This window comes from Paracoccus xiamenensis, assembly GCF_011308835.1.
Lineage (GTDB): Bacteria > Pseudomonadota > Alphaproteobacteria > Rhodobacterales > Rhodobacteraceae > Paracoccus > Paracoccus xiamenensis.
Genome location: NZ_JAAOHY010000006.1, coordinates 1 through 56,409 on the forward strand (window position 1 = coordinate 1; position 56,409 = coordinate 56,409).

The following is a 56,409-nucleotide window of genomic DNA, read 5'->3' on the forward strand; positions in this document are numbered from 1 at the left end:
GCGCAAACTCGATGGCCAGAACCGTCTGCCGGAGATCATCCAGGGGGTTGAGTTCCGCGACGGCCTCCGCCAACTTCAAGTCGCCGCCTGATCAAGCGTCACCAACTTTCGCCCATATCTCATCCTCGTCCACGCTCGGCATGGTACGGGCAGAGGTTGATATCCTCGACAACGTGACCGCTTACGCCGCAATTGGTCTTCAGGAGTTCGAGTATAATCAGAACCTCATCAGTCCAGCCTGGATTACTGGCGCTGATGGATCGTTTCAGCAGTACACAACGTGGGAGCGTCTCAGGTTTCGAAGCCTGGCGGCAAATGCCGGGATCAGGGCTACGGCGACGACGGGACCGATTGATCATGCGTTGAATCTGCAGGTGTCGGGCAGTCGATTTAGCCACTTTCAATCGCTCTCATATGGCCCCGACCTTGATCGTGGTACGATCTACGATCCGGTAGTCACACCGATGCCGTCCCTCACCGATCCGGGCGATCCTCTCAAGGTTGTGGAAACCGAAAGCTTTAGCATCGGTATCGCCGACACAATGTCGTTCATGGACGATCGCGTCCAGTTCACGGCCGGACTGCGTTATCAGAAGGTGGATGTTGCCACCTTTGACTATGATTGGGGCAGCGCGGAAACCGCAACATACGAAAGCGACGCATGGAGTCCCGCCTTCGGACTGGTCGTGAAGCCATGGGAGAATGTCTCACTTTACGCCAACTACATTCAGGGTTTGCAACCTGGAATGACTGTCAGCAGCTTCTTTGCAAACGCCGGAGAAGTGTTTCCCCCATATGTCAGCAAGCAGTATGAAGCAGGCGTCAAGGTCGACTGGGGACGCGTTAGGACAACGCTCGCAGCATTCCAGATCGCTCAGCCAAACGTCCTCTACACTTACGATGCCAAAACTGACCTCTATACAGCAGCCTTGAATGGCGAGCAGCGCAATCGAGGCATCGAACTCAATGCCTACGGCGAGATAGTTGACGGTGTGCGTCTTCTAAGTGGCGTCACCTTCCTCGAAGCTGTCCAGACCAAGACTGCCGATGGAGCTTTCGACGGCAAAAGGGCGCGGGGTGCGCCTCGGGTCCGGGCCGTCGTCGGCGGCGAATGGGACACACCCTTCCTTGAAGGGCTCACCTTGAGCGGGCGCCTAACCTATACAAGCAATCAGACGGTCGACAACACGACGCCCGACTTGACGATCCCCTCATGGACGACAGTTGATCTTGGCGCGCGCTACAGCTTCGATTCTCGGTGGAGTGAGAAGCCTGTTACCGTCCGCTTCGACGTCGAAAACGTCTTTGACAAAAGCTACTGGGTGACTGCAGATACTGGTTTCCTGCCTCTGAGCCAGCCTCGTACCTTCCGCCTTTCAACGGCGTTTAAGTTCTGATGTTGAGGTATAGGGGGCAAATGCAGGCGCGAGCGGCCAATAGGCGCCGCTCCGCCTTCGGGTTCTTGGCCTGCAGCCGGCTCACGCTGTCAATGTGGATCATGCTTTGGGGTGCCTGTGTCGCGCAGGCGCAGATCTTGGTAACGGACATTGCCGGGCGTCAGGTCGAGATTGCCGCGCCGCCGCAGCGCGTCATACTGTCGGCGCCATATTACTTTCCGGCGCTTGAGATCCTTCGCAGTGATGCCGCCGACCTGATCATGGGTGTCAGTGGTGCCTATGGTATGGCGGAGTTCGAGAAAACACCTCACGTCGGATGGGTAGGGTCTTCCTTTTCCATAGAGACGTTTTTGGAGCTTGACCCTGACCTCCTGATTGCGGACGGAGCACGGACAGCGGATTGGCTGGCCGTCGAGGCTGTTCTTGAAAGGGTAGGAATACCAATAGTCTATGTCGATTTCGCCAACGATCCTGCGCGGAATACAGTTCCAAGTATCGAAATTCTCGGGCGCGTCTTTGGTGAAGAGGAGCGAGCCTCTCAATTTATAGAGTTCCACAAAAGCCATGTGGCGCGCATCACCAGCCGGATCAAAACCGGTCATCCGGTGCCGCAGAAATTGATTATGAACTTGAGAAGGGGATGGGATGGTTGCTGCGCGGCGCGGCGGGAAGGCGTCAAAGCATATCTCGATTTGGTGGGCGTGGACAACATCGCCGAAGATATACCTGGCGCGGGATCACCTGGAGCGGAGCTGAGCCTCGAGTATATCATCGCAAGCGATCCACAAATTTTTGTTGCCGTCACCGCAACCCAAAGCCCCACATCCTTTTTTGGCACCCCGCGGAGCTTGGAGCGGGCCGTCTCGTCACTTCAGAAGCTTGCAAACGAGGAGGAATTCCAGGGGCTGGCCGCCATGCGCAGCCGGCGCGTTCATGTGGTCGACATTTCCCTCATGCGTTCGCCGTTTAACGTGCTGTTGCTGGAACTCCTCGCCAAGTGGGCTCATCCTGATCTGTTCGCCGATCTCGATCCACAAGCCACGCTGGACGAACTCAACGAGCGTTTTCTGACGACTCCGATGAAGGGACCCTTTTGGGCGAGCCTTGATCCCGCCGCAGATCGACCTGCCGGCCAACCATACGATGAGCATCCATGACAGAAGATATTCTGAAGCCGGATGATCCGGCTCCCAACCTGAGAGCCGCCGTGCTCACGGCCTATGAACGGCACACCCTGCGCCGCGTGTTCATCGTCGCCGGGCTCGTGGCGGCGCTTGTCACATCTGTTCTTGCTGATCTGGCAATCGGTGCTTCGAGCCTCAGCCTCGTCGACGTGGTGCGCGCGATCCTCTGGACGGATGAGACCGATTACAACACGTTGATCATCATCTGGGACGTACGCATGCCGGCAGCGCTCATGGCTGTGCCGGTCGGCATGGCCCTGTCGCTAGCGGGCGCTGAGATGCAGACCATCCTCAACAATCCGTTGGCGAGCCCCTTCACGCTCGGCGTTTCAGCGGCGGCGGCCTTTGGGGCGGGGCTTGCCATCGTGCTCGGGTTGGGACTTCCCGGCATTCCGACAAGCTGGCTCATCACTGTCAACGCTTTCGCCTTTGCCTTCGGCTCGCTGCTGCTTCTGCTGAGCCTGACGCGGGTTCGGGGTGCAGGCGTCGACAGCCTTGTAATGTTCGGGATCGCGCTCGGTTTCACCTTTAGCGCTCTCCTCGGATTGCTCCAGTTTGTCGCTTCCGCCGATGCGCTGCAGCAACTTGTCTTTTGGACGATGGGAAGCCTGACGCGGGCCAGCTGGGAAGCCATTGCCATTCTTGCGGTGGTCATCCTTCTGGCGCTGCCTTTCTCGCTCGGCGCGTCGTGGAAGCTGACGGCGCTGCGCCTCGGTGATGACAGGGCGCGCAGCTTTGGAATCGACGTGACGCGGCTGCGCTTCTTCTCGCTGCTTCGCATCAGCATTCTTGCCGCCACGTCTGTCGCCTTCGTAGGCGCGATCAGCTTCATCGGCCTGGTCGGTCCGCATATCGCCCGCCTTATTATTGGAGAGGATCACAGGTTCTTCCTTCCGGCCAGCGTTCTGACAGGGGCGGTCGTCATGTCGCTGGCCGACATCGCCAGCAAATCCATCGTGCCAGGCGTCATCGTGCCGGTTGGCATCGTTACGTCATTGGTAGGTCTGCCGGTTTTCTTCTCGCTGATCTTACGTCGTCGGGAGCGCCTCTGATGGAGGAAACCCTAGCGCTCTCCATTTCAAAACTCTCCGCCGGTTACCGCAACCGGCCGGTGTTGCAGGATCTAAATCTTGCACCGCTCGAACCGGGCAAGGTTACGGCACTGGTTGGCCCTAATGCGGCAGGCAAATCCACCCTGCTACGTGCCTTGGCTGGGCTGGTGCCTGCAACGGGATCTATCCGGCTAGGCGATATCGATCTCAACACGCTCGCTCTCACCGATCGGGCGCAGCGAGTTGCGTTTATGCCGCAGTCGCTACCGCAGAACGCCGAACTATCGGTACTTGAGGGCGTGATCGGCGCACTGAAAGCCTCACCGGTGGGCCATATCGAGGGCAGCGGCCCGCAGGCACGCCACCGCGCCATCGATGTACTCGACAGCCTTGGCATCCTCGACTTGGCGATGGAAGGCATCGGCCGCCTCTCCGGCGGCCAGCGACAACTCGCCAGCCTCGCTCAGGCGATAGCACGAGCGCCCCATCTCCTCCTGCTTGACGAGCCGACCAGTGCGCTCGATCTCCGCCACCAGCTCGACGTTATGATGGTCGTGCAAGCGCTTGCCCGCGAAGGCCGGATCGTCGTCGTCGTACTCCACGACCTGACATTGGCCGCGACATGGGCTGATCATCTCGTCGTCCTGCATAATGGCGCGGTCGCGGCCCAGGGGGCGCCGCAGACTGCCCTTTCTCCATCCGTCCTCGCAGCCGTCTACGGCGTCGAGGCCCGCGTAGAACGCTGCTCAAGAGGCCGCGTGCACGTCATGGTGGACGGCCCAGTACCCGACGCAATCCAAAACAAAGGTCGCTCCACATGACGACACTTTTCACAGAAGCATGTTTCGAGGTTGCGGGCGTGCAATCAATCGTCGACGAGGTTTGTGAACATCTTCGTTCGCATGGTGTCGTCGTTGCCGGAGCAGACCAACACAAAGTACTGACGTTCGATGACGGTAGAGGCGAGATCGCCATAAATGCTGATCGCGCGACGATGAAAGTTGAAGCGCAAACCCTGACAGGCATAGAGATTGTCAGGGAAGAACTCACCTCGCAACTGATCGAATATCACCCACAGCTAGCAGACAGGATCATCTGGTCCGGAGATGGCTGCGAACAGCGCTATCCCGCCTGGTTTTGCTTGCTGACTGTCGCCGACACCTTCCGCGTGACGCCTCATGTGCAGAGGGTTCGGTTTCATGGGTCCGACCTCGGCCGTTATTCCGGATTCGCCGACATCCATATGAGACTGATGTTTCCGCGGCCCGAGGATCGCAACCCGCAGTGGCCGCATGTCAAACCGAACGGGACTATTTCGTATGCTCCTCGCGACGTGCTGGCTATCCGCGAGTATACCTATCGCCACGTCGATGTCGCTGCCGGCACGCTGGACATCGATTTCGTGCTTCACGAAGAGGCCGGCCCTGGCTCTGCATTCGCAGCCCGCGCAAAGCCGGGCGATGTCATCGGCATGAGTGGCCCAGGTGGCTATTCTGCGCCTCTGGATCGGGACTGGTATATCCTTGCGGGCGATGAGACGGCGATTCCTGCCATCGCCGGTATTCTGGAAACCCTTCCCGCCGCAGCGCGCGGCATTGCTTTTATTGAGGTGGCGGATGCTACCGAAGAACAATCGCTCGATACGAAGACAGGTATCACAATCCGCTGGCTGCATCGCAATGGCGCCGCTCCTGGCACGACGAAGCTGTTACCGGATGCGGTGCGCGCCGTCGAATTCCCATCAGACGGATCGTCGGTATTCGCATGGGCAGGATGCGAATTCTCCGCCTTCAAGGAGATCCGCTCTTACATGCGCAAGGAGCGTGGGCTGAAAAAGGGGGAAAGTCTCATCGTCTCCTACTGGCGTAGAGGCAAGAGTGAGGATGAAGTGAGAGGAACGCCAGACGATGGCTGAGCTCCTGCAGCGCTTCGCCGTTTATGAGCGCCCGCATGCATGCCGGGGAAGTTCATTGGCGTCAAAGTGTAACCCGGAACCAGCAGATGAGCCGAGACGCGGCCGTCAGTTGCGTTGCGCAAGTCGTGCTCCAACTGCTCGGTCAGCGCCTTGATGCCCGCGTTTGCGACCGAGTAGGCGGCATTGCCGGGCGGGTTGGTGATGCCCTTTTTCGAGCCGAGATAGACGATGGCCGCAGGCTGGTCGCTGGCGATCATGCCCAGGAGGAACCCAATCACACCGTATCGAGGTATAGCTCGATCGTTTCCTCATCTGTCAGCTCGGCCATGTAATGCAGTTCCTGCCGCTTGGTCATGACGAAGTTGTCGATCAGGTGCTGCGAGAAGATGCGCTTCATCTCGGGGCAGTTGGCGAAGGTGTCGATTGCCTCGGCCCAGCTGCCGGGAAGCTGATCCAGCTTTTTGTCATAGGCGTTGCCCTCGAACGGGGGCGGAGTGTCCAGCTTGTCCTCGATCCCGTTTAACGCCGCGCCAAGGATGGCGGCGATCATCAGGTAAGGGTTCACGTCGCCGCCTGCCACGCGGTGCTCGATCCGCCGCGCTGCGTTGGGCGAGGCGGGGATGCGGATCGCGGCGGTGCGGTTTTCGTAGGCCCAGCCGATGCCGGTGGGGGCGTGGGCGTTCGGCACCAGCCGGTCATAGCTGTTCTCATGCGGCGCGAAGATCAGGGTAGAGCCGGGCATCGCCCGCAACAGCCCGCCCACCGCGTGACGCAGTATATCCGAACCCTTTTCGGTGCCGTCGTCGAAGATGTTCTTGCCTGCGGCATCGAGGATCGAGAAATGCATGTGCAGACCCGACCCAGACCAGACGTCGTAAGGCTTGGCCATGAAGCTGGCGGCAAATCCGAACTCGCGCGCCACGCCCTTGGTCATCATCTTGAACAGCCAGGCATCGTCCGCCGCCTTCAGCGGGTCGGGCTGGTGCATCATGTTGATCTCGAACTGACCGAGCGCGGCTTCGGAAATCGCGGTATCGGCCGGAATGTCCATCAGCTCGCAAGCGTCATACAGTCGGGTGAAGAAGCGATCGAAGGCATCCAGCGCCCGCAGGCTGAGCGTTTCGGCCCCGGTCCTGCGCTTGCCAGAGCGTGGGCTGCGCGGGACCCGCAAGGTGTTGCCGGAATCGTCGATGACGAAGAATTCCATCTCGGTCGCGACTACCGGCGTCAGACCGGCAGCCTTATAGCGGTCGACGACGCGCGCCAGCGCCTGACGGGGATCGCCGTCATAGGGGCGCCCATCAGGGTGGAACATCCACAAGGGAAGCAGCGCCGAGGGCGCGTCAAGCCATGGCATTGGCATGAAGCCGCGTTCCGTGGGCAGCAGCAGCGCGTCGGGATCGCCCGATTCAAAAACCAGCGGCGAATTTTCGATATCCTCGCCCCAGATGTCCATGTTCAGCACGGAATAGGGGAACTTGGTCCCTTCAGTCAGCAGCTTGCCGGCGAAGCGGGCAGGGACACGCTTACCGCGTGGCACGCCGTTCAGATCGGCTGCGGCCACGCGAATCGTGCGCACTTCGGGATGTTCGGCTAGCCAGTCCATAAGTCACCTGATCAGTTGCGGCCGATAGCGAACCCGCCGCGCGGCCCCCGGAAGGTGACGGTTCAGCCGCCGATTGACCAGACCGAAAAGCGACGTCAGCAACAGGGTCAACAGGATGAAATAGACCGCAACGATCGGATAGGCGACAAAGGGGTTGAAAGTCTTGTCGGCAAAGTAATTCCCGTAATACAGCGCGTCACCCTGCTGGGCGAAGGCCGGGAAGCTGGCGAAGAATACCAGCGTCGTGGCGTGAAACAGGAAAATCGCCTCGTTCGTGTAAGAGGGCCAAGCCAGGCGCATCATCGTCGGCCACACCACCCGGCGGAATTTCTTCCAGCCGGTCAGGCCATAGGCATCAGCGGCCTCCAGATCGCCCTTCGGCACGGTTTGCAGCGCGCCGTAGAAGATCTCGGCCGAATAGGCGGTGGTGTTCAGGATCAGCACGATCAGCGCCCCGGCCCAGGCCTTGGTCAGCCAGCTGGTGGCGATGGTGATGCCGAAGATCTCTATCCCGGAACGGGGCAGCAGGACGAACAGCTGATAGGCCAGGAAGAACTGAATGAACAGCGGGCTGCCGCGGAACACGAAGATGAACCATTCGGCCGGCTTGCGGATCCAGGCGCTGTCCGACGCCTTGGCCATCGCCAGCGCATTGGCCAGGAAAAAGCCGAACAGCAGCGCGAAAAAGCCGAAATAAAGGTTCCAGATCAGGCCGGACCCGATCAGCGTGACCTGCGTGCAGAAGTCGAATTCAGTCCGTGGTAGAAGCTTCTCGCCGATGCCGATAGAACGCAGACCGTAGTCGAGGATGGTTTGACCGCAGCTCATGCGCCCGCCTTTCGCATGGCTTCGCCCGCCATCGTGGCCTGCCCCAACGACAGGCGGCGGGAGATGCGCCGCAGCACCCGTTCAGAAATCGCCGTCATCAGCAGGTAGAAGATCAGAATTGCCAGGAAGTAATACAGCCGCCAGTCCGGGTGCGGATAGGCGAAGGCTTGCGTCTTCGATGCGCCCAACTGGCGGGCCCAATAAACGATGTCCTCAATCCCCAGCAGGAACAGCAGCGGCGTCGCCTTGATGAGGATCATCCACAGGTTCGACAGGCCGGGCACTGCATAGACCCACATCTGCGGGATCAGGATCCGACGGTTCATCTGGCGACGCGTCATGCCGTAGGCCTCGGCTGTTTCCAGCTGCGCACGCGGCACGGAATTCATCGCGCCATACAGCACATTGGCCGCGAAGGCGCCGAAGACGACGGAAAAGGCCAGAACGGCGAGGAACATGCCGTAGCTGTCATGGACCCATTCCGGGCTGGTCGCGCGCGGCAGCTTGGCGGCGGCGCAGACCACGAAATCACTGCCCTGCCGGACCGGGACCGAGGTGTCGCAATACACGCGTGATCGCAGGTATTCGAACAGCTGATCAAGCGCGATCGGCACGAACATGAAGAAGACGATGTCGGGCACGCCGCGCACCATCGAGGTATATATCTTGCCGAACCAGCGCAGCGGCGCCACATGTGAACGCGCCGCCAGCGCCCCGCCAAAGCCGAACAAAAGCGCGATCGGGGCGGTGATTGCCAGCAACAGCAACACCGTGCCGAAGCTGGCATAGAACTGCATATGAGTGCCGGACGTCAGATAGCATGACAGCCAGGTCAGACCTTCCAGCGATTTCGGATCGGCGCAATATTCGAACATCTCAAGCGTGCCCCGCCGCCATTTCCGGCGGCGGGGCCACTGTCCTTATTCGGCGACTGCGGTGATCTTGGCCCCGGCCTTGTCGACCGCCTCGCCATTCGGGCCGAAATACACGGCGCCCTCGGCGAACCATTTTTCGATCAACCCGTTCAGGGTGCCATCTTCCTTCATGGCGGTCAGCGCCGCATTCATCTTGTCGCGCAGCTCGGTGTCGGACTGGCGCACACCGACGCCGATACCGCCGCCCAGCGGAACATCCTCGCCGACCCAGGCCAATTCACCATTGGATTCGTTCACCGCCGGCTCAAGGAAATCCTTGTCGGCAAAGACGGCTTCGGCTTCGCCGTTGCGAACGGCGGCGACGGTTTCGTCGGGGGTGGCGAATTCCAGCAGGGTGGCACCGGATTCGGCGACGTGGCCGGCCTGGATCGTGGCGGTCTGGGCTGCAACAACGGCACCTTCGCCGATATTGGCGTCAGCCGAAAGCGCCGCATAGGCCGAGGCGGCCGGCGGGAAGTAGTTCTGGGTGAAGTCGATTTCGGCCTTGCGCTCGTCGGTGATTGACATGCCGGCCATGATGGCGTCGTAGTTCGAGGATTTCAGGTTCGGCAGGATCGAATCCCAGTCATTCTTGACCCAGACGCATTCCAGTTCGGCGCGCTTGCAGATCTCGTTGCCGACGGCGATGTCGAAGCCGTCCAACTCGCCGGCATCATTGACCAGGTTATAGGGAGGGTAGGCGCCCTCGGACGCGATCCGGACCGGCGCGGCCAGACCCATCCCGGCGGTCAGCGCCAGGGTGGCGGCGGCGAGCATCAGTTTTTTCATGCTTGTTTCTCCTGTTGGTAGGTTCAGACAGCCATGGTGGCGCTGAGGAATTGGCGCAGACGTTCCGTCTTTGGCGCGCCAAAGACCTGATCGGGCGGACCTTCTTCTTCGATCCGTCCCTGATGCAGGAATACGACGTGATCGCTGACATCGGCGGCAAGCCGCATGTCATGCGTCACCAGAATCATGGTGCGATGTTCGGCGGCAAGGTCCTTGATGACCTTGACCACCTCTTGCTGCAATTCGGGATCCAGCGCGCTGGTGGGTTCGTCGAACAGCAACGCCTTGGGTTCCATGCACAGCGCCCGCGCAATCGCGGCGCGCTGTTGCTGACCGCCCGACAGCTGCGCGGGCCAGGCGTCGGCCTTGTCGGCGATACCCACCTTGGCCAGCAGCTTGCGGGCGCGGTCCTCGACCTCGGCCGGGTTCTGTCCCAGCACGGTGACGGGTGATTCCATCACGTTCTGCAGAATGGTCATGTGCGACCACAGGTTGAACTGCTGGAAGACCATCGACAGCTGGGTGCGGATGCGGGTGACCTGGGCGCGGTCGGCCGGAAGCCGGGCAAGGCCCTGACCCTTCCATCGCACGGGCTCGCCCATGAAAAGAATCTCGCCTTGTTGGCTGTTTTCCAGCAGGTTGCAGCAGCGCAGCAGTGTGGATTTCCCGGAACCTGACGAACCGATAAGGCTGACCACATGACCGCGCGGTGCGGTCAGGGATACGCCTTTCAGCACCTCCAGCTGCCCATAGGACTTGTGCAGATCGTGGATCTCGATGACGGGCGTGTGTGTCGAAGTGTCGCTCATGGTGACGCGTATGTGGCGCGATTTCGTGCCGGATTGCAACGCTTTCGTGCGCCGCCTAGATTTGGGTGAAACCTCAAGCGATGGCGAAACATGAAGATCGGCATTCTACAGACCGGGCAAGCCCCTGAAACCGTGCGGGGCGCCCTGGGCGATTACCCGGAACTGTTCACCCAATTGCTGGCCGATCAGGGCCTCAGCTTTCGCAATTATCATGTCGAGGCGATGGAGTTTCCGGCCTCGATCCATGATGCGGAAGGCTGGTTGATTACCGGCTCGCGCCACGGCGCATACGAAGACCACGCCTTCATTCCGCCGCTGGAGGCGTTCATCCGTGATGCCTATGGCGCGGCGGTGCCGATGGTCGGCATCTGCTTCGGCCACCAGATCATCGCCCAGGCGCTTGGCGGCAAGGTCGAAAAATTCAACGGGGGCTGGTCGGTCGGCGCGCAGGATTACGATTTCGGCGATGAAAAGCTCACGCTGAACGCCTGGCATCAGGATCAGGTCGTCACCCGCCCCGACGGTGCGGAAGTCGCCGCCAGCAGCGGGTTTTGCGAAAACGCGGCGCTGATCTATCCGGGGCGCGCCTTCACGGTGCAGGCTCACCCGGAGTTCCGCGATGATTTCATCCAGGGCCTGATCGACACCCGCGCCCGCGGTGTCGTGCCTGACGCGCTGCTGGAGGTGGCCAATGCGCGTATGGGCGGAAGGCGCGACAGCGACGTGCTGGCCCGCCGCATCGCCGCATTTTTCCATGCCGCCGAAAGCGCACGGAAGGGGGCCGCCTGATGTATTGTCCGCCAGCCTTCGCCGAATCGCGCCCCGAGGTGATGTCGGCGCTGATCCGCGCCCATCCGCTGGGGCTGCTGATCACGATCGGGGCAGAGGGGCCGATGGCAAATCCGGTGCCGATGCAGCTGACCGAAACCGGGCAGTTGCGCGCCCATCTTGCACGCGCCAATCCGCAATTGGCCGATCTGGAAACCGGCACCCCGGTGCTGGTCGTGTTCCAGGGCGAACAAAGCTATGTCTCGCCTGAATGGTATGCGACCAAGGCGGAGACGGGGAAGGTCGTGCCGACCTGGAACTATCTGATGGTGCAGGTGCGCGGCACCCCGCGCCTGACCGCCGATGCCGACTGGCTGCGCGTTCAGATCGACGCGCTGACCCAACAGATGGAGGAAACCCGGCCCGAGCCGTGGCAAGTCTCGGACGCGCCGGAAAAATACATAAATGCCCAACTTCGCGGCATTGTCGGGGTGGAAATCGACATCACCGACATGCGCGGCAAATGGAAGGCGGGCCAGAACAGGGGCCCTGCCGACCGCGAGGGTGTGGCAAGGGCGCTTGGCCCGACCCACCCGAGCCTTGCCGATGCCGCCCTTTCAACAGGAACCATATGACCCCCGATTGGCTGGAACAGACCCCGAAAGCGGCGCAGGATTTCGTCGCTGGCCGCCGCTTGGACGAAATCGAATGTATCGTCGCCGATATTGCAGGCGTTGCGCGCGGCAAGGCGATGCCCGCGTCGAAATTCGCTCGGCAGGAAAAATTCTTCCTGCCCAACTCGATCTTCCTGCAAACGATCACTGGTGAATGGGCCGACAACCCCTCGGGCGCGTTCACCGAACCCGACATGATCCTGACCCCGGATTACTCGACCACCACCGCCGCACCCTGGACGGCCGACTATACGCTTCAGGTCATCCACGATGTCTATGACCAGCAGGGCCAGCCGGTTCAGGTGGCACCCCGCAACGTGCTGAAACGCGTTGTCGGCATGTTCGAGGCCAAGGGCTGGCGCCCGATCGTCGCCCCGGAAATGGAGTTCTTTCTGGTCGCCCGCAACACCGACCCGAACCAGCCGATCATCCCGCCGATGGGCCGGTCCGGCAGGCGGGCCGCCGCTAAGCAGGCCTATTCGCTTTCGGCGGTGGATGAATACGGCAAGGTGATCGACGACATCTATGACTTCGCCGAGGCGCAGGGGTTCGAAATCGACGGCATCCTGCAAGAAGGCGGTGCGGGCCAGATCGAGATCAACCTGGCCCATGGCGATCCGGTGCGGCTGGCCGATGAGATCTTCTTCTTCAAGCGCCTGATCCGCGAGGCGGCGCTGCGCCATGACTGCTATGCCACCTTCATGGCCAAGCCGATCGAGGGCGAGCCGGGCTCGGCCATGCATATCCATCATTCAGTCGTGGATCTGGCGACGGGGCAGAACATCTTTTCGGATCCCAAGGGTGCCGAGGCCCCGCAATTCCTGCACTTTATCGCTGGGATGCAGAACCACTTGCCGGCCGCCGTGGCGCTGCTTGCGCCTTACGTGAACAGCTATCGCCGCTATGTCCCCGACTTCGCCGCGCCGATCAATCTGGAATGGGGACGCGACAACCGTACAACCGGGCTTCGTGTGCCGATTTCCGGGCCAGAGGCGCGGCGCGTCGAAAACCGGCTGGCGGGGATGGACTGCAATCCCTATCTGGGCCTCGCCGCCAGCCTTGCCTGCGGCTATCTGGGTCTGGTCGAGGGCAAGGATCCGCGCCCGGAATGCATCGGCGATGCCTATATTTCCGAAGACGAGCTGCCGCTGACGCTGGGTGACGCGCTTGACCTGATGGTCGAAAGCGCCCCCATGCGCGAGGTTCTGGGCGATGAATTCATCAATGTCTATGAATCGGTGAAGCGCAATGAATACAAGGAATTCCTTCAGGTCATCAGCCCCTGGGAACGCGAACACCTGCTGCTGAACGTCTGATCCGACTGCCAGTCATGCAAAAGGCCCCGGCGATTACCGGGGCCTTTTTCGGTTCCGTCTTGGCCGACGTACTCAGGCGTCCAGCTTGCTTTCGTCGCAAATCAGCTCCAGCTCCTCGGCGGGTTCTGGTTCGGCTTCGCCTTGCGCAAATTCCGTTGCCATCGGCCCCGAGAAGAAGTGCGACATCACATAATCGACGCCATATTGGCTGACATTGCGCAGGTCGGGCTCGAAATACATGCCGCGCGCCGGATGGCTGCTGATGATCTCGTATGAAGGGAAATAGCTGACGCCGTCCAGTTCCGCCACCAGATCGCCCGCGACGGCCCGCAGCACCGATTTGGAATAGCTGGTCGCAACCATGACGTGATTGTCGGTTGCGGTTGCCGCCAGCGGCACGGGCGAGACGGTCAGCAGCATCCGCGCCGAAAGGTTGACCGCGCGCAGGGCCGACCAGAATTCGGTCATGTCGGCCATCACTTCGCCATAGCGCAGGTTGCGGAAGACATGCTTCTGCGGGTCGTATTCGCCGGCGACGGTGCCGGGGGCCATCGGGTACATGGTTCCGTCCACGCGATGTTCCCATCCCTCGGTCAGGCCCATGGTGAAGACGAACAGGTCCAGTTCGGCGAACATCTTGCGCACCGCCGCCAGATGGCGCTGTCGCAGGGCGGTCACTTCCTCGGGGCTGGCCTGACCAACCGGGTCGATGCCGGGGCGCAGGGCGTCGAAGAAGCGGCCATTGCGTTCCCAGACCGCATCCAGCGGCGTACGGTTGCCATGCGCCTCGTGGAACAGCTGGATCAGTTGGCGCGAAGTATAGACGTTGCCATAGCGGCAGGAAAACACGCCAAAGCCCCAACGCCGCGCCTCGGCCTCATCGGCGAAGTCGATGGGGGCGGGCTCCATATCCATATAGCTGGCGCCGCGCCGGGCCAGGTTATTGCCGATATGCTGGGCAAAGCAGCTGCCGGCAGTGGCGATCCGGTCGCTGCGTGACAGCGTGATCGGCTGCCACATGTCGAACAGCTTGGAATAATGGACGGTGCCAACGCCGCGTTTCCAATAGGCGCGGTCGGGTTGTGACGTATAGGGGTTCATGTCTTCACCTCTCTGCCAGCATGGATGTGGTCAGCGCATTCGCCAGACGCAAGTCGTCGCCGCCGAAGGTCTTGGCCGGGCCGGGTTTGGCCGGTGCGGCGGCCGGTGCAGCGGCCGGTGGCCCTGACGCGGCAGGGGCGGTGCCATATTCGGCATGCCAGGCGGTCAGCAGTTCCGGGACGGATGCGCCGGGGTTGTTGATGACGGTGTTCAGCCACTGTGTCGCCAAAGCGACTGGCACGGAATTGGAATGGTCCGGGATCCCCCAATAGCCGCATTGCAGAATGAGGCGGGATTTGCCGTGCGCAGAAATGGCGTCGACCAGCGGCGCCACATGCTGCTTCAGGTGGAACTGATCTCCCGTCGAATGCAGCAGAACCACCGTGTTCGGCACCGCCTGCCGGTAAAGTGCGACGACATCGGCGCAAATCACCTCTCCCAGTGCTTCGACGCCGGGCAGAGAGGGCCAGCAGGCGGCGGTGTATCGGCCGCCATGACCCGAATAGTACCTGCGGATGTCGGTTTGCGGGGAAACGGCGAGGCAGGTGCTGCCGGGAATATGCCAGGAATAGAACAGGCTGGCGAAACCGCCGCCCGAGCTGCCCATGAAGACGACATGTTCGATATCCAGATAGGCGATCGCGCGCTTGATGAGGTCCAGCAGTACCTCTTGCGCGGGAAAGCCTTCGTAACCGGCATACCAGGCAAGGGTGAAATTGCCCGTGCCCTCCATCCCCGGATCGGCGATCATCAGCTGGTTTGCTGGCTCGCCCGTCATCGGCATGACCGGCATGAAGATCGGGGTCGCACGTTTGGCGCGGTCGATGGCGCCGTGAAAGCTGATATACAGCGTCTTTGACCCGGTTTTGCGCGCCAGACGCATCGGCACCTTGCCGCCGGCATCGGTACAATAGAAAGGCTGGCGGCTGTCCAGCCCTTGTTCCAGCGGAAGCTGCGGAAGCGGGGGGCGTTCAGGCCTTACGTTCACAGATTGCCCTCCACATGAGCAAGCGGAACCACCATTTCTGCCGGTGCGGCATAGCGGCGATTGACCATCGGGAACGGGACATAGGGCCCGCTCTCGGCGAAGTTGGACTTGTGCCAGCTGTCCCAGGCATCGCGGAAACTTGCCCGCACGGGCGAGATGCCGGTGGTCTTGCTGACACCGAATTCCGCATGGTTGGTCAAGCTGGTCTCGAGGTCAAGGCAGACCATCGAGATCATCGGCAGGTCGGCATAGGCATCGCCCAGCAGCTGCATGGTTCGTGCGATCATTTCGCTGTCAGCGCCGAAGCGGACCGAATCCCAATAGCCCAGCCTATCCATCATCGTCGCGCGGTGGAAAAGGCAAGAAATCGAGGACTTCCGCTTTACCCCGTCCACCGAGAAGCCGCTGATCGGCCCGATATGGCCGAACCGTCCAGAAGGCAGGATGCGGATCATATAGGTCAGCCCGGCCAGGACTGGGCGGCCAAGTTTCTGGAACTTGCCCAGATGACGCTCGATGCGCTGCGGATGCGACCAGTCGTCGGCGTCCTGCCCGGTGACCCATTCCCCCTTCGCATCCCGTAGCGCCAAGTTCTTCGACACATAAGGGCCGACATTATAGGTGTTGCGGCGGATCTTCACCCGGTCGTCCGACGCCGCGATCTTTTGCAGCACCTGCCATGTGTTGTCGCTGCTGCAATCATCGACGATCAGCAGTTCGATATTCTGCCAGGTTTGGTTCAGGATCGAGCGCGCCGCACCTTCGACGGTCGCGGCCGCGTTCCAGGCCGGCATGATGACGCTGACCAGCGGGCCACCGCTTTGCTTGCGCAACTCGGCCGTGGCCAGCCGCGAGGTCATCGCCCCAAGGCCCGGCGTCAGGCGCAGCGGTGCGATGCCGCTGTCGTGCTGCAGATAGGCGTTCAGATGCTGCAGCCAGCTGTCTTCGTCCCCCGTTGCCAGCGCCGCATTGGCGCGCAGGATCGCGGCGGAATAGGCCAGCTCCGCGGGCAGGTGCTTGTGCAGCAACTTCTCGGCCAGATCAGCCTCGCCGATGTCTTGCAGATGGCTGGCCGCCTGCAATATGCGGCGTTGTTCAACCTCTGCCGGCGTGCCGCCAAGGCTTTGCATAAGCGCACTGGCCTTTGACTTGGCCAGCCGGGGATTGGCGAATTGGTGAAAGCTTTCGCTGAACCGTGGTCCCGGATCGCGGCCCAGCATGAAACCGACCGTGCGGAAATGGTCCCACGGGTCCATTCCCGACAGCGCCACATCGGGATAGCGGTCGCTATACCAGGTGGCGTCGAAGACGCCGGACTCGGCAAGGGCTGCCTGTGCCTCCGACGTTATCTCGCGATACAGTTTCACATCGCTCTGCATTTTGCCTGTCCGACGTCTTGCTGCGCCTTACAGGCGCAGCTCGCTTTGTTCTTTCGGGAACACCGCCTTCATGTCGAACAATATGCCGCCGGGCGCCAGATAGCCGCGGATCGCATCGGCACCGCCCTGCACGAATTCGGCGTGCGGCACGGCCAGGATGGCCACGTCATAGGCTCCCTTGCGGGGTTCCGCCAAGGTGACGCCATATTCCTCGGTCATTTCTTCGGGGCTCGCATGCGGATCGTGCAGGTCGACATTCAGGTTCCATTCCTGCAACGCGTTGACCAGATCGACAACCTTGGTGTTGCGGATGTCCGGGCAGTTTTCCTTGAAGGTGGCGCCCAGCACCAGCACGTTCGCGCCGTTGAACTTCATGTCGCGTGCGCCCATCGCGCGGACAAGGCGCTGCGCGATGTTGCGGGCCATGCCGTCATTGATCTCGCGCGAGATGCGGATGATGTCGGGGATATGCCCCGCCTTCGAGGCGCGGTGCAGCAGGTAATAGGGGTCGACGCCGATGCAGTGACCGCCCACCAGACCGGGCTGAAGGCGCATGAAGTTCCACTTCGTCGCGGCGGCGGCGATCACCTCGGCCGTGTCGATACCCAGACGCGAGAAGACGATCGACAGCTCGTTGATGAGGGCGATGTTAACGTCGCGCTGGGTGTTCTCGATCACTTTCGAGGCCTCTGCGACGCGGATCGAGCTGGCCTTGAAAGTACCGGCCTTGATGATCGAGGCATACAGCGCATCGACGTAATCGGCCACTTCGGGGGTCGAGCCCGAGGTGACTTTCAGGATACTGCTGATCGGGCGGTCCTTGTCGCCGGGGTTGATACGCTCGGGGCTGTAGCCGGCGTAGAAATCGCGGTTGAACACCATACCGGTGCGCGCCTCGATCACTGGCAGACAGGCTTCCTCGGTGGCGCCGGGGTAGACGGTCGATTCATAGATGACGACGTCGCCGGGGCTGATCACCTTGGCCACGGTTTCCGAGGCGCCGATCAGCGGCGACAGGTCCGGCAGCTTGTTGGCGTCGATCGGCGTCGGTACTGCCACAATGTAGACGTTGCAGTCGCGGATGTCTTCGACATCTGCGCTGAAGGTCAAGTGCTTGGCATCTGCCAGGCTCTCGATCTCGCCTGTCCGGTCGATGCCGCGGCGCAGTTCTTCGATGCGTGTCTTGTTGGTGTCGAGGCCCACGGTTGGGTAGACCTTGCCGAATTCGTTCGCGAGCGGAAGGCCGACATAGCCGAGGCCGATCACGGCGATACGGGCGTCTTCGATGTTCATTTAGTCTAAGCCCTGATTTGTTGCTGGGATTCGCGTAAACCCACGGCGCAAGGTTGGCAACCCGCCAGCGCGGGCACCGCCTTTGACCAGCGGCTAACGGCCGTAAGGCCAACATATACTGTCCAGCTTGGTATCAGGGCAAGTTATGTTGGTAAGTCTTTGTAATTTCGTGTTGGTTGTTGGATTGACCCAGGCAAGACCGGGACGGCGTGACGCTGCCGCTGCGCTTTTTCTGCATCTGCAGGTTTGACAGATTAATCTAAGATCAACCGGGGCACGCGCGGCAAGGCCGCATGCCGGGCTAGGCCGCGCCGCCCGTTTTCCGGCTGTCTTTCATGCGCCGGCGCAGCCGCCGTTCACTGGTGTGTATCATACGGTCATAGCGTGCATTGCTGAAATACCACAGCGTCGAAACCAGATCGCTGCGATGCCGGGCCAGATAGGGCACCGAAGTCAGGACGGTCAGGTCCTGGGTCTGGGACAGGAAGCGGTCGATGGTCTGGCCGCGATGGGTCACCTCGTCCCATGACGCCAGCCGTTCCAGTGCTCGGCGGCCGAAGATATTGAAGGTCAGCCCAACGCTTTTGTTCAGGATCGCAAAGTCCAGCCCGTCGCGCCGGATCACCTTGCGGACCCGAACCGAGGCGTCCGCATCGGTCACGATGCCCGCAAACATGTCGGCACCGGTTTCGGCCATCAGCTCTCGGATCATCGGCAGCAGATCGCGCAGGCGGTCGTCAAAGGCGCAATCGTCCTGAAAGACCAGCATCTCGGAATGCCCGAGATCCAGCGCCGCCCGCGCCAGCCGCTGATAGCTATAGGCCGTTCCCGTCCAGCCCGGCAGCCGCAGCAGCGCATCGATCACGAGGTCGTCGCTGCTGGCGCTGGCGCGATAGGCGGCGGTCCGGCTGGGGGTTTCCGGCAGGCTCAGGCACAGCTGCAAGGGCAGGGGGGCCGAGCGCAGGACGGGGGTGAAATCGATCTGGTCGGCGGGGATCCAGTCGCAGAAGAACAGGCAGCGGCGAAGCGCCAGATCGTTGTGCTGGGCATAGTCCTGCCAGGCCTGCGGCGCTGCCGCGGCGGGGGGCAGTGGTGGCAGTACGATCCGATGGGGATAACCGGTTGGGCGCTGTTCCCATTGCCGGATCCGGTCGGGATCATGGTCGAGGATCAGCGCCAGAAGCGCAATTTCGGGCGCATCCATCGGCAGATCGTGGTCGTCCGGCCCCGCCAGCAAGATATCGCCCTGGCGGATCGCCTCGGGCGTGGCGGTGGGCCAGCCGATATGCAGCGTCGGCTGTTCGGCGACCGGGTCCGGTTGGGCGGTGATCCCATGCGACGCAAGGAAGCGGGTGACCATCGCGGTAAGGGCCGGATAGCCGTGGTCGATCAGGCCGATAGTCCCAGCCAACTGGGGCGTGGGCGGGATGTCGTCGGGGTTGATCTTGGGGCGATAGCGCAGCCGCCGCAAAAGCCCGGTCAGACCTTCATAGCGCAGGATCCGCAGGGATTTGCCGATGGCTTTCTTCATCTGCGTGTCGGCTCAGGGAAGGTAACGCGTCTGCAGCCGGCGCAGCGTTGCCTTCAGCCGTCCCGGCAGCCGAGCCACGATCGCACGCCGCAGACGCTTCGCAAATGCGACCGCCCGCGACCGGAGGCGGCCGAAAAAGGTGCGGATCTGCGGAATCCCGAGACGTTTCCCTTCGGCCATGCGGGCGAACTGGGCGAGTTCCTGCAGGTGGCGGCGTTCCTGCCGGCGCAGGCGCAGAACCTCGGCGCGCAGAGCCTCGACCTCGGCCTGAAGCGGATCGGTTTCAGGCGCGCCGCCGCTTGCCCCGACGGGCTGGGAACTGGGGCGATCACCATTCATAGAGAATCTTCCGATGATATCGCAGCAGCAGTGCCAGACCCAACGTCAGCAGAATGAAGCTGACCGAATAGACATAGAGCGGGCTGACATACTGACCGGGATAATTCAGATAGAAGCCACGCCGCATCTCGCCCACGATATGAACGATGGGGTTCCACCACAGCATGTCGTCATAGGGCTGTGGCACGTCGTCATAGATAAAGATGACGCAGGAAATCAGCAGCATCGGGCGGTTGATGACGGACCAGATGGTTTGCCAGCTGGGAAAACGCGCGAACAGAAAGCTGTTCATCGTTCCAACGCCCAGCCCGAATACCGTGGCCATCAGATAGGCCTGCCCGATCACCAGCAATTGCGGATTGGTCCGCGTCTCGTTCAGCGTCATGATCGAGAAGAAGATCACATAGCCGACCAGCAGCCCGGTCAGGCAGGTGACGATCGCGCGCGCGATCAACGCGTCGATCAGCGTCACCGCCGGATAGACCAGCAGCGGCCGCGAGAACTGGATCGCCTGCGCGATCTTGCCCGCGAGGCTGTTGTAATACATGAAGGGCACCATCCCCGTCGCGTAGAAGATGGCAAAGTTCACCCCGATCGGCGGCGTCCGCAGTACGGCGGAAAACAGCAGCGTCAGCAGGATGATCCCGGCAACCGGCTCGATGACGATCCAGATATAGCCACCCATGCTGCGGCCATAGGTTGTCGACATCTCGCGCATCATCAGCGCGGTGACCGACCGGAAGGTCGGAAAGCGGCGACTGATCGTATTGACAGGCTTGAGCGCCTGCTCGCCCTGATGCGGTGTTGAAGACATCGTGTCTGTGCCGTTGATTCGTAGGTGCGGGGGTCTATCAGACAAGTGTGAACGCGGATAGCCCAAGCGGACTGGTATCTCGGGGGCAATAGTTTAATAAAGGCGCAGGATAGGCAAGGCCGCGTTCTGGGGCCATCTGACAGGCATACCATGAGCACCGCAAGCAATCTCGAATCGCAGGATACTTCCGCGACCGCGCCAAACACGAAGAACAAGCTGGCCAAAAGCCTGCAACGCGGTACGACACATTTCGGCCGTCCGGGTGCTGCACGCTTCCGCACGCGTCACATTCTGGTCGCGCTCAGCTTTGTGCTTTGGGTGGTCGGGCCTGTTGCGGTAACCGCCTCTTACCTGTGGGGGGTGGCGGCAGACAAATACGCCTCCTATGCGGGTTTTCTGGTCCGCAGCGAACAGTCGACTGTCGGCATGCCCACCGAAGGGATCGGCGGGATTTTGTCCATGGTGCAGGGTGACGGTCAGGAAACCAATATCCTGTACAAGTTCATCCAGAGCCGCAGTCTGGTAGACCGCGTCAACGAACGTGTGAACCTGCGCGAGCTGTGGTCCAAGCAGCCACAGGATTGGGTTTTCAGCTATAATGACGGCCCGACGCCCGAAGATCTGGTGCGCTATTGGAACCAGAATGTGAAGCTGTTCTACGATCAGGGGATGCTGGACATGCGGGTCACGGCCTTTGACCCGGTCGACGCGCAGCTGATCGCGCAGACGATCATTGACGAAAGCCAGCGCGTTATCAACCAGCTGAACGCCGTCGCCCGCCGCGATACCCTGCGCTATGCCGAAGAAGACCTGAACAACTCGCTGCAGCGCCTGAAAGAGGCGCGTGCCGCCGTGCAGACCTTCCGGTCGCAGAACAATATCGTCGACCCAACCGCCTTTGTGGGCGGACAGGAAGGGGTGCTGACCTCGCTGCAACAGCAGCTGGCCGATGCAATGGTGCAGGCGGGCATGCTGAAGGCCAATGCCCAATCGGGGGATCCGCGCATTGCGCAGGCTGAACTGCGCGTCGAAATCATCAACCAGCAGATCGACGAGGAACGCGCCAAGATCGGTGACGAAAGCAGCTCGACCGACAGCAGCTCGACGGCGAATATCGTCAGCCGTTACGAGATCCTCGAAGTCGATCGCCAATATGCCGAAAGCGCCTATGCGGTGGCCAAATCCGCCTATGATCTGGCGCGGGCGCAATCCGACCGCCAGACGCTGTATCTGGCCCAGTATGTCACCCCGACCATCGCGGTAGAGCCCGAATATCCCGAACGGGCAAAGCTGTTGGGGCTGGTCACGGGCTTCCTGTTGCTGACCTGGCTGATCGGCGTCATGACCTATTACAGCATCCGTGACCGCCGCTGAGTTCCCGTCATGGTTCGTCTGGAAAACCTGAACAAAACCTTCCATGTGAACGGCCGCTCGAAGGTGGTTGCGAACGACATCAACGTGACCTTTCCGACCGGTCGCGCGGTGGGCCTGCTGGGCCGCAATGGTGCCGGCAAGTCGACGCTTCTGAACATGATCGCAGGCCGGATCGAGCCGTCCTCGGGCAGCATCCTGTCGACCGGCAGCATTTCATGGCCGGTCGGCTTTGCCGGATCCTTCCACCGCGACCTGACGGGTGAACAGAACGTCCGCTTCGTTGCCCGGATCTATGGGCTGGACACCGAGGAGGTCTGTGATTTCGTAGAAAAATTCGCCGAGTTGGGCGTACATTTCCGGCTTCCCTATCGCAGCTATTCGTCGGGGATGCGGTCGCGGCTGGCCTTCGCCTGTTCGATGTCGGTGCCCTTCGACACCTATCTGATCGACGAAATTACCGCGGTCGGCGATGCTGCCTTCCGGCAACGCTGTAACGAGCTGCTGGCCGAGCGGCTGGAAACCGCCTCTGCCATCGTGGTGTCGCATTCCATCAGTGGGTTGCGCAGGCTGTGCATTTCCGGCGCGGTGCTGGAAAACGGCAAGCTGACCTATTATTCGCGGCTGAATGACGCCATCCAGCAGCACCTGACGAATATGGGTGTCGATGCCGAGCCAGAGGACCTGCCGGATTACGATGAGGAAGGCTAGGCCAGACTAGGCTGGCCCCACCGCCGACCTGACGGCCTGGGCCCAGGCTGCGGCCTCGGGCGGAAGGCTGCCTTGCAATGCAGGATCGGCCTCGGTGCCGGCCTCGGCCCCGAAGCGGGTGCCCGCCAGACGCCAGAAGATGCCTTCGCGGGCATGCCGCCGGGCGCAGGTGGCGCGCACAGCGGTCAGGAACGCGGCCCGGCCTGCGCCGTCAGCAGCCATCGCACGCACCAGCGGCGCAACCTGATCGGGCGCGGCATAGAAGGCCAGATCCCCGAAGGTTGAACGGAATTGCGGCGGCAGGATGACGGGGACGCCCGCCAGCATCGCCTCGGCGATGGAACGGCCGAAGGCCTCGACCAGATCGGGATGCGGGAAATAGACATAGGCATCCAGGCCCGGCAGGTAATCCTCGGGGGCGATGCTGCCAAACGGATGCACCGTCCAGTTCTGGGGCAGGTCGCCCAGGATCTTGCGGGGGTGACCGGCACCGCCTAGGATCTCGACCCTGAAATCCGGGCTGTCGGGATAGGCGGCGCGCAGCGCCTTGGGGTTCGGGTCCCATTTTTCCGCGCCGTCGCGGGCATGGCGGCCGATGATGAAGGGGGCCGCCGAAACCGGCTTGAGCGGCCGCCCATATTGCGCGGCATCCATCGTTGGCAGCCAGTCCAGCCGCGACAGCGGCAGGGTGATGCCAAGCTGGTCGGCCTCGGCACGCATCTCATCGCGGATGACGCCGCTGATCGGGCAGAATTCCAGGCTGCCTGCCTGCATGCGGCCGACGCTTTCGACCAATTGGTCCAGCCGGTAAGCGGGCCGGCCATCCGACAGTTTCAACGAGTTGTTGATGACCACAAAGGCGTGATCGGCGGTGACACGATCCGCCATGGACCTGAACGCGGCCGAGGTGGCGGCGACCGGGTGGCGCACAATGGCCACATGCGCGCGCACATCGCCGACCCGCGCCCAGTTCACAATCAGGTCCGAATAGGCGCGCGCCCGTTCGGCCAAGCTGCGGGCGGCGTCGCGAGGGGTGGGCGCGTGGATGATCTTTACATTCAGGCCCTGTGCCAGCAGCCAGTCTACCTCGTCCAGCGTCGATGAGGTGTTTCCGCCCTTGAAGGCCAGATTCGTGATCACGACGACATCGGCCTCGATATCACGGCGCAGCCGCAGCCCCTTCGCCAGATGCGCCTGCACCATCGCCGCGACATTGCCGCCTGCATTGAGGATTTCCGACGGCGCGATGAACCGCCTTTGCGCCTGTGGAAATTCAAGGCGAGCATTGTCCGGTGTCAGGGTCGCGTGGAATTTCATGAATGATTTCTTGTATTTGCGGCGATGCTGCGAAACGCCCCCGGTTTCGGAATGCCCCAGCGTCGCGTTGTTGGTCAGCCCGGCGGGGTTGTCATAGCACAACATGGTCACCTTCGGGACCGTCGGCACATCTCGGCCCCGAATATGCTGCAGCCGGTGCAGCAATTCGGAATCGGCGCCGACGCGCGCCTCGTCCCAGTGTCCCAAGGCCCCGTGCATGACCTGCGCATCGACCATCAACGAGATGAAGGCATTGCGCAGCGCCCCGTCGATCACGTTGCCGCCGATCGGGTTGAAGCGCACCAGCCGGCCATCGCCCGAGATCCGCAACATGCCTGACATGCAGGCCGGTGTGTTGTTGTCGAGGCAGTAACGCACCTGCCGCTCGATCCGTTCGGGATGGGCCCAGTCATCGGCATCATGCCCGGTGATCCATGCGCCCAGCGACTGCGTCAGGGCAATGTTCTTGCATAGGTAAGGGCCGCCATTGACCTCGCTGCGGAAAACCCGAACGCGGGGATCTTCGGCCGCCAGGCGTTGCAGAACGGCCCAGGTGCCGTCGGTGCTGGCATCGTCCACGATCAGCAGCTCCAAGCGCTGCCAAGTCTGGGCCAGGATCGACCGCGCCGCCATCTCGATCGTGTCTTCGGCATTCCAGGCCGGCATCAGCACCGAGACCAGCGGCCCATCGGTCACCGGAGGACGCGGAACCGGGGCGCGGAACTGGTCGAACAACGCGCCCGTTCCGGTCAGTTGCAGCGGGGCGACATCCTGTCCTCGCAGATAATCATTCAGATGGATCAGCCAGCCGTCGCGATCGCCATTGTCCAATGCAGCATTGGCCCGCAGTAGCAGGGCGGTGTCGCGCAACCTGGGCGGCAGCCATTCTTCCGCCAGCGCAATCGCCAGATCGGGCCGTCCGTCATCGGCGACGCGCCCCGCCTCCAGCAGGATTACGTCGCCATCCGCCTTGCGATCGGAAAGACGCGCACGGGCAAGTGCGGCCACGGGATCATGTCGTTCGGGCAGGTGGAAGACCCCACGCACGAAGCTTGTCGAAAAGCCGGGCCCGGGATCGCGGCCAAGCCGCTGGCCATAGCGCAGGAAATGCCGCGCGGGGTCGATGCCGGACAGTCTGACATCGGGATAGATGCTGCCATACCACTCTGCATCGAACTGGCCGCTATCGATCAGGTTCTTGCGGGAACGGTCAAACATCGGGCATGCGGCCTCTGGTTTCAGGCGTGCGGAGAAGGTTCGGCAGGCCGGCCGCTGCGCCAGAGCAGGTCGTCATTTGGGTCCACCCGGCCCCGCCATCAGTTTCGCCAGCCGCGCCGCGGTTTCAACATCGCGCTGTGCAAAGCCGGCGGCAGCCTTGGGGGGGGGCGCGGCGGGCTTGGCTTCTTCGGGATCATCGCTGATGACGAAGCTTCCCTTTTCGCCGGGCGCGACCCCGCGCGCGATCCGAATCTCATGGACATAGGGCAAAAGGCTGGTGGGCGAGGCGCCGGGGTTGCGGATGATCGCGCGCAGCCAATCGTTCAACAACAGCGGTGGGACGGCGCCCGAATGCCCCTCGACCCCCCAAAAGCCGGATTCCAGAACAAAGCGGTCCGATGGGTGCCGCGCCATGACGGCCGCGAAGGGCAGCATGTGCTTTTCAACATGGACGCTGTCACCGGCCGAATACAGCATGACGACATTGTTCGTCATTGGCGTGTCGTAAAGCTTGCACAGGTTCGCCCCTGTTACCTCGGCCAGCGGCGATTTCGGGGGCAGGCTCGGCCAGACTGCCTTGCGATAGCCGGGCTTCCGGCTAAGGCTGTATCGGTCGAGATTGGTCTGCGCGCCGGCAACAACGGCATAGCTGTCCGCGAAATGGAAAGAGGCATGCAGCGCGGCAAACCCGCCAGCCGAGCCACCCATGAAAATCACCTGCTGGACCTTCAGGATGGGCAGGCAATCGGCGATGATCCGCAGGATCGCGGCCTGGGTGTCGAAGCCTTCATGGCCGGCATACCAGCAGACGCCGAAATCGCCTTCGACCAGCATTGTCGGATCCGAAATCGCCAGCTGATGCGGGGATGGTGCGTTAAAACGGTTATGCTGTGGAAAAACCGGAAGCGTGCGCCTGGTCTTGTCGACCGCACCGTGAAAATTGACGATCAGGGTGTCGGTGGTGCCCCGGCGAAAGCTCAGCGGGACGACGCCATCTTCCACCGTCAGCATGAAAGGCTTCTGTCCCAGCAGCCCTGCTTCCAGATCCCGCTTCGGAAGGCCGAACAGATTGCCGTCCAGAAGGCTGCGCGACGCGGATTTGAGCTTGGAGAGGTATTGGCGCATTCTGGCTTGGATTCCGCTAGATTTCGGTGATGCGCCCAGATCTGCCGAACGATCAGTTATCCGCTGATACGCCTGTTGTTCGTCAAACTCAACTGACCCGAGGGGGCGCGCGATGCTGTGCGCGGCCCTGCGCCGGTGTGACATTCAACGCGTGCCAGACAACGGCGCAGCGGTGTGAAGCGGGCGGGCATCCGGGGCGCTGTTTGTCCGGATGCCGGCGGGCAAGGGCCGCGCCATTTGTCCGCTTGGGTGTCAGAGGAAAATTTTGCGCCATGTCCGCAGGTTAATGGCGGATCGGGGACCTGCGCCGGGTCAGCTTTCTGCGAGCCCCAGGTCTGCCATCACGCGTTGGCGGATCAGGCCTGAATCGCGGTCGTTAATGCCCAGAAGGCCCGAGACCAGCCGGACCAGCGACTCCTCTTCGGCGCTGCGGGCGCCGTCGGCATAGGCGATTTCCCAAAGCGCGGCGATGATATCGCTGCGATCTTCCAGCGCGATGCGGTCCTTGATCAGCCGGGTAAAGCGCACGGTATCGGGGGCTTCTGCCTCAATCATCTCGGCGGCGGCGCGCCGCTCGGCTGCTTCGGTCGAATCGAGGCCGCGACGGCGGGCAAGAATCTGGTCGATTCGCGCGACCTCCGCCTGCGAATAGCGTTCGTCCGCACGGGCGATACGAACCAGAAGTGCAGCCAAGGCGACCTCGGCGTCCTGGCCCCTCAACGGGGCGGACGGGGCTTCCTGACCAAATAGGCGGGACATCAGATTGCGGAACATTGGCAAATCATACGCTTTGGCATTGAAATAACAACACGTATCGGCCCGACATTACGCGCCGTCAGGCGGATAGCCGCCGCCGGTATCGGCGGCGGGAACCTGCCGGTCGTGTCAGTATTTCTGTGGGACATAGAGATCTCGGGGAAGCACATCGCGTTCGTAATCGGGGTTGAAGACACGTTCTGGCAGCGCGATGTCCTCGTGCGGGACTTCGGTATAGGGCATCAGCGACAGCAGGTGGTCCATGCAATTGAGCCGCGCGCGTCGCTTGTCATTGCCGGGGACGATGTACCAGGGCGCTTCGGGGATGTTCGTGCGCTCGAACATCTCCTCCTTCGCTTTGGTATAGGCCTCCCAGCGGATGCGCGATTGCAGGTCCATCGGCGACAGTTTCCATTGTTTCATCGGGTCATGGATGCGCATCAGAAAGCGCATCTGCTGTTCTTCGTCGGTGACAGAGAACCAGTATTTTACCAGCCGGATCCCTGACCGGACGAGCATGCGTTCGAATTCGGGCACGTCGTCGAAGAACTGCTGAACTTGGGATTCGCTGGCAAAACCCATCACTCGCTCGACCCCGGCGCGGTTGTACCAGCTGCGGTCGAACAGGACGATTTCGCCCCCCGCCGGCAGATGGGGAACATAGCGCTGGAAGTACCATTGGGTCTTTTCGCGATCCGAAGGGGCGGGCAGGGCCACCACGCGGGCCACACGCGGGTTCAGGCGCTGGGTGATGCGCTTGATGGCGCCGCCCTTGCCGGCGCTGTCGCGGCCCTCGAAAATGACGACGACCTTTTCCTTGTAGTGGCTGACCCAGTCCTGAAGCTTGATCAGCTCGGACTGCAGCTGCAGCAGGTCCTTGAAGTACTTTTTGCGATCCATCTGATCGGGATGGGTGTCGCGATAGATCTGCTTGATTTCGCGGCTGAGGACGGCGTCCTCCAGCTCCAGCTCGTAATCCTCGTCAAGCGAGTCCTGCAGCTCGGCCTCGAGCCAGTCTTGCGGTTCGTTGGTCATGCGCTCCTCCAGGTCGGCTCAAGCGATATAAGCGCGGATTGTGACTGTTTTACAGAGGAGCAGCATGCAGGCCGCCGAGCAGCTGCCGTTAAGGCCTGAATTTTTCATCGGAGGGGGGAGGAAGAAGCCGCCCGGCGAGCTGACCGGGCGGAGCGCGGCTGTCGTCGCAGGTCAGGCGACCTGGCGTGACAGGCCCGAGCGACCCGGCTGCACCGCTTCGGTTTCGAATCTTCCCAGCAGCTGGGTGAGTTCGCTCACCTGCGCCGAAAGCGAGGCGGCCGCCGTGGCATAGCTTTCCGACATTGACAGGTTGGCCTGGTTTACACTGTCCAGATGCGAAAGCGCGGAAGACACTTCCTGCACACCGGTCGATTGTTCGGCCGTCGCGTGGGCGACGCCAGAAATGTTGTCGACAACCCCGCGTACGGCAGTCTGGATTTCGTTCAGCGCGCTGCCGGTCTGACGCACCAGTGCCGCGCCCGCCTGAACTTCTGCTTCGCTTTTGCCGATCAGTTCGGCGATGCTTTGCGAGGCCTTACCGGATTGCTGGGCGAGGTTGCGGACCTCCTGGGCGACAACCGCAAAGCCTCGACCGACTTCGCCGGCGCGGGCGGCTTCGACGGCGGCATTGATCGACAGCAGGTTTGTTTGAAAAGCGAAATTCTCGATCACCCGCGTGAATTCGCCCATGCTCTTGGTATGTTGCTCGATCCGCCCAATTGCGGCCACTGCATCGGCGACGACGTCGTTGCCGTGTGTGACAACCTTTTCGGCCTCTTGCGCGGCGCGGTTCACTTCTTGCGCTGCGGTGCTGGTCATCGAGGTGTTCCCCGAGATTTGCTCGACCGCGGCGACGGTTTGTTCGAGCGAGGCGGCCTGGCTTTCGCCGCGGCGCGCCAAGTCGTCTGCACCCTGAGCGATCTGCGAAGCTTCCTTGTGAATCATCACCACACGTTCGCGAATCTCGTTCACCATAATGGCTAAACTCTCGATCGTGTGGTTCAACCGGTCACGGACCATGCGAAATTCGGTGGGCACATCGCCGGTCATTCGAAAGTTCAGTTTCCCTTCTGTCAGCTTGCGCAGGCCCTGGATGAAGCTGGTGATCGCCGCCTTTTCAGCGGTGATGTCGTTCGCCATTTTCAGAACGCCCGAGACCGTGCCGTCAGCCTCTTTCAGCGGCACATAGCTGCCATTGATCCAGACGGTCTTGCCGTCGCGAGTCACGCGTTCAAATTCGCCGGTGACAGCCACATCAGAGCCGAGCTGACGCCAAAGATCGGCATATTCGACGGTGTTGGCGAAATCCGGCCGCACAAAGATGCGGTGATGCCGACCGACGATATCATCACGTCGATAGCCCATCAGATGCAGGAAGGTTTCATTTACGTCGACAATGGTGCCATCGAGTGTAAATTCGATCATCGCCTGGGCGCGGCTGAGCGCCTTGATGCGATCACAGTCCGTGAGTCGTGTTGGTTCGGTCATCGCCGTCCTCGTTGCTGATCCTGCAACGACCTATAGGCAGCAAAGATTAAGAACGGCTTGATGCTTCTGCATTTTATCTAATCGCAATCGGTCCGCTGATGGTAAGCGGCCAAGCTGCTAGACTTCGTTCATGCGTGCCGGGTAAACAGGCGCGGATCTGAAAAGGCGGTATGATGCGAATTCTGTTTCTGGGCGACGTGATGGGACGGGCGGGGCGCACCGCGGTGGCCGAGCGTCTGGCCGGGCTGAAATCGGCGCTGCGGGTGGATTTCTGTGTCGTGAACGGGGAAAACGCCTCGGGCGGGATGGGGCTTTCGGGCGGCCATGCCCAGCTTTTGCTGGCGGCGGGCGCTGATGTGGTGACGCTGGGCGATCATGCTTTCGATCAGAAGGATATGATCGGCTTCATCGAAAAAGAGCCGCGTGTCCTGCGCCCGATCAACTTCGCCAAGGATGCTCCGGGGCGTGGCGCCGGCGTTTTCGAGGCTTCGCGCGGGCGCAAGGTCATGGTGGCGCAGGTTCTGGGCAATGTCTTCATGAAGCGCGCCTTCGACGATCCTTTCTCGGCACTGGACGGGATCTTGCGCGCGCATCCGATGGGGGCGATGGCGGGTGTTCAGGCGGCGATGGTCGACTTTCATGCCGAGGCGACGTCCGAGAAGATGGCGGCCGGGCATTTCTGCGATGGGCGCGCCAGTCTGGTCGTCGGCACCCATACGCATGTGCCAACCGGCGATGCGCAGATCCTGAACCGCGGGACCGGCTATCTGACCGATGCGGGGATGTGCGGCGATTATGACAGCGTGATCGGCATGGACAAGGCCGAGCCGATGCGCCGTTTTGTCACCGGCATGACCCGTGACCGCTTCGCTCCGGCCGAGGGCGCGGTCACGCTGTCTGGCGTGATGGTCGAGACAGATGATCGCACTGGCCTGGCCCGCAATGTCTGGCCGATCCGCGATGGTGGCAGGCTGGCAACCGCGATGCCGCCCGAAACCGCCTGAGGCCTCCGGCCACCTTGCGCAGCCTGCGCGCTTCGTCCAAAGATGCGCGGATTGGCCGGACCACCGGCCGCCAGCTTGAGGACTGAATGTTCGGTATCGAACTGACCGGGAACGCCTCGGCAATCGCCACGATGCTCATCATCGTCGGCATGCTGACCTTGTTCGTCCGCGAGACCTATCCGCCGGAAGTGACAGCCATCCTGGGTGCGGCGGTGCTGCTGGTGCTGGGTATCATGCCGGCCGACGATGTCACCAAGGTGCTGGCGAACCCGGCGCCCTGGACCATTACCTTCATGTTCATCATCGTCGGCGGCCTGGTGCGCACAGGCGCGCTTGACTGGATCGGTCAGCACGCAGCGCGGCACGCGAAGCAGCGGCCCTTTGTAACGCTTGCGGGCCTGTCAGCAACGGTGCTGGCGATGTCGGCATTCGTGAACAACACGCCGCTGGTCGTGGTGATGATGCCCATCTTCATGCAGCTGGCCCGCGAGCTGGATCAGGCGCCCTCAAAGCTGCTGATGCCGCTGTCGTACCTGTCGATCCTCGGCGGGACGGTCACCATGATCGGGACCTCGACCAACCTGCTGGTCGACGGCGTTGCCCGCGCCGCCGGAGAGCCCGCCTTCGGTATTTTCGAGATCACGCCCGTAGGCCTGGCCATGGCCATGGTAGGTCTGACCTATCTGCTGTTCGTCGCGCCAAAGCTGCTGCCCGTGCGTGATTCGATGTCGGCGCTGATGTCGTCGTCGAAATCCAAGATGAAGTTCTTCACCGAAGTCGCCATCCCCGAAGACAGCACGCTGATCGGCAAGAAGCTGGAAGAGGTCGACATCTTTACCCGCGAGAACGCGCGCGTCATCGACGTGCTGCGCGGCGACGCCTCGCTGCGCCGCGATCTGGCGGCGGTGACGCTGGAAGCGGGCGACCGGGTCGTTCTGCGCACGCCCATGTCCGAGGTGCTGGGCCTGCAGGGCAACAAGGACCTGCGAATGGTCGACAAGCTCAGCTCTGTCCAGACCAACACGGTCGAGGTGCTGATTACGCCGGGCTGCCACATGATCGGCCGGTCGCTGGGGTCGATGCGCCTGCGGCGGCGCTATGGCGTTTATGTGCTGGCCGCCCATCGCAAGAACCAGAATATCGGCCGGCAACTGGACGATCTGGTCGTCCGCGTCGGCGATACGCTGCTGCTGGAGGGCGCGCCCGCCGATATTCAGCGTCTGTCCGCCGACATGGAGATGGTCGAGGTCAGCGCGCCTTCGGACCGCGCCTTTCGCCGCAAGCATGCGCCGATTGTCGTGGCCGTGCTGGCCGGAGTGGTCGCGCTTTCGGCCTTTGAGGTCGCACCGATCCTGCTGCTGGCCTTTATCGGCGTGGCCATTGTTCTGGGCACGCGCTGCATCGACGCCGACGAAGCGCTGAGCTTTGTCGATGGGCGCCTGCTGGCGCTGATTTTTGCGATGCTGGCGGTCGGATCGGGGTTGGACAATTCCGGCGCGGTCGAACTGATCGTCAGCTGGATCGCTCCGGTGTTGACGGATCTGCCGCATTGGGGGCTGGTGTTGGCGGTCTATCTGCTGGCGACGACACTGACGGAAACTGTGACCAACAACGCGGTTGCGGTGATCGTGACACCCGTCGCGATTTCGCTGGCGCATTCGCTGGGGGTCGACCCGCGGCCGCTGATCATTGCGGTGATGATGGGCGCCTCGGCCAGTTTTGCCACGCCGATCGGCTATCAGACCAATACGCTGGTTTACGGGCCCGGCGGCTATCGCTTCGCCGATTTTATCCGTGTAGGCTTGCCGCTGAACCTTCTGATGGCGTTGACCGCGGCGCTGGTAATCCCCATCTTCTGGCCTCTGTAGGGAGTCAAATCATGGCACTGAAACAGATGATCGCTGCCGGTGTGGCCGCTGCCTTGCTGGGCGGATGCGCCATCACCCCGGAACAAGCCGTGGCCGACCGGGTCTTTCTGCTGAACGACCGGCTAACGGTGATCTTTTCCAACGGAATGCAATGCCGGGTCGACAATATCTCGCAACGGCTGAGCGGAGAGATGACCGGCTGCCCGGTGTCAGCGCGCTATGACATCCTGATGGACCGGCCGGGATACTTCCCCGATACCATTACCGAACCCTATGCCGACATCTACATCATCAAGCCGGACGGCTTTGTGAAGCGGTTCGAAAAGCCCGATTCGCGCAACTGGAAAGAAGTGTTCCGCGAACACGACGACTAGGAACGTCACGGGCTGGATCTTGCGGACCTATGGGCGGCGCAGGCTTGCCTGAGCGGCTGGCTGTGCCTATAGACGCTCCGTCACAAGAATAAATCACGAAACTCCCCAAGGAGCACGCCATGGCTGGCCATTCCAAATGGGCGAACATCCAGCACCGCAAGGGTCGGCAGGATGCGATCCGCTCGAAGCTGTTTTCGAAACTGGCGAAGGAAATCACCGTCGCCGCGAAGATGGGCGACCCTGATCCCGACAAGAACCCGCGCCTGCGTCTGGCGGTGAAGGAAGCGAAATCGAACTCTGTCCCCAAGGACGTGATCGACCGCGCCATCAAGAAGGCCATCGGCGGTGACGCCGAAAACTATGACGAGATCCGCTATGAAGGTTACGGCCCGAACGGTATCGCCATCATGGTCGAGGCGATGACCGACAACCGCAACCGCACCGCCTCCAACGTGCGCAGCTATTTCACCAAGTCGGGCGGCGATATGGGCCAGACCGGCAGCGTCGCCTTCATGTTCGACCGCAAGGGCGAGATCATGTACCCGGCCAGCGTCGGCCATGCCGACACGGTGATGATGGCCGCGATCGAGGCGGGCGCCGATGACGTGGAATCGGACGAGGAAGGCCACTGGATCTATTGCAGCGACACCGACCTGAACGAGGTCGCCGCAGCACTGGAAGCGGCCTTGGGCGAATCCGAGACGACGAAGCTGATCTGGAAGCCGCAGGCCCCGACCGAGATCACCGATCTGGAAACCGCGCAGAAGCTCATGAAGCTGATCGACACGCTGGAAGATGACGATGACGTGCAGACCGTCACCGGCAATTTCGACCTGTCCGAAGACGTGGCAGCGCAGCTGTAATTACTGAATCAGCGCCGCTGCGGCGGCGCGTCGGATCGCCCGCGTCAGCGGTGCCAGCGATGGCGCCATGATGCGGGCGATTTGCCAATAAAGCCTGACATCCAGCGCTGCATCCGCCCTCAGGGGTACCAGCAGGCCATCGCGCAGGTCGTCGGCAATCATCAATTCGGGGCTCATTCCCCAGCCCATGCCCAGCCGGGTCGCCTGAACGAAGGCCTCGGCATTGGGGATCATGTGGCAGGGCAGGGCGATATTGTCGCCGAAATGCTGCCGCACCCACAGATCCTGCAAACCGTCCTTGCTGTTGAAGATCAGCGCCGGCACCGAAGCCAGCGCCTTTGCGGTGATGCCCTCGGCGAAGTGGCGGCCAATGAAATCAGGGCGCGCCACCGCCAGATAGCGCATCGCCCCCAGCTCGAAACTGTCGCATCCGGGCACCGGACCGCGCTGCCCGGTGATGGCGGCGCTGACCAGACCCGCGCGCAGCCAGCTTTCCGCGTGATCCTGATCGTCAATCACCAGATCGACCAGCCCCGGTGCCTGCGGCAGCGCCGCAATCGCCCAACTGGCCAGGCTGTCGGCGTTTATCGCGATGCGGATGGTTGGACGCGCCGCCGGGGTGATGGCCAACCCTGCCTCCAGCAATTGCACTTGGCCCCAATGGGCGATCAGTCGCAGCCCGGCCTCGGTCGGGGTCACCGGCGGGCCGCGATCCAGCAGGACCTGACCCATCCGTGCCTCCAGCGACTTGATGCGTTGGGACACGGCGGGCTGGGTGATGCCAAGCGCGCGGGCGGCGGCATCGAAAGATCCGCGCCGGGCGATCTCAGCCAGGGCTGCGAGGGCGGGGTAGTCGATCATAAATACGTCTTATCACAGTTAATCATAATGAATTTCCATTATGCGTCGTCCTCAGGCAAGACCCGGACAGATAAATCGGGGTCAAACATGCACACCTATCTTGTCGGACTGGGAACCGGGCTTTCGCTGATCGTGGCCATTGGCGCGCAGAATGCCTTTGTGCTGCGGCAGGGCCTGTTGCGCAGCCATGTCTTTGCAGTCGGGCTGTTCTGTGCGTTATCGGATGCAATTCTGGTGACGCTTGGCGTCTTCGCGGCAGGCCAGCTGTCGCAAATCGCGCCATGGTTCACCGAGGTGATGCGCTGGGGCGGCGCAGCCTTTTTGATCTTCTACGGGCTGAAGGCCGCGCGTTCGGCAATTGCTGGCGGCGAGGGGTTGCGGACGGGCGGGCAGGGGCAAGCGTTCTGGCCGGCCATGGGCACGGTGGCGGCGCTGACCTGGGCCAACCCGCATGTCTATCTGGATACGGTGGTGCTTCTGGGGGCGGTCTCGGCCGATTTCAGCAACAAGCAGGCCTTCGCGGCGGGGGCGGTGACCGGGTCCTTCCTGTTCTTCTTCTCGTTGGGATATGGGGCGCGACTGCTGGCCCCGATCTTCGCGCGGCCGCGCGCCTGGCAGGTGCTGGATATGGTCATCGCGCTGGTAATGTGGTCTATCGCTGCAAAGCTGATCATGGGGTGACGGTGGCCGTCCAGCCGCGAAATGACCTTGCCGGTGTGGCGTGGATGGTGGCGACGGGCCTGTGCTTCGTTGCCGTCAACGCATTGGTCAAGATCTACGGCCAAGGGCTTCCGGCGGCGCAATCGGCCTTCATTCGATTTCTGTTCGGGGTCGCCTTTCTGAGCCCGGCACTGATCGGCGTGGTGCGGCGAGGGCTGCCGCGCAGCCTGATCGGGCCGTTCGTGCTGCGCGGTGCGCTGCATTCGCTGGCGGTGATGCTGTGGTTTTTTGCCATGACGCGGATCCCCATCGCCGAGGTGACGGCCATCGGCTTTCTGAACCCCATTGTCGCCACGGTCGGCGCGGCCCTGCTGCTGGGCGAGACGCTGTCATGGCGGCGAGGGCTGGCAATCGGGGTGGCGCTGCTGGGCGCGCTGGTGGTGCTGCGTCCGGGAATGCGTGCGCTGGATCCGGGGCATATGGCACAGATCGGCGCGGCACTGGGGTTCGGCCTGTCCTATCTGCTGGCGCGGCAGCTGGCGCAGCGCGCGCCTGCGGATGTGGTGGTGGCGATGATGGCGCTGACCGTGACGATCGGACTGGCGCCGCTGGCCCTCGCCGTCTGGGTGCCGCCGACATGGGAACAGGTCTTTGGCATGGGGCTGGTCGCTGTTTTCGCGACGGTCGGGCATTACACCATGACGCGCGCCTTCGCGGTCGCGCCGATGGCGGTGACGCAGCCGGTTACCTTCCTGCAACTGATCTGGGCCAGCCTGCTGGGCGTGGCCCTGTTCGCCGAGCCGTTCGACCCGATGGTGCTGGTGGGCGGCACCATGATGATTGCCGCCATCAGTTATATCACCTGGCGCGAGGCGCGGCTGAACGCCGCGCCCCCTCAGCGCAGATCCCAATAGCGCGGGCTTGGCGCCTCGGGCGGCAGGCCGATGTCGCGGCGCAGGTATCCTGTCTGCGGCGGCTTGCCGGGCTTTGTGTTCCGCGCACGCTTCAGCCCGAGCCGCTTGCGGCGCAGCGCATGGGACAGCAAGGCAAGCGCCATCCGCCGCCAGCCATAGCGGGCGACCAGCCATTCAACATGATCTTGTGGGACGGACCGCCCCGGACGGATGATGATATTCATCGGTAACCTCAATCCGCGCCGCGCGAATGGCGCGGGCGTTGAAACGGAAAAATGGGATGCGGACGCGGCTGCAATGGCAGCCGGCATCGGCGGGTCAGGTCCTGGAAAGCAGTCCGGGGAGGGGCTTACAGCGCGCGGCGCGAAGCGGTCCCAGTGAAATGCACCCATCGCCAGCACAGGTGGGCAGCGAGCGTGATAGCCATATTCTCCCCCCTCTATGTTGCTTCGGGTGTCGCAATGACGGCAAGCCTAGCCAAGACCTGCCGCCGATCAAGCCTGCGGGTGACGAAAAGTCGCGCTGTGGCGGCGCGGCCACAGGTCGGTCTGGATCAGGCTGAAAGGCGTTGCAGGACCTGATCGCGGGTGACGATCCCGCCGCTGGCGACAGGGCGCGCCTCGGCCCCGCAAAGTGCGGTGAGCACCTGCTTCAGTGGCAGGTCGCCGGGCAAGGCGGGGCCGTCCGCCTGTCCCGGGGCGGCCAGATCGGAGGCGGTCAGCACCTCCAGCGGGTTCAGATGGGCCACGAAATCGGCGACATAGGGGCTGGCCGGGTGGGCGAGGATCTGCCGCGCGGTGCCGGTCTGGACGATGCGGCCGCCCTCCATCAGGGCGATGCGGTTGCCCAGCTTGAAAGCCTCGTCAAGGTCGTGGCTGACGAACAGGATGGTGCGGCGCGATTCGCGCTGAAGCTCCAGCAGCTCGTCCTGAAGGCGGGTGCGGATCAGCGGATCCAGCGCGCTAAAGGGTTCATCCATCAGCAGGATCGGCGCTTCGGTTGCAAAGGCGCGGGCGAGTCCGACGCGCTGCTGCATGCCGCCCGAAAGCTCGCCCACAGGCCGGTCGGCCCAGCCATCCAGCCCGACCATCTTCAGCTGCTCAGCTACGCGGGTGCGTCGCGTTTCGGGCGCGGTGTGGGCCAGTTCCAGCCCCAGCCCGACATTATCCGCCACGCTGCGCCAGGGCAGCAGCCCGAACTGCTGAAATACCATTGAGACATGGTTGAGCCGCAACTGGCGCAGGGTCCGCGCGTCGGCCTGCGGGACCGAAACCATCTGCCCGTCCATCCGCACCCGCACATCGCCGCGCACCACCGGGTTCAGCCCGTTGACCGCCCGCAGCAGCGTCGATTTGCCGGAACCGGACAGGCCCATCAGCACAACGATTTCGCCCTCGGCCACGTTCAGGCTGGCATCGTGAACGCCCAGTATCTTGCCGGTTGCGCCCTCGATGGCGCTGCGGTCCAGACCTTCATCGGCCAGCCGCAGGGCGTGGGCGGGGCGCTTGCCGAAGATGATCGAGCAGGCGTCGAATTCGATGGCGTTCCGGTTATCGGTCACGATTTTTTCCTTACCCGCAGCAGCCGGTCCAACATGACCGCCACCACGACGACCACCAGCCCGGATTCGAAACCAAGAGAGGCATTGACGGAGTTCAGCGCCCGCACCACCGGCACGCCCAGCCCGTCCGCACCGACCAGCCCGGCGATGACCACCATGGACAGCGACAGCATGATGGTCTGGTTCAACCCGGTCATGATCTGGGGCAGGGCGCTTGGCAGTTCGACCTTCCACAGCAATTGACGCGGCGTGGCGCCGAAGGCGGTGGCGGCCTCGGTCAGGGTGCGCGGGGTCGATGCGATGCCCAGTTGGGTCAGCCGGATCGGCGCGGGCAGCACGAAGACCACGGTGGCGATCAGCCCGGCCACCATGCCGACGCCGAAGAAGACGATGACCGGGATCAGATAGACATAGGTCGGCAATGTCTGCATCAGGTCCAGCAGCGGCCGCACCCATTCATACAGTTTTGGCCGGTGCCCAAGCGCGATGCCGATGGGCACGCCGATGGCCATGCAGAAGGCGCAGGCGGTCAGGACCAGCGTCAGCGACTGCATGGTTTCTTCCCAATAGCCCTGATTCAGAATGAACAAGAACCCCGCCACGATCCCCAGCGTTGTGGGCCAACTGCGTTGCAGCAGATGCGCGAGCACCGCGAAGAGGCCGAGGATGACAAAGGGATGCGGCGTCAGCAACAGCCACAACACGCCGTCGATCAGCGATTCCATTCCGTCGGCCACGGCGTCAAAGAAGGCGCTGGCATGGGTGATCAGCCAGTCAAAGACCCGGCCAGCCTCGCGGCCGACCGGGATCTTCGTCTTTGTGACCAGATCGAGAAGTTGGTCCAAGGCTGGCTCAGCCCTCCAGCGCGGCGGTCAGAAGTTCGACCGCGTCACGGCCGTCCTGCGCGGTCACACCGTCAAGCCAGGCGGTGGCGGTGTCGGGATTTGCCTTCAGCCATGCCTTCGCGGCCTCGTCCGGGGCAGTGCCATCGTTCAGGATCGCGCCCATGATCTCGTTTTCCAGGGGCAGGGTGAATTCCAGATTCTGCAGGAACTTGCCGACATTCGGGCATTCCGCCGCATATCCGGTGCGGGTCGTGGTCTGGACTTCGGCGCCGCCCAGATTGGGGCCGAAGATGTCGTCCCCGCCGGTCAGATAGGTCAGCTCGAAGCTGCTGTTCATCGGATGCGGTTCCCAGCCGAGGAAGACGATGGGTTTTTCGCCGCGGGTTTCGCGCGCCACCTGACCCAGCATCCCCTGTTCCGAGGATTCGACGATCTCGAACGTCCCCAGCCCGAATTTGTCCTGCGCCACCATGTCGATCAGCAGCCGGTTGCCGTCATTGCCCGGCTCGATCCCATAGATCTTGCCTTCCAGCGCGTCCTTGTGCTCGGCGATCTTGGCGAAATCGGTAATGCCCAGATCGGCCCCGGCCTTGTTGGTGGCCAGCGTGTATTTCGCCCCGGTCAGGTTGGTGCGGAGGATGTCGATGGTACCCGAATCGCGATAAGGGGCGATGTCAGCTTCCATCGAGGGCATCCACAGGCCCAGGAACACGTCGACGTCGCCCGTCGACATGGCCGTGAAGGTCACCGGCAGCGACAGCACTTTGATATCGGTGTCATAGCCGAGCGCCTCCAGAATCGTGGTCGCCACGGCCGTGGTCGCGGTGATGTCGGTCCAGCCCACATCCGAGAAGGTGACCGTCTGGCAGTCCGCCGGTTCCTGCGCGGCGGCGGGCAGGCTGGGCAGGGCAAGGGCGGCGGTCGTCAGCAGCAACGCGGCGATACGGTTCATGTCTTCTCCTCAGGCATTTTATTGATTGACCAGTCAATCAACGCGGGTTATTGGTGGGCAAACCGACCGCGAGGTGCGCGGATGCGTAAGCGTGCCCGGCAGACTACTCGAAAAACCGAATTAATCAATGCGGCAATCCAGACCATTGCCCGTTCCGGCACGCTTGACGTGACGGTCGCCGATATTGCCCGGCAGGCGGGCATGTCTCCTGCGCTGGCGCATCACTATTTCGGTTCCAAGGATCAGATGTTCCTGTCCACCATGCGCGAGATCCTACGCCGCTATGGTCTGATCGTGCGTGAGGCGGTGTCTGCCGCCGATGGTCCGCGCGCGCGGCTGTTGGCGGTGCTTGATGCGAGCCTTGGGCCCGAACATTTCGACGCCGATACGGTGGGCGCCTGGCTGACCTTCTATGCGCTTGCCCAGCAGAACGAGGAAGCGGCGCGGCTGTTGCGGGTTTATCACCGCCGCCTGCGCAGCAATCTGCTGGTCGACCTGCGGCCCTTGCTGGGCGTGCGCGCGGTCGAGGTGGCGGAAACGCTGGGGGCGCTGATCGACGGTGTGTATCTGCGGCAGGCGCTGTCGGATTCTGCGCCGGCGATGCTGCTGAAGCTGCCGCGTGACTATCTGCTGGGGATCCTTGGGTCCAAGGAAGCCTGACCCGGTCACCCGCCGTTGGCGGATGCCTTGGGCATGAAAAAACCGGGGCCAAAGCCCCGGTGCGATGTTGTGGCGAAGTGCCTTACTTCGGGATCTCGGCGGTGATGCCTTCGACATAGAAGTTCATCTGCGACAGTTCCTCATCCGTCGCAGTGGCACCCTCTGCCAGCCAGTCGCTGCCGTCCTGCTTCTTCAGCGGGCCGGTGAAGGGATGATATGCGCCCGAGGCGATTTGTTCTTTCAGCGCCTCGGCCTCGGCCTTCACCTCGGCGGGGACGGCGTCGGTGATTTCGCCGATCTCGACCTCGCCATCGCCGATGCCAGCCCAGGTCGCTTTCGATTCCCAGGTGCCATCCAGAACCGCGCCCACGCGCTGAATGTAATACGGCGCCCAGTTGTCGATGATCGACGACACCCGCGGCGAAGGCTTGAAGGCCGCCATGTCCGAGGCCTGACCGAAGCCGATGGCGCCGGCTTCCTGCGCCTTGGCCAGCGGTGCCGTCGAATCGGTATGCTGCAGGATCACGTCCACGCCTTCAGCCAGAAGGGCGGCCGCCGCGTCTGCCTCTTTCGCGGGGTCGAACCAGCTATAGGCCCAGACCACCTTCATCTCGACATCCGGGTTCACCTTGCGGGCGTGGATGAAGGAAGAGTTGATGCCCTGAATGACCTCGGGGATCGGGAAGGAACCGATATAGCCGATCTTGTTCGATTCGGTCATCCGACCGGCGATGGTGCCCATGACGGCGCGGCCTTCATAGAAACGCGCGTCATAGGTCGAGACGTTGTCGGCGCGTTTGTAGCCGGTGGCATGTTCGAATTTGATGTCGGGGAACTTCTGCGCCACGTTGATCGTGGCATCCATGAAGCCGAAGCTGGTGGTGAAGATCAGCTTGTTGCCGGCCAGTGCCAGCTGGGTGATGGCGCGTTCGGCATCGGCGCCTTCGGGGACGCTTTCGATGAAGGTGGTCTCGACCCGATCACCGAATTCGGCCTCGACCGCCTGACGGCCCTGATCGTGCTGATAGGTCCAGCCGCCATCGCCCACCGGGCCGACATAGATGAAGCCGACCTTCAGCTTCTCCGCGTCCTGCGCCATCGCCGGAAGACCCGACAGGGCAGCGACGGCCGCGGTTGTGATAAGGAACGTTCTGCGCTGCATGGATATTCTCCCTGTTTATGTCAGCTTGTTGTATGGAAAATCTGCCCGAGCGAGCCGGGGGCCGCGCTGCCCCGCCGCCGGGCCGAAATGACCACGAGTGCGAGGATGGTGACCAGATAAGGGGCCATCGCCAGCAGTTGGACAGGCACATTGACGCCCGCCGCCTGCAGCCGCAATTGCAGGACCGCGACACCGCCGAAAAGCCACGCGCCGGCCAGCACGCCGCCCGCGCGCCAGCCGGAAAACACCACGAGCGCCAGCGCGATCCAGCCCGCGCCCGCGGTCATCCCTTCGGTCCATTGCAGGACGGTGGCGATGGAAATATAGGCCCCGCCGATCCCGGCCATGGCCCCGCCAAAGGCGATCGCCAACAGCCGGACCGCGCGAACCTTGTGACCGAGCGCATGGGCCGCATGGTGGTTCTCACCGACGCCGCGCAGGATCAGCCCGCCGCGCGTGCGGTTCAGGAACCACCACAGCAGCGGCACCATCGCAAGCCCCAGCCAGACCACCCAGTTCAGCCCCATGATCCCCGCACCCATGGAGGGCGCCTTGACCCCTTCATAGGGCTTGCCGAACAGCGCCGTCAGCCCCAACCCGAACAGGGTCAGCGCCAGACCCGTGGCAACCTGATTGGTCAGCAGGAACTGGGTCAGCAGCCCGAACAGCATCGACAGCGCCGCGCCCGCAATGGCCGCGACGGCAAAGCCCAAGGCCGGGCTGCCGGTTGCGTGGGCGGCGGCAAAACCTGCGAGTGCGCCGGCGATCATCATGCCCTCGACGCCAAGGTTCAGCACGCCCGCGCGTTCGACGATCAACTCGCCCAATGCGGCGAACAGGATCGGCGTTGCCCCCGACAGGATCATCACGATCAGAGTGGTCGGGTCGATCATGCCGTGACCTGCGGATAGTTGGGGAAACTGATAAGCGGTCTGTCATTCGGCAAGCGGCTGGGGTGACAAGGAGCACCCGATTGCGTCGTTCCCAAGCACTTTGGCTCAGCACCGATTGACGCCAGCCGCGACATGACCTCAGCAGCCCGTGATGCAGCGCGACCATTTCCGCCCCATGCTACGATCACTGGGCCGTTGCATGCAGACAGAGCTTCATCAATGTATCGATCGCTATCACCAACAGCGATTTCCCCCAAGGCGAACATCTGTGAAGGGTTTGTTGCCCGAAAAGCAAAAAGATTCTCGATGCGCAGAGCGCCGCAACCCTCACGCTTGGCAAAACCGATGCATCGCCTGAGAGTAACGTCGTCTTCCGTGGCGGTCGCAGTGGACGGATTAAGCATAATAAACAGTGCGGTAGGGCCATCGGCCCATCTTCTGGTCAGGCTGTATCTATAGAGGCCGCAGTCCGAAATGGTCGCAGATGCTTCAGCGTAACTCATGCCGTGATCCTTCTGCGGATGCGGTAGCGGGTCAGAAGATCGAAGCCCAGCAGATAGAACAGCAGCATCCCCTGAAACACCTGCACGGTCGCGGCGGGCATTTGCAGCATCAACTGCGCGATGTCACCGCCGATATAGGTCAGCGCCATCAACAGCCCCGCCAGCACGATGCCGACCGGGTGCAAGCGGCCCAGAAAGGCGACGATGATCGCGGTGAAACCATAGCCGGATCCGAAGCTGTCGGTGATCTGGCCGGCGGGACCGGCGGCCTCGAACAGGCCCGCCATGCCAGCCAATGCGCCCGACAGGCCAAGGCAAAACGCGACAAGGGCAGAGGGCCTTACACCAGCGAAGCGGGCGGCGCGCGGGGCCTCTCCGGCGGCGCGGATCTGCAGGCCCCGGATATGGCGCGACATCAGCACCCAGACGCCGAAGACGGCGAAGGCGGCGGCGATGACGCCCCAATGGATGCCCGTTCCCGGAACCATTTCCGGGTTTGCCGCGGCCGGATACTGGCTGAGGTTGCGTGACCCGGGCATGCCGAAGCCTTCAGGGTTGCGCATCGGCCCGAAGGCCATCCATGCAGCGATCTTCTGCGCGACATAGACCAGCATCAGCGACACGAGGATCTCTGACGCGCCGAACCAGTTTCGCAGGAGCGCGGGTATCATCCCCCAGGCCCATCCGCCCGCCGCACCGGCGACGATCATGGCGGGAAAGATCCACCAGCCCTCGGCCGGATAGGCGGCAAGGGCCACGGCGGCCCCGGCGATGCCGCCCATGATGTATTGACCCTCTGCCCCGATATTCCAGATGCCGGCGCGGAAACCCACGGCCAGACCGCAGGCGATCAGGATCAGCGGCCCGGCCTTCACCAGCAATTGCGGGCGCGAGTATCCGGCCGAGGCGCCGAACAGCGGATCCCAGAAAATCGTGCGGATGGCGGCGACGGGGTCATAGCCCATCAGCCCGAACAGCAACGCGCCGGTCAGCATGGTCGCGATGACGGCCATGACCGGGGTTGCCAGCTGCCACAGCAGCGGGGCGTCGCTGCGCGGCTCAAGCGTCCACATGGGCGACCTCCGTCCCGTGGGCGCCGCCCAGCATCAGGCCGATCTCGTCAAGGCTCAGCCCCTCGACCGGGCGCGGATCGGAAAGCTGCCCCCCGTTCAGGGCGCAGAAGCGGTCACCGAGTTCCAGCAGCTCGTCCAGATCCTGACTGATGACGATCACGCACGCGCCGCCAGCGGCGAGGTTCAGCAGCGCCTGCCGGATCGCCGCCGCGGCGCCTGCATCGACGCCCCAAGTCGGCTGGTTCACGACCAGCACGCGGGGGGCTTGCAAGACCTCGCGGCCAATGACGAATTTTTGCAGGTTACCGCCCGACAGCGCACGCGCGGCGGTATCCGGCCCTGGCGTGCGCACGTCGAATTCTGCAATCACCTTCTGCGTGAAGTCGCGGGCAGCCCCGTGCCGGATCATCCCGCCGGGGGCCAAGCCCTGCCGCACAGTCGCCGTCAGCAGCGCATTGTCGGTCAGCGAAAAGCCGGGGACGGCAGCATGGCCCAGCCGATCCTCGGGCGCGGCCAGCAGGCCCGCGCGGCGGCGCTGTTTCGGCCCCATGCGCGCCAGGTCCGCACCTTCCAGCGTGACCGTTCCGGCAGGCGAAGGTATTTCGCCCGACAGCGCCGACAGCAGTTCCTCTTGCCCGTTACCGGCGACACCGCCGATGGCCAGCACCTCGCCCGCGTGGACCTGAAGCGAGACGGATTTCAACGATGTGCCATCAACCGACTGCGCGGCGAGGGTCAGGTCGCGGACCGCCAGCAGTTCTGCACCAGGGCTGCGGCCTGAACGGTCGATCTCGCGCATCTCGCCGCCAACCATCATCGCTGCCAGTTCCCGCGCCGAATGCGCACGCGGGTCTGTGCTGTCGATGACCCGCCCGCCGCGCAGGATCGTCGCATGATCGCAATTGGCGCGAATCTCTTCCAGCTTGTGGCTGATATACAGGATCGAGGTGCCGTTCGCCGCCAGCTTCCTTAGCGTGGCGAACAGAATCTCTGCTTCCTGCGGGGTCAACACGCTGGTCGGTTCGTCCATGATCAGCAGGCGCGGATTGCCCAGTAGGGCGCGGATGATTTCGACCCGCTGACGCTCGCCCGCGGACAGATCGGCGATGCGGCGGGCGGGGTTCAGGGGGAGACCGTATTCTTCCGACAGGGTGGCGATGCGGCTGGCCAACTCGCGCCGGGGCGGGGGGTGGTCAAGGCCAAGCGCGATGTTTTCCGCGACAGACATGGCATCGAACAGGCTGAAGTGCTGGAACACCATACCCACGCCAGCGGCGCGGGCAGCGTGAGGATCGGCGGGGTCGAAAGGCTGGCCGTCCAGCCACATCCGGCCCTCATCGGGGCGGACAAGGCCATAGATCGTCTTGACCAGCGTCGATTTACCGGCCCCGTTTTCGCCCAGAAGTGCGTGGATGTCGCCGGGCCGAACCTCGAACGAAATGGCATCATTGGCCTTGACGCCCGGATAGGTCTTGCTCAGACCTTCGGCGCGGAAAATGGCGTTATCGCTCAAGTCTTGGTCCCTGTTGTTATTGCCTGTGATTTAGACAGATAACTTCGCGCACGGCAATTGCGCTTTCAGGCAGGCGCGCATAGCTTCCGGCCCATGCCAGAAAATCAGCCACGATTCATCCACCTTCGCACGCATTCCGAGCATTCGCTGCTTGAGGGTGCCGTTCCCGTCAAGAAACTGATCGGGCTGACCAAGGATGCGGGCATGCCCGCCGTGGCGCTGACCGATACGAATGCGATGTTTGCGGCACTGGAATTCAGCGTGAAGGCGCTGGATGAGGGCGTGCAGCCCATCGTCGGCTGCCAGATCACGCTGGAACTGGGCGGTGCCAAGGGCGGCGTCGTGGCGCTGGCGCAGAACAAGGCCGGCTGGCTGAACCTGATGAGCCTGTCCAGCAGCATGTATCTGCGCAAGGATGGCCAGCCGGTTCATGTGACTGTTGACGAACTGGCGGAACGCTCGGACGGGCTGATCGTGCTGACCGGCGGGGCCGAAGGCCCGCTGGGTCGGCTGATCCGCGCGGGCGATGTGGCCGGGGCAGAGGCGGGATTGCGCCGTCTGCACGAAATTTTTGCAGACCGCCTGTATGTCGAGATCCAGCGCCACAAGGACGAAGCCGGCCGTTTGATGGAGGCCGAGGCCGCCAGTGAAGACGAGATGATACGCCTCGCCTATGCGCTGGAACTGCCGCTGGTCGCGACCAACGACGTCTATTTCCCCAAGCCCGAGATGTTCGAGGCCCATGACGCGCTGATCTGCATTTCCGAACGCGCCTATGTCGACCAGTCCCAGCCGCGCCGCCGGCTGACGCCCAACCATGATTTCAAATCGGCCGAGGAAATGGCGGTCCTGTTCGCCGATCTGCCCGAGGCAATCGAAAATACCGTGGAAATCGCCCGCCGTTGCGCCTTTGCGGTGTCGAAGCACAAGCCGATCCTGCCGCGTTTCGCCGATGACGAGGTTGAGGAGTTGCGCCGTCAGGCACGTGACGGGCTGGAGGCGCGGCTGGCGATCATCCCCCATGCGGTGCCGGTCGAGGAGTATCACAAGCGGCTGGATTTCGAGCTGGGCATCATCGAACAGATGGGCTTTCCGGGCTACTTCCTGATCGTCGCCGATTTCATCAAATGGGCCAAGGATCACGGCATTCCGGTGGGGCCGGGCCGGGGTTCGGGCGCGGGCTCGCTGGTGGCCTATGCGCTGACGATCACCGACCTTGATCCCTTGCGCTACAGCCTTCTGTTCGAACGCTTTCTGAACCCTGAACGGGTCAGCATGCCCGACTTTGACATCGACTTCTGCATGGATCGGCGGGAAGAAGTGATCCGTTACGTGCAAGAGAAATACGGGGCCGAGAAGGTCGGCCAGATCATCACCTTCGGTGCGCTGCTGTCGAAGGCCGCCGTGCGCGACGTGGGCCGGGTGCTGCAACTGCCCTTCGGGCAGGTGGACCGGCTGTCGAAGATGATCCCGGTCGAAGGCGTGAAGCCGGTCAGCGTGACCAAGGCCATCGCCGACGAGCCCCGCCTGCGCGAGGCCCGCGATGCCGAGGAAGTGGTGGCCCGCCTGCTGGATTATGCGGCGAAGGTTGAAGGGCTGTACCGCAACGCCTCGACCCACGCCGCCGGGGTTGTGATTGGGGACCGGCCGCTGGATCAGCTGGTGCCGCTGTATCGCGATCCGGCGTCCGACATGCCGGCCACGCAGTTCAACATGAAATGGGTCGAACAGGCCGGGCTGGTGAAATTCGACTTTCTGGGCCTGAAGACCCTGACCGTCATTCAGAACGCGGTCGACCTGATCCGCACCTCGGGGCGGCATCTGCATATCGGGCCGGATGGCACCCAGCTTTACGAACCGCCTGAAGGTGCCATCGACGAAATCAACGCCATCCCGCTGGACGACAAGCCCAGTTACGACCTGTTTGCTTCCGCGCGCACGGTGGCGGTGTTTCAGGTCGAAAGTTCGGGCATGATGGATGCGCTTCGGCGCATGAAGCCCAACTGTATCGAGGATATCGTCGCACTGGTGGCGCTGTATCGCCCCGGCCCGATGGAAAACATCCCGACCTATTGCGAGGTGAAGAACGGTCAGCGCGAGTTGGAACCGCTGCACCCGTCCATCGACCATATCCTTGAAGAAACGCAGGGCATCATCGTCTATCAGGAACAGGTGATGCAGATCGCGCAGGTCATGGCGGGATACAGCCTTGGCGGCGCCGACCTTCTGCGTCGGGCCATGGGTAAGAAGATCGCCGAGGAAATGGCCAAGGAGCGGCCGAAATTCGTCGACGGCTCGGTCGCGAACGGGGTCGATGCGAAGAAGGCGGGCGAAGTCTTCGACCTGCTGGAGAAGTTCGCGAATTACGGCTTCAACAAATCCCACGCCGCGGCTTACGCTGTGGTCAGCTATCAGACCGCATGGCTGAAGGCGAACCACCCGGTCGAGTTCATGGCCGCGGTGATGAACTGCGATATTCACCTGACCGAGAAGCTGGCCGTCTATAAGCGCGAAGTCGACCGGATGGAGATCGAGGTGGTGCCCCCCTGCGTCAACCGTTCGGGCGCGACCTTCACCGTGCATGACGGGCGCATCCACTATGCGCTTGGCGCGCTGAAAGGCGTGGGCGTCGAGGCGATGCGGGCCATCGTCACCGCGCGCGGCGATCAGCCCTTCGCCAGCATCGTCGACTTCGCCCGCCGCGTCGATCTGCGCCGGGTGGGCAAGCGGGCGCTGGAGATGATGGCCAAGGCCGGGGCGTTCGATCTGCTGGATGACAACCGCGCCCGCGTGCTGGCCAGCCTTGACGGGCTGGTGGCGTTTTCGGGCGCAACCCACGATCAGGCGGCCTCGAACCAGTCCTCGCTGTTCGGCGGGGGCGAGGATCTGCCGCCGCCGCGCCCGGTGCTGGCGCCGGTCTGGCTGCCGATGGAAAAGCTGGGGCAGGAACATCAGGCCATTGGCTTCTATCTGTCGGGCCACCCCATCGACGATTATCTGCCCGCGCTGCGCCGGATCGACGTGAATACGCTGGCGGAAATAAAGGCCGCCGCCGCGTCCGGTCCGCTGGTGACCTATATCGCCGGCACCATCTCGTCCCGGCAGGAAAAGAAATCCGCCAAGGGCAACCGCTTCGCCTTTGTCGGCGCGTCCGACCCCACCGGGCTGTATGAGGCGGTGGTGTTCTCCGACACACTAGAGGCCTGCCGCGAGTTTCTGGAAACCGGCAGCAATGTTGTCATGCAGGTCCAGGCCGAACCTCAGGGCGACGAGGTCAAGATGCTGATCCGTTCCGTTCAGCCGATGGAACAGGCGATTGCCAATGTCGGGCCGGCGGTGCTGGCGATCTCGGTCGCGAATGGGGCCGACATCGCCGACCTGTCGCAAACGGTGGAAACGCTGCGCGCCGACCGCAAGGGTCGCCCCGGCAAGCTGGTCCTGCGTGTCCACCAGGATGACGAGGTCTATGACGTCGAACTCTGCGCCGACGCCCCGGTTGGTCCCGCCGCCCGTCAGCGGCTGCGGGTGGTTCCGGGTGTGCTGGATGTGATCGAGGAATAGCTATTTCCTTAACGGCGGGGCCTGTCGCTTGATCGACGGACGCTTTTGGCGCAGTCGCCTGCGCGAAAGTTCTTAAGAGGTTGAACTCTGCCCCACTCGCATACAGGTTCCTGACAGGAAGTTATCTGGACAGGATCGCGTCATGAGCGAAGATTACACCCCGCCAAAGGTCTGGAAATGGGAAGAGAAGAATGGTGGTGAGTTCGCCAGCATCAACCGCCCCATCGCTGGCCCCACCCATGATAAGGCGCTGCCCGTAGGTAAGCACCCGCTCCAGCTTTATTCGCTGGCGACGCCGAACGGGCAGAAGGTCACCATCATGCTGGAGGAGCTGCTGGCCGCCGGCCACAAGGGCGCTGAATACGACGCCTGGCTGATCCGTATCGGCGATGGCGACCAGTTCGGCAGCGGCTTTGTCGAGGTCAATCCGAACTCGAAAATCCCGGCGCTGATGGACCATTCCGTCAACCCGCCACAGCGGGTTTTCGAATCCGGCTCGATCCTGCTGTATCTGGCCGAGAAATTCGGGGCATTCCTGCCGGCAGACCCGCGCGCGCGGGTGCAGGCGCTGAACTGGCTGTTCTGGCAGATGGGTTCTGCCCCCTTTGTCGGCGGCGGCTTCGGGCATTTCTATGCCTATGCACCGGTCAAAATCAAATACGCCATCGACCGCTATGCGATGGAAACCAAGCGCCAGCTGGACGTGCTGGACCGCCATCTGGCCGATCACCGTTTCATGGCCGGAGAGGAATATTCCATCGCCGACATGGCGATCTTCCCCTGGTACGGCCGCATCGCCACCGGGGGCGCTTACGGCGATGCCGCGACCTTCCTTGACGGCGCGAGCTACAAGAACGTCATCCGCTGGAACGACGAAATCGCCGCCCGCCCCGCCGTGCAGCGCGGCCTGATGGTCAACCGCACCTCGGGCGAGCCATCCGGGCAGCTGTGGGAGCGGCATGATGCGTCGGATTTCGAGACGCGGACGCAGGATAAGGTGGAGGCGGGCGCGTAAGCGCCCCCTCTCGCTGCGAGTTAGATACGGCAGAGGGCAAGTTCCGACCCGTGGGATGTCGCAATAACGGCATTGCTGTGCGCCTTATCGCGCAGCCCACATCCTTCGGCAGCGCTACAGAACCAATGTCACCAATGCGCCAGCCCGCCGACGCGATGCGCCTTGTTCGGCGCCGGGGGAAGCGGTCTGTCGGTGGCGCCTTGCCATGGGCATAGACCGCTGGCGCTATTTGCCCGTCGCGCCGAGGAATGAGGTGATCGTTTTGGCCATATCCGCGTGAATCCGCTGTCGCGCGTCAGCGGATTCGCCGCAAAGTGAGGCATCGCCCTCCTCGTCGAGAAGGATCTTCGGACCAGCCTCCGTGCAGGCCGCGAATGCATCAAATACAGTGGCCTGTGGAACCGTCTCGACCTGGATTGGATTGGCCCCGTCCTGCAATGCAGGCGCCTTTTCGCCAAGCGACACCAGCAATCCGGCAAGATCAACGGAACTGGCACTCAGCGCCGCCGGATATTCCGGTTCAATCGCAACGACTGAAGACACACGAGGATCGCGCTGCAGTCCCGCCAAGGCTTCCATATCTGTTTCCGCCAGCGAGACGCCCTGTGCGGCATACCAACCGCAGTCTGGTCCGGCGGCCCCATCATCCGGGGCGCAGGATTGCAGATAGTGATCGACGTTCAGCCCTGCGCCTGCAACCGAGAGCGCCGCAGTTGCGCCAAGAGCAAATCCCACGACGGAAATGTTTTCCTGATCAATCCGCCCGCCCCAGTCCTCGCTATCCAGCATCAAATCAATGGCGCGACGCATATCCTGAGGCCGCCGCCATATTTCGTTGATCCCGGCAGCCCCGTTTTCGGGGCGCGGGGCATTGATCTCGGCTACGATGAAACCTGCCCGTGCGATTGACGAACTTAGCCAAGCCCCGGAATCAGCGGCAGAGCGCAGGCCGCCATGTGACAGTATGACAACGGGCAGCGGGGCTTCTGGCAGCGCGGCATCCGGCGCGGCTGGCACGCCCAGAAAGACGGCATTGCCGCCGATTTCGGCGGATGGCGGTTCGTCGGAAGGGTACCAGATCGACAGCGCGATATTTCGACCTTCCTCGGATTCGCCGGTAAGATAGGCGATACCTGCTGCTTGATCGGCCAGGCAGGGCCCAGCAGTCAGCATAAGGAACAGGGGTAATCTGAGGTTCATGTCATGGCTCCGTGCCGGGTAAATGATGAGAGGCTAGCGCGGCACTGTGACGGTGACAGGCTTATTGAAATGCTTGCACGGTCTTTTCCCGGCTTGTCCGGGCGCAGCGGTTAGGGCCGGATAAAGAAAAGGCCCGGGACATGCTGTCCCGGACCGTCTTATCTTGCCGTCGGCGAAATCAGTTCCGCGCCTTGTCGACCATCTTGCCCTTGGAAATCCAGGGCATCATTTCGCGCAGCTTGGCACCGACCTGCTCGATCTGGTGTTCGTCATTGATGCGGCGCGTCGCCTTGAAGGACGGCTGACCAACCGAGTTTTCCTGCATGAAGTCGCGGACGAACTTGCCGTTCTGGATGTCGGTCAGAACCTCTTTCATGCGCTTCTTGGTTTCCACGTAAGGCAGGATGCGCGGGCCGCTGACATATTCGCCATACTCGGCCGTGTTCGAGATCGAGTAGTTCATGTTCGCGATGCCGCCTTCATAGATTAGGTCGACGATCAGCTTCACTTCGTGCAGACACTCGAAATAGGCCATTTCGGGTTCGTAACCGGCCTCGACCAGCGTTTCGAAGCCCATGCGGATCAGTTCGACAAGACCGCCGCACAGAACTGCCTGCTCGCCGAACAGGTCGGTTTCGCATTCCTCGCGGAAGTTGGTTTCGATGATGCCCGAGCGGCCGCCGCCGATGGCCGAGCAGTAGGACAGGCCCAGATCCATCGCCTTGCCGGACGCGTCCTGATGGACCGCGACCAGACAAGGCACGCCGCCGCCTTTCAGATATTCGCCGCGCACGGTGTGGCCGGGGCCTTTCGGGGCCATCATGATGACATCGACGCCGGGCTTCGGCTCGATCAGGCCGAAATGCACGTTCAGACCGTGGGCGAAGGCAATCGCGGCGCCTTCGCGCAGGTTGTCATGGACGTACTTCTTGTAGGTCTCTGCCTGCAGCTCGTCGGGCATGGTGAACATGATCAGGTCGGCCCATTTGGCGGCCTCGGCGATCTCCATCACCTTCAGGCCTTCCGCTTCGGCCTTCTTGGCCGAGGGCGAGCCTTCGCGCAGCGCCACCACGACGTTCTTGGCGCCGGAATCGCGCAGGTTCAGCGCATGGGCGTGGCCTTGGCTGCCATAGCCCAGAATGGCGACCTTCTTGTCCTTGATCAGGTTCACGTCGGCGTCGCGGTCGTAGTAAACGCGCATATCTGCGGTCCTTTCATATGTGTCTGATACGTTGATACGAAAATAACCGCTCGTGATCAGTTCAATCATCTCAAATTTTATAGTATGAATGAAATAATCATGCCGATTTGTGGCTGTAATATGTGATAATCATGCCTGATGCCACTGACCGCCGAATACTGCGCCAGCTTCTGGCCGATCCCGACCAGCCCGCCGCTCGTCTGGCGGAACGCGCCGGCGTCACCGCCGCGACCCTGTGGCGGCGGCTGGAAAAGCTGCGCGCCAGTGGCGCCATTGCCGGCCAGCAGGCGCTGATCGACTGGCGCAAGCTGGGATATGAGGTTGAGGTCAGCCTGCGCTTCACCCTCGACAAGACCAACCCGCGCGCCTTCGATGAATTCACCGCCGCCGCCCGTGAGGTGCCCGAGGTGATCGAGATCCAGACCTTCCTCGGCAGCGTCGATTTCCGCCTGTCGGTGATCGCCCGCGACATGGCGCATTGGCAGGAGCTCTACCGCGAGCGCATCCTGACGCTGCCCCATGTCGAGACCAGCGAGGCGCTGATGCTGGTGTCGACCATCAAGAACAGTGTCGAGTTGCCGCTATGAGTTTTACCCCCGATGCGACCGATCTGGCGATCCTGCGGCTGCTGACGCGGGACGCAACCCTTGGCGCGGCAGAGGTCGGGCGCGCGCTTGGGATGACGCAACCCGCAACCTGGCGGCGGATCCGGCGCCTGCAGGACGAAGGCGTCATCGCCGGGCAGCGCGTGGTGTTGGACAATGCCGCCCTTGGCTTTGGCGTCACCGTCTTCCTTGGCATCCGGCTGGCGACCAAGGGCCGCACCAGCCTTGAAGAATTCGAACGCGCCGTCACTGCCATCCCCGAGGTGCAACTGGTCCAGCACGTCCTTGGCCAGTTCGATTACCGCCTGCGCATCGTCGCCCGCGACATCGCCGATTTCGAACGCATCCTGCGGCGAAGGATCATGACGCTGCCCGGCCTCGGTCAGGTCGAGGCAAACGTGATGTTGTCGGAAGAACGCCGACCGGGGCCGCTTGGGTGACGGTTCAATTTGCGTATCCTGCCGGATATGTTAATGCTTATCACATTAACCGTCATGTTCAGGTTTTTTGATGTATCACGCCATTGTAAAACGTCGCATCCGCGCGCTTTTCGAAGCTATCAGTCGTGGCGATGCGGAACCTGTCCTGGATGCTTTCGCCGCAGGTGGCGAGCACATTTTCATCGGGGACGACCACGCGCTGGCGGGGCGCAGGAATAATCAGGCGTCGATCCGCGCGTGGTATGACCGGTTGCGGCAATTGACGCCGGATATCCGCTTTGAGCTGCACCGCATCGATGTTGCCGGCACCCCATGGAACACGATCGCAAGCGTCGAGTGGACCGAAACCAATACCGCCACCGATGGCATTCCTGCGCAGAACAAGGGTGTCCATGTCGTGCATCTTCGATGGGGGAAGATGACCCGTTTGCTTATCCTGACGGATACGGCGACGCTGATCGACACGCTGCAGCGCAATGCCGACAGCAGCGATGGGCTTTCGCTGGCAGCACCCATAGATGACCGGCCCGGCTGGCCCGCACCCTAGAACAGCGACAGCTGATCGCCCGCGCGTGCAGGCGGCCAAAAGCGCGAGCAGTCCAGCGGCGGCGTCGTTTCGGCAAAGCCAAGCCGCTTCTTCGCCAGTCGAAAGCGCTTGTGCAGCAGTTCCGCCTCCACCCCCTCGCCGCGCATTCGGTTGCCGAAACGTGGATCATTGTCGCGCCCGCCGCGCATGGCCTGCACGCGGTTCATCACATGCTTTGCCGCGTCGGGACGGTGCCGGTCCAGCCAGTCACGAAACAGCGGCGCGACCTCCAGCGGCAGGCGCAGGGGGATGGAACTGGCATGCGTTGCACCCGCCTCGCGCGCGGCGGTCATGATACGCTCCATCTCGGGCTCGGTCAGGACCGGGATGACGGGGGCGACCATCACGCGGACCTGAATGCCCGCCGCCGACATCTCGCGGATCATCCGCAGCCGGGTCGCGGGGGCGGGCGCGCGGGGCTCAAGCGCGCGGGCCAGACCCGCGTCCAGCGTGGTGATGGAAACCCCGACATGGATCAGCTGACGCGCCGCCATTTCGGCCAGTAGCGGCAGGTCACGCAGCACAGTCTGGCCGCGCGTCACCAGACTGGCGGGGTGGTTCCAGTCCAGCAGCACCTGCCACAGGCCGGGCATGATGGCGCGCTTCGATTCGATCGGCTGATAGGGGTCGGTATTGGTCCCGAAGGCGATGGGGGCGACGCGGTAGGACGGCTTGGCGATTTCTGCTGCCAGCAGTCGCGCGGCCTCGGGTTTGGCGGTAATCCTGGTTTCAAAATCCAGACCCGGCGACAGGCCCCAATAGGCGTGACTGGGCCGGGCGAAGCAATAGATGCAGCCATGTTCGCAGCCGCGATATGGGTTGATCGAGCGGTCGAATGGCACATCGGGCGAGCGGTTGCGGGTAATGATCGCGCGCGGAGTCTCGTCCGTGACCTCGGTCCGCAGCAGGTGGGTTTCCTCGGGCAGCTCCCAGCCGTCACTTTCGCGAATGGTGGCCAGCCGGTCAAAGCGGTTCGCCGGGCGCGTTTCGGCACCGCGGGCTTTCAGAATCTCATCGGGGTCGCGGGGCGGCAGCATCCCGAAAAGCTAGAACAAAGAAAGAACATTGTCCAGTTTCCCGTTCAAATGCCTTCAGGGGTTCCGAATCATGCGCCAGCATCCCATATTAGGGACATAAGGGGGAACGCATCATGCCACTTCCGCAATTTCTGATGCTGATGGCCGCCGTCATTCTGGCGGCCGCGGCGACGCTTTGGGTCAGCCTGTCGCATGGAGTGCCGATCGTGGCGCTGGCGCTGGCTGCACTGATCGCGGCGGGCGTGGTGCATTACAGTCGGCACGACAATCAGCACTAAGCCAGACGACCGGCCTCAGCTTTCCAGCTCGGCATCCCAATACAGGAAATCCATCCAGGTCTGATGCAAATGGTTCGGCGGAAAGCGCCGGCCCATCGCATGCATGTCCTCGGCCGAGGGGCGGCCCGGCGCGCGGCGCAGGCTCAGCCCCGAATGGCGCAGCGACCGGTTGGCCTTGCGCAGGTTGCAGGGAGAACAGGCCGCGACCACGTTCTCCCAGCTGGTAACGCCCCCCCGGGACCGGGGAACCACGTGATCGAAGGTCAGATCGCCTTTCGATCCGCAATACTGACACTCAAAACCGTCCCGCAGAAAAAGATTGAAGCGCGTGAATGCCACGCGCTTCTGGGGTTTGACGAAATCTTTCAGGACTACGACCGATGGGATGCGGAAGGCCTGCCGCTGACTGCGCACCTCCTCGTCATATTCGGCGATGATGCTGACCCTGTCGAGGAACACGGCCTTGATCGCCTCCTGCCAGGGCCAGAGCGACAGCGGATAATAGGATAGCGGCCGGTAATCCGCATTCAGTACCAGCGCCGGAAAGCGCCGCAGCGCCGCCGGTTCGCGTACGAACTGCGTTCGGAAATCCGCGTGATGGTGGTCGTCGAGCATTCGCAACCCCGCCCTTCCGGTCATTAACCGGTTCGCCTGCCCCCGACTATATATATGGGCCGGGTACAGGCAAGCCCCAGAATATGGCAGAGCCCTAACCAATTCAGGTGACGACGGCGTGACATTTCGGGCGAGGGTAAAATTTTAGGTACTATGTGCTCGGCGATACCGCTGGGTTAGGCATAATTTGGTCGGGAAAGGATCGGTGAATGCGATGACCCGTATGGACCCGCTGACGCAAACGGTGACCGTCTCCAATGTCTCGGCGCCGCCCCGTGTAACCCCGGCGCCCGATGCCGCGATCGCCCCGGCCGAAGCCATCAGCCGCTTTGTTCCGGCAATCGACCGCGGGGCAGAAATCAGCACGCTGGAAGCCGGCTATGCGGCCGTGCGGGTGCGGCGACGTATGACCGGGCAGATGGCCGGTCTTTCGGATCTGGATACCCG

General features: G+C 62.6%; 56 protein-coding genes (1 of these 56 only partly in view). 24 read left to right on the forward strand and 32 right to left on the reverse strand.

From position 1 onward, the window contains the following. Positions 1-140: 140 nt before the first annotated feature. The 5 genes from G7044_RS12810 to G7044_RS12830 all read left to right on the forward strand — a co-directional run bounded on the left by G7044_RS12810 (position 141) and on the right by G7044_RS12830 (position 5,548). Entirely contained in the window at positions 141-1,397 is a 1,257-nt protein-coding gene (locus tag G7044_RS12810) for a TonB-dependent receptor (RefSeq protein WP_235931309.1), read from the forward strand. Positions 1,398-1,498: 101 nt separating this feature from the next. Further along, positions 1,499-2,554 (forward strand): ABC transporter substrate-binding protein, encoded by a 1,056-nt coding sequence (locus G7044_RS12815; protein WP_166329475.1) that lies wholly within the window; start codon positions 1,499-1,501, stop codon positions 2,552-2,554. Then, positions 2,551-3,633 carry a FecCD family ABC transporter permease gene (locus tag G7044_RS12820; RefSeq protein ID WP_166329477.1) on the forward strand — a complete coding sequence of 361 codons (1,083 nt, stop codon included), beginning with the start codon at positions 2,551-2,553 and terminating at the stop codon, positions 3,631-3,633. The genes G7044_RS12815 and G7044_RS12820 overlap by 4 nt, the downstream gene beginning before the upstream one ends. Beyond that, positions 3,633-4,454 carry an ABC transporter ATP-binding protein gene (locus G7044_RS12825; RefSeq protein WP_166329479.1) on the forward strand — a complete coding sequence of 274 codons (822 nt, stop codon included), beginning with the start codon at positions 3,633-3,635 and terminating at the stop codon, positions 4,452-4,454. Before G7044_RS12820 ends, G7044_RS12825 begins: the two co-directional genes overlap by 1 nt. Further along, entirely contained in the window at positions 4,451-5,548 is a 1,098-nt protein-coding gene (locus tag G7044_RS12830) for a siderophore-interacting protein (protein WP_166329481.1), read from the forward strand. Before G7044_RS12825 ends, G7044_RS12830 begins: the two co-directional genes overlap by 4 nt. Here the strand turns inward: G7044_RS12830 and G7044_RS12835 are convergent. Genes G7044_RS12835 through G7044_RS12860 form a run of 6 tightly spaced genes read right to left on the reverse strand, consistent with a single transcriptional unit; the run spans position 5,491 to position 10,494 of the window. Then, complete coding sequence (locus tag G7044_RS12835; RefSeq protein ID WP_235931303.1) at positions 5,491-5,805, reverse strand: SDR family NAD(P)-dependent oxidoreductase; 315 nt, start codon at positions 5,803-5,805, stop codon at positions 5,491-5,493. The two genes, G7044_RS12830 and G7044_RS12835, sit on opposite strands and share 58 nt — an antisense overlap. A 17-nt stretch (positions 5,806-5,822) precedes the next feature. After that, positions 5,823-7,154: a glutamine synthetase family protein gene (locus G7044_RS12840; RefSeq protein WP_166329483.1), complete on the reverse strand. Its 1,332-nt coding sequence runs from the start codon at positions 7,152-7,154 to the stop codon at positions 5,823-5,825. A 3-nt stretch (positions 7,155-7,157) separates the two neighbouring features. Further along, positions 7,158-7,982 carry an ABC transporter permease subunit gene (locus tag G7044_RS12845; protein WP_166329485.1) on the reverse strand — a complete coding sequence of 275 codons (825 nt, stop codon included), beginning with the start codon at positions 7,980-7,982 and terminating at the stop codon, positions 7,158-7,160. Next, positions 7,979-8,857, reverse strand: coding sequence for an ABC transporter permease (locus G7044_RS12850; RefSeq protein ID WP_166329487.1), 879 nt, complete (start codon positions 8,855-8,857; stop codon positions 7,979-7,981). The genes G7044_RS12845 and G7044_RS12850 overlap by 4 nt, the downstream gene beginning before the upstream one ends. Positions 8,858-8,902: 45 nt before the next feature. Further along, the gene (locus tag G7044_RS12855) at positions 8,903-9,685 is read right to left on the reverse strand and encodes a transporter substrate-binding domain-containing protein (RefSeq protein ID WP_166329489.1); all 783 of its coding nucleotides are present in this window, start codon (positions 9,683-9,685) and stop codon (positions 8,903-8,905) included. A 23-nt stretch (positions 9,686-9,708) separates the two neighbouring features. Continuing rightward, a complete protein-coding gene (locus G7044_RS12860) occupies positions 9,709-10,494 on the reverse strand; it encodes an ABC transporter ATP-binding protein (protein WP_166329491.1) in 786 nt (261 codons plus the stop codon). Between the two features lie 90 nt (positions 10,495-10,584). Here G7044_RS12860 and G7044_RS12865 point away from each other — a divergent pair, with 90 nt between their 5' ends. Genes G7044_RS12865 through G7044_RS12875 form a run of 3 tightly spaced genes read left to right on the forward strand, consistent with a single transcriptional unit; the run spans position 10,585 to position 13,252 of the window. Next, positions 10,585-11,283 (forward strand): type 1 glutamine amidotransferase, encoded by a 699-nt coding sequence (locus tag G7044_RS12865; RefSeq protein ID WP_166329493.1) that lies wholly within the window; start codon positions 10,585-10,587, stop codon positions 11,281-11,283. Then, entirely contained in the window at positions 11,283-11,897 is a 615-nt protein-coding gene (locus G7044_RS12870; RefSeq protein WP_166329495.1) for an FMN-binding negative transcriptional regulator, read from the forward strand. The genes G7044_RS12865 and G7044_RS12870 overlap by 1 nt, the downstream gene beginning before the upstream one ends. Then, entirely contained in the window at positions 11,894-13,252 is a 1,359-nt protein-coding gene (locus G7044_RS12875; protein WP_166329497.1) for a glutamine synthetase family protein, read from the forward strand. The genes G7044_RS12870 and G7044_RS12875 overlap by 4 nt, the downstream gene beginning before the upstream one ends. 72 nt (positions 13,253-13,324) lie before the next feature. On the opposite strand, the gene G7044_RS12880 is transcribed toward G7044_RS12875, so the two are convergent. The 7 genes from G7044_RS12880 to G7044_RS12910 form a co-directional block, all read right to left on the reverse strand. Further along, positions 13,325-14,353 carry a GSCFA domain-containing protein gene (locus G7044_RS12880; protein ID WP_166329499.1) on the reverse strand — a complete coding sequence of 343 codons (1,029 nt, stop codon included), beginning with the start codon at positions 14,351-14,353 and terminating at the stop codon, positions 13,325-13,327. Positions 14,354-14,357: 4 nt separating this feature from the next. Beyond that, positions 14,358-15,341 (reverse strand): hypothetical protein, encoded by a 984-nt coding sequence (locus tag G7044_RS12885; RefSeq protein WP_166329501.1) that lies wholly within the window; start codon positions 15,339-15,341, stop codon positions 14,358-14,360. Continuing rightward, complete coding sequence (locus G7044_RS12890) at positions 15,338-16,720, reverse strand: glycosyltransferase family 2 protein (RefSeq protein ID WP_166329503.1); 1,383 nt, start codon at positions 16,718-16,720, stop codon at positions 15,338-15,340. The genes G7044_RS12885 and G7044_RS12890 overlap by 4 nt, the downstream gene beginning before the upstream one ends. A gap of 27 nt (positions 16,721-16,747) precedes the next feature. Beyond that, positions 16,748-18,013, reverse strand: coding sequence for a nucleotide sugar dehydrogenase (locus G7044_RS12895; protein ID WP_166329505.1), 1,266 nt, complete (start codon positions 18,011-18,013; stop codon positions 16,748-16,750). Between the two features lie 301 nt (positions 18,014-18,314). After that, positions 18,315-19,544, reverse strand: a complete 1,230-nt coding sequence (locus G7044_RS12900) for a hypothetical protein (protein ID WP_166329507.1) — start codon at positions 19,542-19,544, stop codon at positions 18,315-18,317. Positions 19,545-19,556: 12 nt separating this feature from the next. Beyond that, on the reverse strand, positions 19,557-19,883 hold the full coding sequence (locus tag G7044_RS12905; protein WP_166329509.1) for a nucleotide exchange factor GrpE: 327 nt from the start codon (positions 19,881-19,883) through the stop codon (positions 19,557-19,559). Further along, positions 19,873-20,697 (reverse strand): ABC transporter permease, encoded by an 825-nt coding sequence (locus G7044_RS12910; RefSeq protein ID WP_166329511.1) that lies wholly within the window; start codon positions 20,695-20,697, stop codon positions 19,873-19,875. Before G7044_RS12910 ends, G7044_RS12905 begins: the two co-directional genes overlap by 11 nt. 150 nt (positions 20,698-20,847) lie before the next feature. On the opposite strand from G7044_RS12910, the gene G7044_RS12915 reads away from it, so the two are divergent. Both G7044_RS12915 and G7044_RS12920 read left to right on the forward strand, forming a co-directional pair. Then, positions 20,848-22,071: a hypothetical protein gene (locus tag G7044_RS12915; protein WP_166329513.1), complete on the forward strand. Its 1,224-nt coding sequence runs from the start codon at positions 20,848-20,850 to the stop codon at positions 22,069-22,071. 9 nt (positions 22,072-22,080) lie between these two features. Then, on the forward strand, positions 22,081-22,779 hold the full coding sequence (locus tag G7044_RS12920; protein WP_166329515.1) for an ABC transporter ATP-binding protein: 699 nt from the start codon (positions 22,081-22,083) through the stop codon (positions 22,777-22,779). Between the two features lie 6 nt (positions 22,780-22,785). Here the strand turns inward: G7044_RS12920 and G7044_RS12925 are convergent, their stop codons facing one another. The 5 genes from G7044_RS12925 to G7044_RS12945 form a co-directional block, all read right to left on the reverse strand. After that, positions 22,786-25,314, reverse strand: a complete 2,529-nt coding sequence (locus G7044_RS12925) for a glycosyltransferase (RefSeq protein WP_207630297.1) — start codon at positions 25,312-25,314, stop codon at positions 22,786-22,788. A 72-nt stretch (positions 25,315-25,386) separates the two neighbouring features. Beyond that, positions 25,387-26,439: a hypothetical protein gene (locus tag G7044_RS12930; RefSeq protein ID WP_166329517.1), complete on the reverse strand. Its 1,053-nt coding sequence runs from the start codon at positions 26,437-26,439 to the stop codon at positions 25,387-25,389. 312 nt (positions 26,440-26,751) lie between these two features. Next, complete coding sequence (locus G7044_RS12935; protein WP_166329519.1) at positions 26,752-27,213, reverse strand: tellurite resistance TerB family protein; 462 nt, start codon at positions 27,211-27,213, stop codon at positions 26,752-26,754. A 111-nt stretch (positions 27,214-27,324) separates the two neighbouring features. Then, entirely contained in the window at positions 27,325-28,230 is a 906-nt protein-coding gene (gene ppk2, locus G7044_RS12940) for a polyphosphate kinase 2 (RefSeq protein ID WP_166329521.1), read from the reverse strand. 171 nt (positions 28,231-28,401) lie between these two features. Beyond that, the gene (locus G7044_RS12945) at positions 28,402-29,718 is read right to left on the reverse strand and encodes a methyl-accepting chemotaxis protein (RefSeq protein ID WP_166329523.1); all 1,317 of its coding nucleotides are present in this window, start codon (positions 29,716-29,718) and stop codon (positions 28,402-28,404) included. A gap of 173 nt (positions 29,719-29,891) precedes the next feature. On the opposite strand from G7044_RS12945, the gene G7044_RS12950 reads away from it, so the two are divergent. From G7044_RS12950 to G7044_RS12965, 4 genes are all read left to right on the forward strand, one after another. Then, positions 29,892-30,722, forward strand: coding sequence for a TIGR00282 family metallophosphoesterase (locus tag G7044_RS12950; RefSeq protein WP_166329878.1), 831 nt, complete (start codon positions 29,892-29,894; stop codon positions 30,720-30,722). Positions 30,723-30,808: 86 nt separating this feature from the next. Beyond that, entirely contained in the window at positions 30,809-32,590 is a 1,782-nt protein-coding gene (locus tag G7044_RS12955) for an SLC13 family permease (RefSeq protein ID WP_166329525.1), read from the forward strand. An 11-nt stretch (positions 32,591-32,601) separates the two neighbouring features. Beyond that, positions 32,602-32,964 carry a hypothetical protein gene (locus tag G7044_RS12960; RefSeq protein ID WP_166329527.1) on the forward strand — a complete coding sequence of 121 codons (363 nt, stop codon included), beginning with the start codon at positions 32,602-32,604 and terminating at the stop codon, positions 32,962-32,964. 119 nt (positions 32,965-33,083) lie between these two features. Beyond that, positions 33,084-33,827, forward strand: coding sequence for a YebC/PmpR family DNA-binding transcriptional regulator (locus G7044_RS12965; RefSeq protein ID WP_166329529.1), 744 nt, complete (start codon positions 33,084-33,086; stop codon positions 33,825-33,827). Here G7044_RS12965 and G7044_RS12970 read toward each other — a convergent pair whose 3' ends face one another. Beyond that, complete coding sequence (locus G7044_RS12970; protein ID WP_166329531.1) at positions 33,828-34,688, reverse strand: LysR family transcriptional regulator ArgP; 861 nt, start codon at positions 34,686-34,688, stop codon at positions 33,828-33,830. Between the two features lie 87 nt (positions 34,689-34,775). Between G7044_RS12970 and G7044_RS12975 the strand changes: the two genes are divergently transcribed. Together G7044_RS12975 and G7044_RS12980 are read left to right on the forward strand one after the other, a co-directional pair. Beyond that, a complete protein-coding gene (locus tag G7044_RS12975) occupies positions 34,776-35,369 on the forward strand; it encodes a LysE/ArgO family amino acid transporter (protein WP_166329533.1) in 594 nt (197 codons plus the stop codon). Then, the gene (locus G7044_RS12980) at positions 35,366-36,262 is read left to right on the forward strand and encodes a DMT family transporter (protein ID WP_407947407.1); all 897 of its coding nucleotides are present in this window, start codon (positions 35,366-35,368) and stop codon (positions 36,260-36,262) included. Before G7044_RS12975 ends, G7044_RS12980 begins: the two co-directional genes overlap by 4 nt. Here the strand turns inward: G7044_RS12980 and G7044_RS12985 are convergent. The 4 genes from G7044_RS12985 to choX all read right to left on the reverse strand — a co-directional run bounded on the left by G7044_RS12985 (position 36,244) and on the right by choX (position 39,620). Continuing rightward, complete coding sequence (locus tag G7044_RS12985; RefSeq protein WP_166329535.1) at positions 36,244-36,486, reverse strand: hypothetical protein; 243 nt, start codon at positions 36,484-36,486, stop codon at positions 36,244-36,246. The genes G7044_RS12980 and G7044_RS12985 overlap by 19 nt on opposite strands. Before the next feature lie 329 nt (positions 36,487-36,815). Continuing rightward, positions 36,816-37,823 (reverse strand): choline ABC transporter ATP-binding protein, encoded by a 1,008-nt coding sequence (gene choV, locus G7044_RS12990; protein ID WP_166329537.1) that lies wholly within the window; start codon positions 37,821-37,823, stop codon positions 36,816-36,818. Further along, entirely contained in the window at positions 37,820-38,668 is an 849-nt protein-coding gene (gene choW / locus G7044_RS12995; protein WP_166329539.1) for a choline ABC transporter permease subunit, read from the reverse strand. Before choW ends, choV begins: the two co-directional genes overlap by 4 nt. A gap of 7 nt (positions 38,669-38,675) precedes the next feature. Further along, entirely contained in the window at positions 38,676-39,620 is a 945-nt protein-coding gene (choX, locus tag G7044_RS13000) for a choline ABC transporter substrate-binding protein (protein ID WP_166329541.1), read from the reverse strand. An 81-nt stretch (positions 39,621-39,701) separates the two neighbouring features. On the opposite strand from choX, the gene betI reads away from it, so the two are divergent. After that, complete coding sequence (betI, locus tag G7044_RS13005; protein ID WP_166329543.1) at positions 39,702-40,280, forward strand: transcriptional regulator BetI; 579 nt, start codon at positions 39,702-39,704, stop codon at positions 40,278-40,280. An 82-nt stretch (positions 40,281-40,362) separates the two neighbouring features. Here the strand turns inward: betI and G7044_RS13010 are convergent, their stop codons facing one another. Genes G7044_RS13010 through G7044_RS13030 form a run of 5 tightly spaced genes read right to left on the reverse strand, consistent with a single transcriptional unit; the run spans position 40,363 to position 45,424 of the window. Further along, positions 40,363-41,442 (reverse strand): BMP family ABC transporter substrate-binding protein, encoded by a 1,080-nt coding sequence (locus G7044_RS13010; protein WP_166329545.1) that lies wholly within the window; start codon positions 41,440-41,442, stop codon positions 40,363-40,365. A 20-nt stretch (positions 41,443-41,462) separates the two neighbouring features. Beyond that, on the reverse strand, positions 41,463-42,335 hold the full coding sequence (locus G7044_RS13015) for an ABC transporter permease (RefSeq protein WP_207630298.1): 873 nt from the start codon (positions 42,333-42,335) through the stop codon (positions 41,463-41,465). Continuing rightward, positions 42,332-42,838, reverse strand: coding sequence for a DUF1643 domain-containing protein (locus G7044_RS13020; protein ID WP_166329547.1), 507 nt, complete (start codon positions 42,836-42,838; stop codon positions 42,332-42,334). The genes G7044_RS13015 and G7044_RS13020 overlap by 4 nt, the downstream gene beginning before the upstream one ends. Beyond that, entirely contained in the window at positions 42,835-43,911 is a 1,077-nt protein-coding gene (locus G7044_RS13025; RefSeq protein WP_166329549.1) for an ABC transporter permease, read from the reverse strand. The genes G7044_RS13020 and G7044_RS13025 overlap by 4 nt, the downstream gene beginning before the upstream one ends. Continuing rightward, positions 43,898-45,424 (reverse strand): ABC transporter ATP-binding protein, encoded by a 1,527-nt coding sequence (locus G7044_RS13030; protein WP_166329551.1) that lies wholly within the window; start codon positions 45,422-45,424, stop codon positions 43,898-43,900. The genes G7044_RS13025 and G7044_RS13030 overlap by 14 nt, the downstream gene beginning before the upstream one ends. 93 nt (positions 45,425-45,517) lie before the next feature. Between G7044_RS13030 and dnaE the strand changes: the two genes are divergently transcribed. After that, complete coding sequence (gene dnaE, locus G7044_RS13035; protein WP_166329553.1) at positions 45,518-48,985, forward strand: DNA polymerase III subunit alpha; 3,468 nt, start codon at positions 45,518-45,520, stop codon at positions 48,983-48,985. 142 nt (positions 48,986-49,127) lie between these two features. Beyond that, positions 49,128-50,000, forward strand: coding sequence for a glutathione-dependent disulfide-bond oxidoreductase (gene yghU / locus G7044_RS13040; RefSeq protein WP_166329555.1), 873 nt, complete (start codon positions 49,128-49,130; stop codon positions 49,998-50,000). Positions 50,001-50,225: 225 nt separating this feature from the next. Here the strand turns inward: yghU and G7044_RS13045 are convergent, their stop codons facing one another. After that, entirely contained in the window at positions 50,226-51,200 is a 975-nt protein-coding gene (locus G7044_RS13045; RefSeq protein WP_166329557.1) for an alpha/beta hydrolase family protein, read from the reverse strand. A gap of 178 nt (positions 51,201-51,378) precedes the next feature. Beyond that, positions 51,379-52,401: a ketol-acid reductoisomerase gene (gene ilvC / locus G7044_RS13050; protein WP_166329559.1), complete on the reverse strand. Its 1,023-nt coding sequence runs from the start codon at positions 52,399-52,401 to the stop codon at positions 51,379-51,381. 131 nt (positions 52,402-52,532) lie between these two features. On the opposite strand from ilvC, the gene G7044_RS13055 reads away from it, so the two are divergent. The 3 genes from G7044_RS13055 to G7044_RS13065 all read left to right on the forward strand — a co-directional run bounded on the left by G7044_RS13055 (position 52,533) and on the right by G7044_RS13065 (position 53,993). Beyond that, positions 52,533-52,988 (forward strand): Lrp/AsnC family transcriptional regulator, encoded by a 456-nt coding sequence (locus tag G7044_RS13055; protein ID WP_166329561.1) that lies wholly within the window; start codon positions 52,533-52,535, stop codon positions 52,986-52,988. Next, positions 52,985-53,446 carry an Lrp/AsnC family transcriptional regulator gene (locus tag G7044_RS13060; RefSeq protein ID WP_166329563.1) on the forward strand — a complete coding sequence of 154 codons (462 nt, stop codon included), beginning with the start codon at positions 52,985-52,987 and terminating at the stop codon, positions 53,444-53,446. The genes G7044_RS13055 and G7044_RS13060 overlap by 4 nt, the downstream gene beginning before the upstream one ends. A gap of 70 nt (positions 53,447-53,516) precedes the next feature. Continuing rightward, complete coding sequence (locus G7044_RS13065; RefSeq protein ID WP_166329565.1) at positions 53,517-53,993, forward strand: nuclear transport factor 2 family protein; 477 nt, start codon at positions 53,517-53,519, stop codon at positions 53,991-53,993. Here the strand turns inward: G7044_RS13065 and G7044_RS13070 are convergent. Then, positions 53,990-55,069, reverse strand: coding sequence for a PA0069 family radical SAM protein (locus G7044_RS13070; protein WP_166329567.1), 1,080 nt, complete (start codon positions 55,067-55,069; stop codon positions 53,990-53,992). The genes G7044_RS13065 and G7044_RS13070 overlap by 4 nt on opposite strands. 113 nt (positions 55,070-55,182) lie before the next feature. Here G7044_RS13070 and G7044_RS13075 point away from each other — a divergent pair, with 113 nt between their 5' ends. Next, positions 55,183-55,347, forward strand: coding sequence for a hypothetical protein (locus G7044_RS13075; RefSeq protein WP_166329569.1), 165 nt, complete (start codon positions 55,183-55,185; stop codon positions 55,345-55,347). A gap of 15 nt (positions 55,348-55,362) precedes the next feature. On the opposite strand, the gene G7044_RS13080 is transcribed toward G7044_RS13075, so the two are convergent. Next, the gene (locus tag G7044_RS13080; RefSeq protein ID WP_166329571.1) at positions 55,363-55,962 is read right to left on the reverse strand and encodes an HNH endonuclease; all 600 of its coding nucleotides are present in this window, start codon (positions 55,960-55,962) and stop codon (positions 55,363-55,365) included. Between the two features lie 214 nt (positions 55,963-56,176). Between G7044_RS13080 and G7044_RS13085 the strand changes: the two genes are divergently transcribed. Beyond that, a protein-coding gene (locus tag G7044_RS13085) for a hypothetical protein (protein ID WP_166329573.1) crosses the window boundary here: on the forward strand, positions 56,177-56,409 show its 5' end (the start). 337 nt of this gene lie beyond the right edge of the window; 233 of the gene's 570 nt are visible here — the first part of the coding sequence; it begins with the start codon at positions 56,177-56,179; its stop codon lies off the right edge, out of view.

Coding starts and splice junctions, on each gene's coding strand:
- G7044_RS12860 (WP_166329491.1), bottom strand. CDS start 10,494: ATGAGCGACACTTCGACACACACGCCCGTCATCGAGATCCACGATCTG.
- ilvC (WP_166329559.1), bottom strand. CDS start 52,401: ATGCGCGTTTACTACGACCGCGACGCCGACGTGAACCTGATCAAGGAC.
- G7044_RS12900 (WP_166329507.1), bottom strand. CDS start 19,544: ATGAAGAAAGCCATCGGCAAATCCCTGCGGATCCTGCGCTATGAAGGT.
- G7044_RS13025 (WP_166329549.1), bottom strand. CDS start 43,911: ATGTGGACGCTTGAGCCGCGCAGCGACGCCCCGCTGCTGTGGCAGCTG.
- G7044_RS12815 (WP_166329475.1), top strand. CDS start 1,499: ATGCTTTGGGGTGCCTGTGTCGCGCAGGCGCAGATCTTGGTAACGGAC.
- G7044_RS12950 (WP_166329878.1), top strand. CDS start 29,892: ATGCGAATTCTGTTTCTGGGCGACGTGATGGGACGGGCGGGGCGCACC.
- choX (WP_166329541.1), bottom strand. CDS start 39,620: ATGAACCGTATCGCCGCGTTGCTGCTGACGACCGCCGCCCTTGCCCTG.
- G7044_RS12985 (WP_166329535.1), bottom strand. CDS start 36,486: ATGAATATCATCATCCGTCCGGGGCGGTCCGTCCCACAAGATCATGTT.
- G7044_RS12930 (WP_166329517.1), bottom strand. CDS start 26,439: ATGCGCCAATACCTCTCCAAGCTCAAATCCGCGTCGCGCAGCCTTCTG.
- dnaE (WP_166329553.1), top strand. CDS start 45,518: ATGCCAGAAAATCAGCCACGATTCATCCACCTTCGCACGCATTCCGAG.
- G7044_RS12875 (WP_166329497.1), top strand. CDS start 11,894: ATGACCCCCGATTGGCTGGAACAGACCCCGAAAGCGGCGCAGGATTTC.
- G7044_RS13070 (WP_166329567.1), bottom strand. CDS start 55,069: ATGCTGCCGCCCCGCGACCCCGATGAGATTCTGAAAGCCCGCGGTGCC.
- G7044_RS12825 (WP_166329479.1), top strand. CDS start 3,633: ATGGAGGAAACCCTAGCGCTCTCCATTTCAAAACTCTCCGCCGGTTAC.
- betI (WP_166329543.1), top strand. CDS start 39,702: ATGCGTAAGCGTGCCCGGCAGACTACTCGAAAAACCGAATTAATCAAT.
- G7044_RS13075 (WP_166329569.1), top strand. CDS start 55,183: ATGCCACTTCCGCAATTTCTGATGCTGATGGCCGCCGTCATTCTGGCG.
- G7044_RS12840 (WP_166329483.1), bottom strand. CDS start 7,154: ATGGACTGGCTAGCCGAACATCCCGAAGTGCGCACGATTCGCGTGGCC.
- G7044_RS12845 (WP_166329485.1), bottom strand. CDS start 7,982: ATGAGCTGCGGTCAAACCATCCTCGACTACGGTCTGCGTTCTATCGGC.
- G7044_RS13080 (WP_166329571.1), bottom strand. CDS start 55,962: ATGCTCGACGACCACCATCACGCGGATTTCCGAACGCAGTTCGTACGC.
- G7044_RS12915 (WP_166329513.1), top strand. CDS start 20,848: ATGAGCACCGCAAGCAATCTCGAATCGCAGGATACTTCCGCGACCGCG.
- G7044_RS12820 (WP_166329477.1), top strand. CDS start 2,551: ATGACAGAAGATATTCTGAAGCCGGATGATCCGGCTCCCAACCTGAGA.
- G7044_RS12870 (WP_166329495.1), top strand. CDS start 11,283: ATGTATTGTCCGCCAGCCTTCGCCGAATCGCGCCCCGAGGTGATGTCG.
- G7044_RS12890 (WP_166329503.1), bottom strand. CDS start 16,720: ATGCAGAGCGATGTGAAACTGTATCGCGAGATAACGTCGGAGGCACAG.
- G7044_RS12925 (WP_207630297.1), bottom strand. CDS start 25,314: ATGTTTGACCGTTCCCGCAAGAACCTGATCGATAGCGGCCAGTTCGAT.
- G7044_RS12965 (WP_166329529.1), top strand. CDS start 33,084: ATGGCTGGCCATTCCAAATGGGCGAACATCCAGCACCGCAAGGGTCGG.
- G7044_RS12960 (WP_166329527.1), top strand. CDS start 32,602: ATGGCACTGAAACAGATGATCGCTGCCGGTGTGGCCGCTGCCTTGCTG.
- ppk2 (WP_166329521.1), bottom strand. CDS start 28,230: ATGACCAACGAACCGCAAGACTGGCTCGAGGCCGAGCTGCAGGACTCG.
- G7044_RS12945 (WP_166329523.1), bottom strand. CDS start 29,718: ATGACCGAACCAACACGACTCACGGACTGTGATCGCATCAAGGCGCTC.
- G7044_RS12810 (WP_235931309.1), top strand. CDS start 141: ATGGTACGGGCAGAGGTTGATATCCTCGACAACGTGACCGCTTACGCC.
- G7044_RS12835 (WP_235931303.1), bottom strand. CDS start 5,805: ATGATCGCCAGCGACCAGCCTGCGGCCATCGTCTATCTCGGCTCGAAA.
- G7044_RS13010 (WP_166329545.1), bottom strand. CDS start 41,442: ATGCAGCGCAGAACGTTCCTTATCACAACCGCGGCCGTCGCTGCCCTG.
- G7044_RS12895 (WP_166329505.1), bottom strand. CDS start 18,013: ATGAACATCGAAGACGCCCGTATCGCCGTGATCGGCCTCGGCTATGTC.
- G7044_RS13060 (WP_166329563.1), top strand. CDS start 52,985: ATGAGTTTTACCCCCGATGCGACCGATCTGGCGATCCTGCGGCTGCTG.
- G7044_RS12905 (WP_166329509.1), bottom strand. CDS start 19,883: ATGAATGGTGATCGCCCCAGTTCCCAGCCCGTCGGGGCAAGCGGCGGC.
- G7044_RS13055 (WP_166329561.1), top strand. CDS start 52,533: ATGCCTGATGCCACTGACCGCCGAATACTGCGCCAGCTTCTGGCCGAT.
- G7044_RS12830 (WP_166329481.1), top strand. CDS start 4,451: ATGACGACACTTTTCACAGAAGCATGTTTCGAGGTTGCGGGCGTGCAA.
- G7044_RS12935 (WP_166329519.1), bottom strand. CDS start 27,213: ATGTTCCGCAATCTGATGTCCCGCCTATTTGGTCAGGAAGCCCCGTCC.
- G7044_RS12920 (WP_166329515.1), top strand. CDS start 22,081: ATGGTTCGTCTGGAAAACCTGAACAAAACCTTCCATGTGAACGGCCGC.
- G7044_RS12880 (WP_166329499.1), bottom strand. CDS start 14,353: ATGAACCCCTATACGTCACAACCCGACCGCGCCTATTGGAAACGCGGC.
- G7044_RS12910 (WP_166329511.1), bottom strand. CDS start 20,697: ATGTCTTCAACACCGCATCAGGGCGAGCAGGCGCTCAAGCCTGTCAAT.
- G7044_RS12865 (WP_166329493.1), top strand. CDS start 10,585: ATGAAGATCGGCATTCTACAGACCGGGCAAGCCCCTGAAACCGTGCGG.
- yghU (WP_166329555.1), top strand. CDS start 49,128: ATGAGCGAAGATTACACCCCGCCAAAGGTCTGGAAATGGGAAGAGAAG.
- G7044_RS12850 (WP_166329487.1), bottom strand. CDS start 8,857: ATGTTCGAATATTGCGCCGATCCGAAATCGCTGGAAGGTCTGACCTGG.
- G7044_RS12975 (WP_166329533.1), top strand. CDS start 34,776: ATGCACACCTATCTTGTCGGACTGGGAACCGGGCTTTCGCTGATCGTG.
- G7044_RS13015 (WP_207630298.1), bottom strand. CDS start 42,335: ATGATCGACCCGACCACTCTGATCGTGATGATCCTGTCGGGGGCAACG.
- G7044_RS13045 (WP_166329557.1), bottom strand. CDS start 51,200: ATGAACCTCAGATTACCCCTGTTCCTTATGCTGACTGCTGGGCCCTGC.
- G7044_RS12970 (WP_166329531.1), bottom strand. CDS start 34,688: ATGATCGACTACCCCGCCCTCGCAGCCCTGGCTGAGATCGCCCGGCGC.
- G7044_RS12955 (WP_166329525.1), top strand. CDS start 30,809: ATGTTCGGTATCGAACTGACCGGGAACGCCTCGGCAATCGCCACGATG.
- G7044_RS13020 (WP_166329547.1), bottom strand. CDS start 42,838: ATGAGTTACGCTGAAGCATCTGCGACCATTTCGGACTGCGGCCTCTAT.
- G7044_RS13065 (WP_166329565.1), top strand. CDS start 53,517: ATGTATCACGCCATTGTAAAACGTCGCATCCGCGCGCTTTTCGAAGCT.
- G7044_RS12855 (WP_166329489.1), bottom strand. CDS start 9,685: ATGAAAAAACTGATGCTCGCCGCCGCCACCCTGGCGCTGACCGCCGGG.